Below are 57671 nucleotides of genomic sequence, written 5' to 3'. Positions count from 1 at the left end.
CTGGCGCAGCCGCTCGTCGACATTGGACAGACCGACCCCGTTCGACCCGGCGCCCGGCGGCGGTTGCTCGCCCGCGAGGATCCGCCGGAGCAGCGTGGGGTCCATGCCGACTCCGTTGTCCTCGATGACGACGAGGGCCTCGGCGCCCTCGTCCTGCGCGGAGATGGAGATACGGCACTTGTCGCGGGAGTCCTCGAGGCCGTGCTTGACGGCGTTCTCGACCAGCGGCTGCAGGCACAGGAACGGCATGGTGACCGGAAGGACCTCGGGGGCGACCTGCAAGGTCACCTGGAGCCGGTCACCGAAGCGGGCGCCGGCGAGGGCCAAGTACTGCTCGATGGACCGCAGTTCGTCGGCGAGGGTGGTGAAGTCGCCGTGCCGACGGAACGAGTAGCGGGTGAAGTCGGCGAATTCCAGGAGGAGTTCGCGGGCCCGCTCGGGGTCGGTGCGGACGAACGAGGCGATCGCGGCGAGCGAGTTGAAGATGAAGTGCGGGGAGATCTGGGCGCGCAGGGCACGGATCTCGGCCTCTATGAGGCGGGTGCGGGAGCGGTCCAGTTCGGCGAGTTCCAGCTGTACGGAGACCCAGCGGGCCACTTCGGTCGCGGCGCGCACCAGGACGGCGGACTCACGTGAGCCGTAGGCGACGAGTGCGCCGAGGATGCCGTCCTCGCCCGTGAGGGGTGCGACGACCGCCCAGCGCAGCGGGCATTCGGGCAGTTCGCACTCGGTGTGCACGCTCAGACTGCGGCCGGAGTCGAGGAGTTCGCCGACGCGGCGCATGACGGGTTCGTTGTGGTGGCCGTGCCCCGGCCCGTCCCAGGCGAGCACGCGCTCACGGTCGGTCAGGCACAGGGCCTCGGTGCCGAGCAGGGAGCGCAGGCGTTTGGCGGCCTTGCGGGCGGTGTCCTCGGTGAGGCCGGCCCGCAGCGGGGGCGCGGCGAGCGAGGCGGTGTGCAGGGTATGGAAGGTGGCGCGTTCGACCGGGGTGCCGAGGTCCAGGTCCACTTCGCCGCGGCGGGCCGTGAAGCGGCCGATCAGGATCCCGGCCGCGAGGACGACGACGCCCGCCACGACCAGCGCCGCAATCCCGATCCCGGTCATCGCTCCCCCGGTTCCTGCTGCTCGGCGTCCGGACGCGCTTCCTGCTGCTCGGCGTCCGTACGCGCACGCCGCTTCCCGCGCCGCCCGTCCTGTTCGCCCTGCGGGACCACCCGCCGCTCGCCGTACTGCACTGCACGCTTGTCGGCGGCCCGCAGTTCACGCAGCGGCCCGTCCCCGCGCCGCCGCTCGGAGAGGTCTTCCGGCAGATGCAGCCGGGCCAGGGTGGCCGCGGTGCCCGGGGGGATGCGGGACGGGGTCAGGAGCGAGACGACGATCATCGTGAGGAACCCGAGCGGCACCGACCACACCGCCGGCCAGGCAAGGAGTGTGTGCGCCCAGCCCGCCGAGGGCAGTCCGGTGCGGGTGGCGAGGACGGCGGTGAGTGCCGCCCCTCCCCCGGTGACCAGGCCCGCCACGGCGCCGGGCGGGGTGAGCCGGCGCCACCAGATGCCGAGCACGAGCAGCGGACAGAACGACGAGGCCGATACGGCGAAGGCGAGCCCGACCGCGTCCGCGACCGGCACGTTGGTGGCGATCAGGGACACTCCGAACGGGGCGGCCACGGCCATGACCGCCGCGATCCTGAAATGCCCCACGCCGCGTGCCGGCAGCACGTCCTGGTGCAGCACGCCGGCCACCGCGAGCGTCAGTCCGGACGCGGTCGACAGGAACGCCGCGAACGCGCCGCCCGCGAGCAGCGCCCCGAGCAGATCGCCGCCCACTCCCCCGATGAGCCGTTCCGGCAGCACCAGCACGGCCGCGTCGGCGTCGCCGGTGAGGGCGAGTTCGGGGGCGTAGATCCGGCCGAGGGCGCCGTAGACCGGCGGCAGCAGATAGAACGCGCCGACCAGACCGAGTACGACCAGCGTGGTGCGGCGGGCCGCGCGTCCGTTGGGGCTGGTGTAGAAGCGGACGGCGACATGCGGCAGGCCCATGGTGCCGAGGAAGGTCGCGAGGATCAGTCCGTACGTGGCGTAGAGCCGGTACTCGTCCCGGTCGCCGGCGAGCGGCCGTGACCAGTTGGAGGTACCCGTACCGGTGTGTTCCTTGGTCTCCGGCACGGAGGTGCCCGCCTGGAAACCGAGCCGCGTGCCGCTCTCGACGCGGTGCGTGCCCTCGCCGAGTGCGACACGCTGCTTCTCGTACGAGGTGCCGTCGACCTTTCCGTCGACGGTGAGCGTGATGGGGGCGTCGAGCTCGATGCGGACGGTGTCGTCGATGCGTACCGAGGTGTGCTCGCGGAAGACGGCCGGAGCGTCGAAGGTGGCGCGCGGGGTGTTGTCGCCGAACCAGGCGACGATCAGGAACAGGGCCGGGACCAGCAGCGCGGTGAGCTTGAGCCAGTACTGGAAGGCCTGCACGAAGGTGATCGAGCGCATGCCGCCCGCCGCGACGGCGCCCGTGACGACGAGGGCCACGACGAGGCTGCCGACCCAGTCGGGCGAGCCGGTGAGGATCTCCAGGGTGAGCCCGGCGCCCTGCAGTTGGGGCAGCAGATACAGCCAGCCGATGCCCACGACGAAAAGGCTGGCGAAGCGGCGCACGGTGTGGGATTCGAGGCGGGCCTCGGCGAAGTCGGAGAGCGTGTAGGCGCCGGAGCGGCGCAGCGGGGCCGCGACCAGGATCAGCAGGACGAGATATCCGGCGGTGTAGCCGACCGGGTACCAGAGCATGTCCGGGCCCTGGAGGAGGACCAGGCCCGCGACGCCGAGGAAGGAGGCGGCGGAGAGGTATTCGCCGCTGATGGCCGCGGCGTTGAGGCCGGGCTGGACGGTGCGGGACGCGACGTAGAAGTCCGAGGTCGTACGGGAGATCCTGAGGCCGAGGGCGCCGATCAGGACCGTGGCGAGCACCACGACCGTCACCGCGGTCACCGCGTAGGTCTGGTTCAAGGGCGCACCGCGCGGATCTCGTTCAAGGGCTCAGCGTCCTTCGACGAGTCCCGTGAAGTCCCGCTCGTTGCGCTCCGCCCTGCGGACGTACCAGTGGGCTATGAGCAGCATGACCGGATAGACGCCGACGCCCAGGGACAGCCAGACCCACAGGGTCGGTGAGACCTCGGAGCCCGTCACGGACTCGGGGAGCATGAAGAGCAGGGGCAGGGTGCCGACGAAGAGGATGAGGACGCCGAGCGCGGTGAGCCCGGCCTTCAACTGGCTGCGCATCAGGGACCGTACATAGGTGGTGCCGATGGTCGTCTGCTCGTCGATCTCGGACCGTGCGGCGGTGTGCCCCAGCGGGCGCCGCGCCTGACGCGGCACACCGGTCACGGTCTCCCGGCGGGGGCCATCGGGGGCTGCTGGCATGGGCGGTGCGCTCTCTCGTCCGAGGTGGGGTGAACGGGAGTCTACGCAGGGCTGATGACCTGGGGTAGGGCTCGGTCAGGGTCGGGGGTGGAGCCCGCTCAGGGTCGGGGGTGGAGCCCGGTCAAGGTCTGGGATGGAGCCCGGTCGAGCAGTCCTGGAGGGCCACTTCGAGCTCGACATAGGACTCCTCGGCCCGCCGGAAGGCCAGTCGCAGCGCGGCCTCCGCACGCGGTCCGGTGAACGGGGCGGCGGCCTCATGGGCCTCGTCGAGGATCTCGGACCAGCGGGCCGCGGCGCTCTTGAGGCCGGCGAGGTAGCGCCTCGCCTCGGTCGGACTCGTCGGCGGCGCGGGCAGCGCCCGCAACTCCTCGAGCAGCGCCTCGACTTCGGATGGACCGGGCATTGCGGACTTCCCTCCCCGTAGACGGAGGTCAGGCTAGGCGCGGCGCGCCTGCCCGGACCAGCCGTGCGTCGGCGGACGGCGCCTTGGATGCGGTGAGCGGTCCGCTGCCTCGGTGGACGGTCGCCGGCCGCGCCTCCGGTTCAGCGCCGCGCGTGCCGCATCAGCAGATCCCGCAGCTCACGGGCGTGCCGGCGGCTCACCGCGAGTTCCGCGCCGCCGACGCGCACGGTGGTCGCGCCGGCGTCCAGGCGCAGTTCGTCGATACGGCCGAGCGCCACGAGATGGCGCCGGTGTATCCGTACGAACCCGCGCGCGGCCCAGCGCTCCTCCAGCGTGGACAGGGGGATGCGCACCAAGTGGCTGCCCTCGTCGGTGTACAGACGCGCGTAGTCGCCGTGCGCTTCGACGTACGCGATGGCGTCGATCGGGATGAAGCGGGTGACTCCGCCCAGTTCGACCGGGATCTGGTCGGGAGCCGAGTCGACGGCGACCGGAGCGGCCGGCACCGGGACCGTGGCCGTGGTCGTGGTCGGGGCCGTCAGATCGCTGACGCGGCGTACCGCTTCGGCGAGGCGTTCGCGGCGCACGGGCTTGAGGACGTAGTCCACCGCTTCGAGGTCGAAGGCCTGCACGGCGAAGCCTTCATGGGCCGTGACGAACACGATCAGCGGCGGCTTGGCGAAGCCCGCGAGCAGCCGCGCCACGTCGAGGCCGGTGAGCCCTGCCATGTGGATGTCGAGGAAGACGACGTCGATGGCCTCGTCGCCGTCCGGGCCCGCGTCCAGGGCGCGGTTGATCCGCCGCAGCGCCTCGGTGGCATCGGTGGCGCCCTCGGCGCTGCGCACCCGCGGGTCGGCGCGCAGCAGGAAGAGCAGCTCTTCGAGTGCGGGCTTCTCGTCGTCGACGGCCAGTACACGCAGCATGCGGCGGAGTGTATGCGGCTGCGTGCCCGGTGGACACGGGGAGGCGGGGAGCCGCTGCGGGACAGTTCACCGAATTCCCAGGGGTGTTGAGCAGGAACACCGAATGCCCCGTATTGCAGGGGGACACACTTCTCGCCGTATCCCCCACGGTGCGATACCCCCGTAATCCCGTACGAAGAGGAATGCCCATGAGCGCGCAGCACCAGGACGTCGCCGCCTATGCGCTGGGCGTACTGGAACCTGCGGACAGCCTCCATGTCGAGGAACATCTGGGCGATTGCCTGCACTGCGCGCTGGAACTCGTGGAATTCTCCCGGGTGGTGGCGCTCTTGGAGCCGCTGTCCTCGCGGGATTCCATTGCCTACCTGCAGGCGCCTCCCGCGCCGCTGCTCGACCGGCTGCTCGTCCAGGTGCGCGATCGCCGCCCTGCCCGCCGGCTCCGCTGGGTGGCCGCGGCGGTGGCGGTGCTCGTCGCGTTGCCGACGGGGGCGGCGCTGCTGCGGGAGGGCGGCCCCCGGGTGCTCGACGGCCGGGCGGGGGCGCTCACCGCGAGCGTGGCGCTGGACGAGCAGACCTGGGGCACCCAGGTGGCGCTGCGGATGGACCGGCTGGACGGGCCGCGCCGCTGCGAGCTGGTGGCGGTGGGGCCGGGCGGTGCGGAGCAGACGGTGCTCAGCTGGTCGGTCCCGCAAGGCGGTTACGGCTTCCCGGGGCGCGACGGCCATGAGCGCCCGCTGCTGGCCGAAGGCGGTACGGGGCTGCGGACCGACCAGATCCGGCGGTTCGAGGTCCGGACGCTGGACGGCGAACGGTTGTTGTCGATTCCCGCCGATTAGGGGCCGCTCGCCCTGCCAGAACGGCGGGCACGGCGGGCACTCCGCGCAGGTCCCGCCGCCGAGGCGCTACTTGAGCAGCCGGGACATCCGGCGGTCCGCCAGCGGCTTGCCGCCCGTCTGGCACGTAGGGCAGTACTGGAGCGAGGAGTCGTGGAAGGACACCTCGCGGATGGTGTCCCCGCAGACCGGGCAGGCCTCACCGGTGCGGCCGTGCACGCGCAGACCGCTCTTCTTCTCCGACTTGAGCCGTCCCGCGGCCACGCCCTGCGAGCGTTCCACCGCCTCGGCGAGCGTGGAGTGCATCGCCTCGTACAGCGTGTGCAGCTCGTCGGCGGTGAGCTTGTCCGCGATCTTGTACGGGGACATCCGGGCCACGTGCAGGATCTCGTCGCTGTACGCGTTGCCGATGCCCGCGATCAGGCTCTGGTCGCGCAGGGCGCCCTTGATGCGGCGGCGTTCGCCCTTGAGCAGCGCGGCGAAGGCGGCCTCGTCGAAGCTCTCCGCGAGCGGGTCGGGTCCCAGACGGGCGATTCCCGGGACCTCCTGGGGGTCGTGGACCACGTACACCGCGAGGCGCTTCTGTGTGCCGGCCTCGGTGAGGTCGAAGCCCCGGCCGTCGTCGAGCGCGACGCGCAGCGCGAGGGGGCCCTTGCCCGGTTTCGGGGGGCCGTCGGGCAGTCGGTCCTTCCACTGCAGCCAGCCCGCGCGGGCCAGGTGGGTGATGAAGTGCAGTCCGTCCAGATCGAGGTCGAGGAACTTGCCGTGCCGCGCGACCGCGGTGACCGGGCGGCCTTCGAGGGCGCTCAGCGGCGGGTCGTACGTCTTGAGCACACTGATCGCCACCGGCAGGACGCGTGCGATACGGGCGTCGCCGAGATGTTCGGTCAGGAAGCCCCTGAGGGCCTCCACCTCGGGGAGTTCAGGCATGCGTCCAGGTTGTCACGGGGCACTGACAGGCGCGTGCGGTCCGGGTCCGCTCCCCCATCTCCCGGTGCCTCTTGCCGGAGATCCAGGTGGCTCTTGCCAGCGTCTCCCATATCCGGGATACGATCCCGGATATGGGAGACGACATCGACGCACGCCTGGCTCAGCGCCTGGCCGCGCTGCGGACCGAACGCGGCTGGTCCCTGGACGAGTTGGCCACGCGCTCCGGTGTCAGCCGGTCCACGCTGTCGCGCCTGGAACGCGGGGAGATCAGCCCGACGACCTCGCTGCTCAACCGGCTGTGCGCCGCGTACGAGCGCACCATGTCGCGGCTGCTCACCGAGGTCGAGGGCGAGCAGGCGCAACTGGTGCGGGCCGGACAGCAACCGGTGTGGAACGACACCGAGTCCGGCTTCGTACGGCGCTCCGTCTCCCCGCCCCACGCGGGGCTGCGGGGTGAGCTGGTCGAGGGGACGCTGCGCCCCGGTGCGGACATCTCCTACGACGGCCCGCCGGTGCCCGGACTGGAACAGCACATCTGGGTGCTCGCCGGCGCCATGGAAGTGACCGTGCAGAACGAGACGTACGGCCTGGAGACCGGGGACTGTCTGCGGTTCCGGCTGTGGGGGCCCACGCGCTTTCGCTGCACTTCGGACGAGCCCGTGCGCTACGTCATCGCCGTGGTGCTGCCATGAGCGGCATAGAGCGGTTCTCGCCGCGCGAGCGCCGGGTACTCGCCGTCTGTCTGGCGGCCGGTTTCACCTCGCTGCTCGACCAGTCGGTGCTCAACATCGCGGTGCCCGCGCTGCGGGACTCGCTGTCCGCCGACGCCTCCCAGCTGCAGTGGATCGTGGCCGGGTACTCCCTCGCGTTCGGGGTCGCGCTGGTGCCCGGCGGGCGGCTCGGTGATGTGCACGGGCGCAAGCCGTTCTTCCTCGCCGGGATGGCGCTGTTCGCCGTCGCGGGGGTGCTGTCCAGCTGCGCGCAGGACGCCTGGCTGGTCGTCGCGGCCCGCCTCGTCCAGGGACTCGGGGCCGGCCTGGTCAACGCCCAGGTGATCGGCACCATCCAGGACGTGTTCACCGGGGCCGCCCGCGCCCGGGCACTCGGCATGTACGCGGTGACAGCCGGCCTGGCCACGGCGCTCGGCCCGCCCGTGGGCGGTGCGCTGATCGCGGCGGCCGGGGCGGAGCCGGGCTGGCGGCTCGCGGTCCTGCTCAATGTGCCCTTCGCCCTGGCCACGCTCGTCGCCGCCGGGCGCTTCCTGCCGCGGCCGCGTCCGGGCAACGGCGAGGCGGGACTTGATCTGCCGGGGGTGGCGCTGTTCGCGGGCCTGACCGTCCTGATCATGCTGCCCTTCATCCGGTCCACGGGGTACCTCGCGTACGGAGCCGGCGCCGCCGCGCTCGCCACGGCGCTGGTGCTCCAGCAGCGGGGGCGGGCCCGCTCCGGCCGCCGCCCGCTGGTCCATCCCGCCCTCACCCGCTCCGCGCCGTACGCACTCGGTACGACGGTGGCGATGACGCAGTTCGGCGCCTCGCTCGCCGGCGGCATGGTCCTCGCCGTCTTCCTCCAGGGCGAACTCGGGCTCTCCGCGATGACGGCGGCCCTGGTGATGCTGCCGCAGGCGCTCGGCATGGGGGCCACCTCGGCCTTCGCCTGGCGTGTGGTGCGCCGGTACGGCGAGCACCGCGTGATCACTTCCGGTCTGGCGCTCTCCGCGCTGGCCCTGCTGTCGGGCGGGCTTGCGACGCTGTACGTACCGGCCGGGCCGCTGCCCTGGGTCCTCGCCGTGTGCCAGCTGTGCGCGGGCGCCGCGACCGGCTTCACGGTCGCCCCGACCCAGGCCCAGGTGCTGCGGCACGCGCCGGCTCAGGCGGCCGGGGTGGCCGGCGGTCTGCTGCAGATGTCGCAGCGGATGGCCGCCGCGGTCTGCATCAGCGCGGTCTCCGGCCTGTATCTGCACGCTTCGGGCCCCGCCTCGGATCTCGCCGGGATGCGCCGGGCGTTCTGGCACGCGTCGCTCGCCTGCACGGCGATCGTCACGATCGGGCTGCTGGTCTCCGTACTGAATCGCCGTCTGAGCACCGCACCCGCGCCGCCGCAGGTGCCGCTCGCGCCGCCGCAAGGAAAGGAACTCACCCCGTGACGACGCAGGCCTCGACCCCCGTGCCGACGTCGGCCTCGACCACCTTGACGAGGCCGACCTCGACCCCCTTGGCGACGCCGACCGCCTCCGTCGAGCGCCTGTCCGCCGACGCCCTGGACGCGTGCGCCGACGAGCTCGGCGAGCTGCTCGCCGCGACCGTGGCGGGCGGCGCCTCGCTCGGCTTCCTCGCCGGTTTCGGACGCGAGGAGGCGGCCCGCTGGTGGCGCGGGCGCGCGGCCGAGGTCGCGGACGGAAGGCTGCTCGTCTGGGTCGCCCGCTCGGGCGGCCGGATCGACGGCACGGTCGGCTGCGTGCCGGTGCTCAAGGACAACGGCCGCCACCGCGGCGAGGTCGTCAAGCTGATGGTGGGGCCACACGCCCGCGGCCGCGGTCTCGCGCGCCGGCTGCTCGCCACGGTCGAGGAGTACGCGGCCGGGGCCGGGCTGACGCTCCTGGTACTGGACACGGAGACGGGCAGTGCGGCGGAACGGCTGTACCGGGCGGCAGGGTGGACCGAGACGGGGACGGTGCCGGACTATGCGGCGGACCCCTCCGGGAAACTCATGCCGTCGACCTTCTTCCACAAGACGCCATCCGCCGACCTGTCCGCCTGACCGGCCGACGGGTCGCGGACGACCGGCCGCTGATTACACACAACAACCCGACGCTGGTCACAGACAATCGCCGGCTAGTTGTAGCTGTAGCCCCCGCCGATCCGGTTCTTGCGACGGGCCTGACGGCCCAGGACCTGGTGGCCGCCGCCGTTGGGTATGTTGCCGAGCTTCTTGATGTCGACATGCACCAAGTGATGCGCCGCTCGGTTCGTGTCGGCGTCTGACATGGACTGAAGTGCGGGCGGCTGGAGCGGTCCGTCATCCCAGCTGGCCCCTGCTCGCGGTAGCGGTCAGCCCACCGTTTCGCAGTGGTGGGCGAGACTTGGAAGCGTTCAGCCGCGCGGCGCAGTGGCCATCGATTGTCGACCACGCACTGCGCCAAGCGCAGGCGGCCGGTTTCGGTCAGGGGTGCGTTGCGGTGGACCATGCCGGTCTTTCTGGCTCAGAGGATGACGATGGCCGGGTGCACGAGTGATGTCTCGTGCACCCGGCCGTGAAGTGGCGTCCGATCTGGTTCCCGACCGGAGGGGCGCTGTGAAGTCGGGAGCGCTCGCCGGTGGTGGTGTGAGAGGGGCGAGGCGCCCGCCGAAGAGCTGGTTCGGCGGGCACCTCGCCGCACTCAGGCCGGGTCGGCGGGCAGAGCCGAGTACGGGTGGGCTTCGACGCGCATGACCATCTCGGCGAGGTGCTCGATGATTTCGTCACGCAGTTCGTCGGCGAGAGGGCCGTTCTCGTAGGCGGCCTTCGCTTCGTCACTGCGGAACACCTCGATGTTCCACAGCACGTCGGGATCGGCGTCCTCGCGGAGCATGATGAACCGGTCGGAGGACCCCGACTTGTACATCCCTTCGGTGGCCAGCGCGAACAGCTTGTCGCCGTGCCCCGGCTTGGCACGCATCTTGATGATGTACGCGGGCTGGTCCTGCAGTGCTGCCATGTCTGTCTCCTTGTGCCGTGCAGGGGCGTCCGGCGCGAGCCGCCCCTCTGTCGCTGGAATATCGTTCCAGAACAAGTGTGGAACAGCGTTCCAATCATGTCAAAATGGACGTGTGACACCACCACCGACGCCCAAGAAGCCCGAGCGACGCACCACCCCCCTTTCCCGCGAGCGAATCGTCGATGCCGCCATCGACCTGCTGGACACGGCAGGCGAAAGCGGATTGACCTTCCGAGCGCTGAGCGAACGCCTGGCCACCGGCCCCGGCGCGATCTACTGGCACGTGGCCAACAAAAGCGAACTCCTGGTCGCGGCCACAAACCGCGTCGTCAGCATCGCGCTGGCCGCACAAAAGGCCGGGCAGCCGGGAGCGATACACGACGTCGCCCTCGGCCTCTACGACGCGATCGAAAAGCACCCGTGGCTCGCACCCCAGATCACCGCCCAGCTCTCCCACAACCCCACCGGCCCGGTGACGATCCTCATCTTCGAGGACATCGGCCGCCAGGTGTCCGCGCTGGACGTACCCGCGAGCAGCTGGTTCACCGCGACGACCGCCCTGATGCACTACATCCTCGGCGCCGCTGGCCAGAACGCCGCGAACCTCGCGCGCGCCCGCAGCCTCGGGCCGGACGCCGATCGCAGCGCCTACATGGACACCGTGGCGGGCGCATGGAAACAGCTCAGCCCCGAGGACTACCCCTTCACCCGAGCCGTCGCCGAACAAGGACTCGACCACGACGACCGCACGCAGTTCCTGGCCGGCATCGACCTCATCATCACCGGCGTCACGGCCGGCCCGCCCACCGCCTAGCAGCCGAGGGAAGGCCGAGCCCGCGTGCCGCCCAGCTACAGCGCGCCGTCACCAACCTCCGTGGGCAGAACAGCTAGTCGTACGCAGCCGACGGCGCCAAGGTCTGCGTCTCCCACGGCGGCGGGCGGTACCCGGTCCGCGTCCGCAGATGAGCGGCGTGGGCGAGGTGGTGGGCCGCGGCCGCGGGATCGTCGTCGGCGTGGGCGAGGGCCGCGAGCACGAGGCGGGCCCGGCATTCGGCCGGGCGCAGCCGGAGCTCCTCGGCCGCGGTGAGGGCGAGTTCGGCGTGGTCCGCCGCGATGGCGGCATCGCCCTGGGCGAGGTGGACGCGGGCGAGGCCGATATGCGCGTCGGCCTCCTGGTGGCGGTACTTCCGGCCGCGGCTCAGGAGCAGCGCCTCCTCCAGATGCCGGCCCGCCTGCCCCGGGTCCGCCGCCATCAGGTCCAGGCTGCCCGAAGTGAGCAGGCTGTCGATCTCCTTGGCCGTGTACCCGAAGGCGCGCGACATCTCCAGGGCCCGGACGGCGTGCGTACGGGCGAGGCCGAGGTGGCCGCGGTCGCGGTGCACACGGGCCAGGATCTCGTGCGTGGCGGCCTCGTTGTGCTGCTTGCGGTGTTCCCGGCACAGGCGCACGGCCTCGGTGGCGTCGGCCAGCGCGTCCTCGTAGCGGCCGAGACCGTGCAGGGCCACCGCGCGGCCGGTGAGCGGACCGATGCCGGCCACCGCGTGCTCGTGCTCCGCCGAGGTCGCGATCGCCTCGGTGCTGAAGGCGACGGCCTGCTCCAAGTCCCCCAGGTACGTGTGGGACTGGCCCGCGAGGTCCAGTACGGGGCACAGCTGCGCGGGCATCTCGAGGCCTCGGTATATCTGGATGCTGCGGTGCAGATGGTCGACGCACTCGGCCACATCGCCGCGCAGCCCGTGCTGGACACCGAGGTTGGCCAGGACCGCGGCCTCGCCGGGCGCGAAGCCGCCGTCGTGGTAGCGCCGGCGCGCGAGGTGGAAGTGGTCGAGGGCCGCGGCGAAGTCCCCGGCGTCCTGGGCCAGTGAGCCCAGGCTGAGCCGCATCGCTGCCTCGGCCAGCACATCGCCGGCCTCGATCGCCGCCCGCAGTCCGGCCGTTGCCGCCGTCCGCCAGTCGGTGTGGTGCTGGCGGTAGTAGAAGTACATCCGCAGCTGGTCGGCAAGCAGCCAGGCGGTGGCGCCGGGCCCCTCCTTCGCGGCGCGGGTGATGAGCGCGACGAGATTGGCGCGCTCCTCGTCGAGCCAGGCCGTCGCGCCGTGCCGGTCGGCGAAGCGATCGGATGCGGCACGTTGCCGGGGCAGTTGCAGCATCGCCGCGTAGTCGAAGGCGGTCGCGGCGTCGGCGGTGGCCAGATACCAGTCGCACAGCCGCTGCCGAGCCGCCGCACGGTCCGGATCGGCGGCGGCGTGCTCGGCCGCGTAGAGCCGCAGCAGATCGTGGAACTGGAACCGGTCGGCCGCCGTGCGCTGGACGAGTCCGGCCGTGGCCAGCTGGTCGAGGAGTTCCTCGGTGTCGTACGGGGAGACCGGTCCCAGGAGCGCGGCGGCCGCCTCAGCGCCGAAGTCCGCGCCGGGGTGCAGCCCGAGGAGACCGAAGAGCCGGGCCGCCTCGGGGGCAAGGGTGGCGTACGAGTGGTCGAAGGCGCTGCGCACGGCGGCCTGGCGGTCGCCCGCGATGGACAGCTTGGCGAGACGTCCGTCCTCGGCCAGTTCGGCCGCATACGCGGCCAGGGAACGTCCCGGTCGTGCGGCCAGGTTGGCGGAGGCGATGCGCAGGGCCAGGGGAAGCCGGGCGCACAGGTCGGCGAGCCGCTCGGCCGCCGCCGGTTCGGCCCGTACCCGCTGCTCGCCGAGCGCGCCGGTCAGCAGATGGTGGGCCTCGCCGGGATCGAGGACGTCGAGCGGTACAGGGCGGGCCGCGTGGCTGGCGATGAGGCCGCGCAGATCGAAGCGGCTGGTGATCAGCACCGCCACTCCGGCGGTACCGGGCAGCAGCGGCCGGATCTGCTCGGCGTCCGCGGCGTCGTCGAGCACGAGGAGGACGCGGCGGTCGGCGGTCCTGCTGCGGAAGGCCGCCGCGCGGTCCTCCGCCGACTCCGGGATCGCGGCCGGCTCCTGCCCCGAGGCGCGCAGCAGTGCGGCGAGCACCTCGGACGGGTGGCGCGGCCGTTCACCGGTGCCGAGGAGCCGTACGTACCACTGTCCGTCGGGGAACACCGGCCGCAGACGGTGGCCCAGGTGTACGGCGAGGGCCGTCTTGCCCACGCCGGGCGAGCCCGAAAGGACCACCGGGCGGGCGGCAGGGGTGGTGAGCAGCTCCTCCAGGCGCCGCACCAATGCGGCCCGTCCGACGAACCCCCGTACGGCGAGAGGCAGTTGACACTGCACGGACCAGGTGGCCGCCTCCGCCGAAGGCGACGCCGCCTGCTCCCCCGGGGCCGTGAGCGCCGCGTCCCCGGCGAGGATCGCCTCGTGCAGTTCCCGCAGCCGGCCGCCGGGGTCGATGCCGAGCTCCTCGCGCAGCAGCCGGCGCACCCGCCGGTAGTGGGCGAGCGCGTCGGCCTGCCGTCCGCAGCGGTACAGCGCGAGCATGTACTGGGCGGCCATCCGCTCGTCCAGCGGGTGGGCGGCGCAGCGCGCGGACAACTCGGCCTGGAGCTCGGCGTGTTGACCGAGCCGCAGCATCAGGTCGGTGCAGTCGAGATCGGCGGCGAGCCGCTCCCTGACCAGGGCCTCCCGGGTGGCGTTGAACCAGGGGGCGTCGGCGCCTTCGAAAGGTTCGCCGCCCCAGAGACCGAGCGCTTCCTCGTACGCGGCCAGCGCGATGGCGTCGTCGGCCTCGGCGCGCGCCGCCGCGAGCAGCCGCCGGAAGCGGTGCACATCGATGGCCTGCGCGTCGGCAGTCAGCACATAGCCGCCCGGCAGGCGGTCGATGGCGCAGGGCAGCAGGCGGCGCAGCCGGGACAGATAGCTGTACAGCGTGTCCTTGGCGCGCTTCGGCGGAGTATCGGCCCAGACCCGCTGGACGAGCTGGTCCACCGGTACCGCGCGCCCCACGTCCATCAGCAGTGCCGCGAGCACGGACCGCTGCCGTGCGGGCCCCAGGTCCATCTGTCTGCCGTCGGCCACCGCCTCGATGCCGCCGAGCAGTCGAAACTCCATCGCCCAGCCCCTGTGTCCCGCGCCGCACCCTCTTGGGGGCGTTCCCCGCTGGGGATTCTAGATCCTTGCAAGGTCTGTTCAGGGTCTGTCGAGCACTGTGGTGGTGAGCACGGGGGCCGCCGCAGGAACGCCCGCGGCTGCCGCATCGGGGGGCGGCGGCCGCGGGGGCGCTGACACGACTCGGGGGAGAGTGCACCGCCTTGAAACAAGTTCTCGCAGCAGCGGCCGCCGTGCTCGTCATGCTGGGCGCGGTCGGCTGCGCAGCGGAGGCGGCCGATGTGCCCCAACGTGCCGACCTCCCACGGAGGTTGACGCACGCGGAGGAGATGCTCGTCGACCGGGCCCGCGAGGCGCTGATCGAGAAGTGCATGGCCGAGACGGGCTTCACGTATCGGCCGGTGCCGGTTGCCTCGCTCGCCGAGCGCAAGATGGGCGGCTACGTGCTCGACGACGTGACCTGGGCCCGTCGGCACGGGTACGGCACCCGCCTCTCCGAGGGGCTCGCGGATGTGCAGCGCAACGACCCCAACCACGCCTACGCCAGAGGGCTCCCGAAGGCCGAGCGTATCCGCTACTCGAAGACCCTCGACGGTGACCCGTCGGGCGGCATGCTGACGGCCGAGCTCCCGGCGGGCGGAACGGTGCGGACACCTCGGGACAGTTGCGTGGCCGAGGCGAAGGGCGAGCTCTACGGGGACTTCCCCGCGTTCTTCCATGCCGAGAAGGCCGCCACCGGCCTCGTACCTCTGTATGCGCCAGAAATCCTGAAGGACCGCCGCTTCGTCAACGCGCGCGAGGAGTGGGCGTCGTGCATGAGCAAGCGCGGTCACGACTTCGCCGATCCGGCAGCGGTCCGGGAGCGCCTGCCCCAGCTGACCCACGGGGTGAGCCGGGACAAGGCCCACGTCATCGAGGTGGAACTCGCCGTGGACGAGGCCGAATGCGCCACGAAGGAGACGGCACTGGTTCGTACGGCACGGGCCTTGGAGACCGAATACGTCGACGGCCTCGACGAGTACCGCGACGAGCTCACCGATTACCGGCGCATGCAGCACGGGGCCCTGAAGCGAGCCCGGGAGCTGTGCGCCGAGTACGCATGCGTCCCGGGCCGCTGACGGCCCCGGACTGATCCGATCACCCGCGACACCACCCAATGGAAGAGGAGTGCCCCATGCGCAAAACCTTTGCCCTGCTCGCGGCAACGACCCTGGCCGGGCTCGGAGCTCTGCTCCCTGCGACGAGCGCCCAGGCGGAGTCATGGCAGTGCGACAACAAGTGGCACAACGCGTCATCGGGCTACTTCTACGCGTACGACTTCAAGAACTGCGGCACCCAGCTCGGCCGCGCCGCCGGCAATGACAACGACTGGGGTGACCTGTCGGGCAACTTCACCAACTATGACGCCAACCAAGCCGAGTCGGTCCTGCACAAGGGCACATCCGGCCTCTCCGTCGCGGTGTACGACGCCGAGAATTACGGGCGCGGGGTCGCCTGCATCAGAAAGGCCGAGTTCTACGCCAGCGATCTGTCCGACAACCGCTTCAGCACCTACGGTCCAGGCACCGGCCGGGCACTGGTGGCCAACAACATCGAATCGCACCAGTGGGTCACGGACACCTACTGCGCCAGCACCTTCCTGAGCTGACGCGGTCTTGAGGGGAAGCGGGCGACCCCTGCTTCCCCTCCCTCCGTCAGCGCATCTCCTTCTCGAACCACGCCACGTCCCAGTACCGCCCGAACTTGCGGCCCACCTCGCGGTGCGTTCCGGCGGGCTTGAAGCCGAAGCGTTCGTGCAGCTTGAAGGAGGCCTCGTTGGGGACGGTGATCCCCGCGTACGCGCGGTGGACGTCCTCCTCGGCGAGGAGCTCGAAGAGGGCGCTGTACAGCCGGCTGCCCAGGCCGCGGCCGCCGTACTCGGGCGCGAGGTAGACGCTGGTCTCCACGGAGGTGAGGTACGCGAGCTTGGGGCGGAAGGCGCTGCTGGTCGCGTAGCCGACGATCTTGCCGTCCTCCTCCGCGACGAGCAGCCGGTGCGGGCCCTGCGCGGGGTGGGCAAGGAGCCAGTCGCGGCGCTGGACCACCGTGACCGGGTCGATGTCGAAGGTGATCGGCGTCTCGACGATGTAGTGGTTGTAGATCCGGGTGAGCTCTTCGAGATCGTCCTCGTGCCCCGGCCGTATCCGCGCCGTCGTGCTCTGCTGCATGCGTGCCTCCTCGACCGCCGACGGTACCGCAGCGCGGGGGCCTGCCGCGAACTCGTTTGCCCAGGTCAGAGGTGACGCGCGGAGACACGATCGTGGGGGTGTGGACATCTCACCCCCGGCGGGATGTCAGGATGGGACGCATGACAACCAAGGTCTATTTCGACATCGACATCGACGGCGCCCCCGCCGGGCGGATCAACTTCAACCTCTTCGACGACGTCGTCCCGAAGACGGCGGAGAACTTCCGCGCGCTGTGCACCGGTGAGAAGGGCTTCGGCTACAAGGGCTCGCCGTTCCACCGCGTCATCCCCGAGTTCATGCTCCAGGGCGGTGACTTCACCCGCGGTGACGGCACCGGCGGCAAGAGCATCTACGGCGAGAAGTTCGCCGACGAGAACTTCACGCTGAAGCACGACCGTCCGGGTCTGCTCTCGATGGCCAACGCCGGCCCGAACTCCAACGGTTCGCAGTTCTTCGTCACCACCATCGTGACGGGGTGGCTCGACGGCAAGCACGTGGTGTTCGGCGAGGTCGCCGACGAGGACTCGATGAAGCTCGTCAAGAAGATCGAGTCCCTGGGCTCGGGCAGCGGCCGCACTCGCGGCTCGATCACCATCGCCGACTCCGGCGTGCTCTGATCGCTCGTACGCGCCTTCGGTGGCCCCGGTCCGGACGTTCGGACCGGGGCCACCGGCATGTCCGGCCGGTGCGTCAGGCCCCGTCCGCCGCGGCGACCCGCAGGTCAGCGGCGCTCGCGATGAGCACCTCGGCCCGCTGCGTCAGGCCGTTCACCGTGACCGCGAGCGTCACGCTGCCCGGCCGCAGCGCGGTGAGCTCGCCCGTGTCCGGGTCGTACGCGGCCACGTGCCGGCGCCGGGCGTCGTCCGGGTCGCCGATGTGCACGTTCGGCGATCCGGTCCAGTCCGCGCTCACCGGGAAGGCGACCGGGACCTGACGGGTGCCCTGCGTGACCGTCGCCTCGACGTCCCCGCTCTGTCCGGGCGCGAGTGTCTGCGGCGCGGTGAGGGCGAGCGAGTCCGCGTGGGCGCGGGTCTGCACGGAGATCCAGTCGGGGCCGCCCTGCCACGGCCGCTGCCGCGCCTCGGCCTGCTCGCCGCGCGTCACGCGGTCGACGCCGACCAGGGACCAGCCGGTGAAGCCGCCCTTGTCCGCGGGTCCCGCGGGGTTCTTCCCGGAGTTGCCGTTGATCAGATACGGCACCGAGTCGACGTGCGCGGCATGGAACACCCCGACATGGCTGCCGATGAACGCGGCGCCCTTGCCCGACGTACGGCGGAAGTCACCGAGCCACTGTTCAAGCAGCGCGGCCTCCTTGCGGTCGCCGAGCTGACTGCCCTTCTGCGGGGTCGGGTCGCGCGGCGGTACGTGCTGGATCACCGTGACCGAGGAGACCGAGGGATCCTCCGCCGCCTGGTCGAGTGCGGCACGCAGGGCCTTGATCTGGGCGAAGCCGCCGCCGCGCAGCGACAGGCTGGAGGTGTCGAGGGTGACGAACCGGGTGCCCTCGTGGTCGAACACCCGCTGGGCGGGGCCGAATTCGGCGGTGAAGTTGTCGATCTTCCCGCCCATCACCTCGTGGTTGCCGGGCACGTAGTACCAGGGCACGGTGTCACCGAGTTCCTCGGTGAGGATCGTGCGGGCGAAGGCGAGGTCGGCGGGGGCGCCCTCGTCGACGAGGTCGCCGTTGATGACGAGGAAGTCCGGCCGGGCCGCCTTGATCTCGCGCAGGGTGCGGCGGGCCTGCTGAACGATCGGACTCCCGGGCTCACGGGCCACGAACTGGGCGTCGGACATCACCGCGAACTGCCAGTCGCGGCCCTCCGTCTCGGCTGCCGAGTCGATCAACTCGTCGGCCACGGTGGGCTGTTCGGGCACCTCCACGCTGGGTGGCACCTGGGCGGTGAGCTCGTCGATGACGACCTCTCCGGTGTACTGCTTGGCCGCGGTGGCCTCCGCCAGATAGAAGCGGAAGACGGACAGCGGCATCGGCGTGCTCTGCGGCACGGTGAAGGTGACCTGCTGCCAGCCCGTCCAGGTGACGTACGGGCCGCGCAGCACCAGGTCGGATCCGGCGCCGTCCTTGAGGTGCAGGCTGGGCCAGGCGCCCTTGCCGTCGCCCTTGATCCACAGCTTGAACGACTGTGGACTGCCGGGGACCGCGATGCGCTGGGGCGGGGTCAGATAGGCGGCGCGGGTGGCGGTGGAGAGCGAGAAGTCGTACGTCACCTTGAGGCCGGTGCCGGTCTGTCCGTCGGGGGTCGGCTCGGCCTTTCCGGCGGCGCGGGCGTGGCTGAAGGTCCAGTTCGCGGCGTCGTCGAAGGCGGCGACGGGCTGCTCGTCGAGGCCGATGCTGACGACGAGCAGGGTCTCCTCGCCCTGGACGGTGGCCTTGATCTGGCCGGCGCCTTTGGCGCTCAGGGGTGTGACGGTGAACGCTCCGCGTCCGTCGTCGCGTATCTCGAACTGCGCCCGGTCGTAGTCGAGCCGCACGTCGCGCGGCTCGATGGGCGCGCTGGTGCCGTGCACGTCATAGCCGACGAGCCCGAACGTGCCGGTCGCCGACGCGTCCGCGAGGCCGACGCGGCGGGTGGTGGGTTCGATACGGGCGAGGTCGTCGACGACCGTCAACTCGGTGCTGCCGTGGGCGGATCCGCTGCTCGCGCGGACCTCGGTGGTGCCGCTGCGGCGGGCGGTGAAGAGTCCGTCGTCCGAGACGCGGCCGATGTCCGCGCGCTCGGCCCGCCAGTGCGGCCGGCCCGCGGCGGGCCCGTAGGTCTCGTCGTGTCCGGCGGCGGTGAGCACGCGGCTGAGACCGGGGAAGACGCGCTCGGGGTGGCCGCCGCGCACGGGGTCGGCGGTCGGTGCGGCGAGCGCGGGTGTGCGGGTCTCGACCCAGTAGCCCTCGAGGCGGCCGGTGCCGTCGGGCGCGGTGAGCGCGAGGCCGTTGGGGACGGTGCGTTCGCTGCCGTCGGAGGGGCTGTTCTCGACCTGGAGCGCGTCGCTGCCCGGCTCGCGGGCGATGAGCGTGGAGGAGCCGCCGCCGTCGAGGTTCAGGGCGTTGTGCGCGCCGGCCTGTTTCATCATCACGCCGAGTTCGGTGAGGGTGACGCCGCCGCTGTCGGCCTGGCGGCCGTCGACGGTGAGGATGTGCATCCGGCGGCCGTCCGCGGAGAAGCCGACGGCGGTGCGCGGGGCTGCGGTGTTGTTGCCCTGGCCCTCGTGGTTCTGGGCGACGCCGTCGACGACGAGGAGTTCGCGTCCGCCGACGGCCGTGCGCGGCACTTCGCCCTCGGTCCTCGGCCGGTACGCGATGCTCACCGCGTCCCCGGCCCGGAGACCCTTGAGCACCTCGGCGCCGGCCTCGCGCCCGACGAGCACGGTGGCACCCGCGGCGATCGGTCCGCTGCCGACGCGGTCGCTCACCGAGACGACCTTGCCGTCCTCGACGAGTGCCTCGGCCACAGGGGTCGCCTTGTCGACGGTCAGTGCGCGGTCGGCTGTGCCCCAGGCGTCGGTGTACGCGCCGATGCCGCCGGCCGGTACGTTCGCGGCGTTGTACGCGGCGAGCGCGTGCTCGCCCTGCGGGACCGTCAACGTCCCCTCGAAGTAGACCTCCAGGACCCTGCCCGCATCCTCGGGCCCGATCCCCACGGCGCGATGCGCGCCCGGCGCGGGCGACTGCACGAGCTGCCCGTCCTTGATGCCGGCGCCTTGCGGGGCCCCGGTCTCGTTGATGTCGAAGAAGTCCGCGTTGAGGGCGGCGACGGTCCGCCGGCCCTTGCCCGGGTCGTGCGCGGCGGCCAGCTCGGACACGGTCCGCCGCTCGGCGACCTTCCCGGAGTGCAGGTAGTCCGCCTCGGTCCCCTTGCCCAGATCCACGCTCAGCGCGTCGACCCGCAGCCATTTGTCCGACTCGAGTCGGTCGTACGAGGTGAGCGCGACGCCCGGCGCGATGGGCCGGGCGCTGCGCGCGGTCTCGATCCCGTCCCCGTCGACGATCGACCGCACCCCGGCGCCGGGTCCGCTCGCGGGCGGCGGTGCGACGGGCCGGCGTATCTCCGCGCTGTTCGCGGGTCTGGGATCGGTCCCGGAATCGGCGACGGCGGGGGTGAGAGCCCCCGCCGTCATGGCAGCTACGGTCGCCACCAGCGCGACCCAGCGCCCGGCTATGCCTGAAGCCACAACTACTCCTGCGTGACGGCGAGTTGCCCTGGGGGCAGATGTCGCGCGTCAGCATCGTCGTGGTCACATCGGGGCGCTAGGGGCCGGAGGGAACGGGACGGGAAACAGGTGCGGACGGCTTGATTACGCCGTGCAGAGGTTGAACCTGTGGCGACGCGTCAGCCGTCGGAGGGGCAGCCGGGCGCGTACTCCCGCACGAGCAGCGGCGGTTCGGGCTCAGTCGCGGTTCGGGACTGTGAACTCGCACCAGACGGCCTTGCCGCTCCCCCGGGACTCCACGCCCCAGACGTCGGCGAGGCGGTCGACCAGGAGGAGGCCGCGGCCCGAGACGCCTTCCTCGCCGGCTTCGCGGCGGCGGGGCAGGGCGCTGGAGGTGTCCTCGACCTCGACGCGCATCCGGCGTTCGACTCCGGACAGGACGCGCAACGTGATGATCGCGGCCCCTTCGGTGTGCATCAGGGCGTTGGTGACCAACTCGTCGGCGACCAGCTCGATTTCGTCGGAGCGGTCGCGGGCGCCCCAGGCGCGTACGGCCGCGCGGACCATATGGCGGGCCTCCCGCAGCGCCATCGGGTCGTTCGGCGCGACATGCTGCTGCAGCCGGCCGCCGGACTTGGGGGCGGCGGAACCCCGGCGGCGCAGCAGGAGCAGGGCCGCGTCGTCGTCGCCGCCGCGCCGGTCGGCGTCCTCGACAAGCCGCTCGGCGAGCGCCTCGAGGTCGGCGGGCCCCGACGCGACCTGCGCGGTGAGGGACTGCACGCCCTCGTCGAGGTCGTGCCCGGGCTCTTCGACCAGGCCGTCGGTGCACAGCAACAGGGTCTGGCCCGGGTCGAGTTCGAGGGTGGTGACCGGATACTCCAGGCGCCCGAACTCGGCGGAGAGACCGAGCGGCAGGCCCCCGGCCACGGGCGCGCGCCGGCACGTGCCGTCCTTGGCGCGAAGCAGCGGATCGATATGGCCGGCCCGTACGAGCTGGACGACTCCCGTGGTGAGGTCCGCCTGGACGTAGAGGCAGGTCGCGAACCGGTCCGTGTCGAGTTCGTGCAGGAAGACGGAGGCGCGGGCCATGACCGTGGCGGGCGTGTGCCCCTCGGCGGCGTACGCACGCAGCACGATCCTCAACTGGCCCATGACCGCGGCCGCATGGGTGTCGTGCCCCTGGACGTCGCCGATGACCGCGCCGACCTTCCCGCCGGGCAGCGGGATCACGTCGTACCAGTCACCGCCGATATCCCGGCCCAGCTTCGCCGAGCGATAGCGCACCGCGATCTCCGCGCCGTCGACGGCGGGGATGGAGCGCGGCAGCATCGCCTGCTGCAGACCCGCGGCGAGGTCCTTCTCCTGCTCGTAGAACATGGCGCGCTGAAGCGACTGCGCGATGCTGCTGCCGAGCGCGACCAGGAGGTTGCGTTCGTCGGCCGTGAAGCCGGTCTTGTCCTGGTAGAGCAGCCCGAGCGCGCCGATCGGACGGGCCTGCGCGATCAGCGGCAGATACGCGGCCGACGTGATGTTGAGGTGGCTGATGTGCGGCCACAGGAGGGGATAGGAGTCCGCGAAGTCCTCGCGGCTCTCGATGAACCGCGGCGCGAGCGTCCGCACGACTTCGCTCATCGGGTACGACTCGTCGATCCGTGTGAACCGCGTGCCGGGGACGAACGCGCCCGGCGGGCCCTCGGCGATGAGATGGATACGGCCCGCCTCGACCAGGCCCATGACCAGGCTCGCCGCGCCGAGGTTCGCCAGGCCCTGGGTCTCGTCGAGTACGTCGATGACGTCCTGCACGGTGCGGGCGTGGGCCAGGGCCGCCGTGGTGCCCTCGACGATGCTGGTCTGGCGGCGGGTCTCGGCGTCGTGCTCCATCCGGATCCGGGTTTCGAGCAGTTCCTCCTCGGCGTCCCGGATGATGCCGAGGATCCGGCGCGGCCGTCCGTTGTCGTCGCGGCAGATGTAGCCCTGGGTATGGGTCCAGCGCAGCGAGCCGTCCCTGCGGCGCAGCCGGAAGTAGGCGCCGTAGGTCCGGCTGCCGTTCTTGAGCGCTTCGGAGACCACGGCGTCCAGACGGTGGGCCTCGTGCGGCGGTACGCGGACACCCAGCGCCTCAGGCCGGCTGTCGTATTCGTCCGGGGTCACGTCGAAGACGTCATGGGCTGCGGGATCCATGTACATCTGGCCGCTCTCGAGATCCCAGTCGAAGCTGCCCGTGCGGTTCAGCGCGAGGATCGTTTCGGGCGGCGCAGGCCAGCGGTCCGGCTCGGACATGCGTCCACTTTGCCACGGTTTGCCCGTACCGGTGCGCTGGGCGTGCGGGGCCCTCAGCGGACCCGGCGCTCCGCGGCCCTCGTGGCCGAGTCCGCCAGGCGCGGCAGATGCAGCTCCCGGTGGATCGCCGCCATCCGCAGGGCGAAGACAAGACCGGCGGCGACCACGGTGCCGAGCGTGTCCGATGCGCCCGCCCAGTGCAGCAGGAGGTACCCGACGGCGCCGGCGAGGGCGGCGGTCGCGTACACCTCCTCGCGAAGGAGCAGCGGCGGGAACTCTCCGCACAGCACATCGCGTACGACTTCACCGGTGACACCCGTGAGCACCGCCAAAATGATGACCGCGAACGGGGTGACCCCGGCGTCGAGCGCGGCCCGCGCCCCGATCACGGTCACCACGGCGAGGCCGATCGCGTCCACGGTCATCAGGGAGCGGTGGGGCAGCTCCCAGCGCCGCAGATAGAGCATCGTGGCGACGGCCGTGCAGCTGATCACGGTGAGCAGCACCCAGTCGTGCGTCCAGTACAGCGGGTGCCGGCCGAGGATCAGGTCGCGCAGGGTGCCGCCGGATATGGAGGCGGCGAAGGCCAGGACGATGCCACCGAAGGGGTCCATGTTCGCGCGGTGCGCGGCGAGGACACCACTGGCCGCGAAGGAGGCGACTCCGACGAGGTAGAGGACGTGCAGCACGGAGCTTCCCCCTGGAAACGGCGTACGGGCAGGAGTTCCGAGAACACCACGCGCCGCCTTGTCCATGCTTCGTCCTTCCGGCCGGGGTGTCCGGCCGGAAGGACGAGATTCGGTGTACGGGTTCGATCCGGGGGCCGTCAGGCCCGATCCGGGGCCGTCAGGTCCGATCCGGGTGCCGTCAGCCGGTGAAGGACTCCGGCAGGGTCGGGTCCGGGATGAACGGGGTGTCAGGACCGGGCTCGACATCGGGGGCGTCCGGGACCGTGTCGGGCCCGGTCTGGTCACCGGGGCCGTCGGGCACGGTCTCGTCCTGCGGCAGGCTCGGGATGTCCGTACGGTCCGTCGGCTCCTGCGGCGGGTTCTCGCCGCCGTCCGGCTGCGTGACGTCACCGCCGTCCGGCGCCGGTGTGTCGGTGTCCGGCACCGGGACGGGCAGCGGGATCGGGCATCCGGCCGGGATGGTCGGCGTCGGCGCACCGGGGGCGGTGGGCGTCGGGGAGACCGTCGGGCAGTCGGTCGGGCTCGGCGTATCGCTGGTCTCGTCGCCGTCGGGCGTCGCGCTGTCGGACTCCGCCGGGTCGGTGCCCGTCGGGTCGTCCGTCGGGTCGTCCGGATCGGTGGTCGGGTCGTCCGGGTCGGTGGTCGGGTCGTCCGTGGGCGGCTCGGTCGTCGGGTCGTCCGGGTCCGTCGGGTCGATGTCCGTGGGGTCGGGCGTGGGCGTGGGCGGCGGGACGATCTTGTCCTTGTCGCCGTCGTCGCCGATCGGCCGCTCGATCCAGGTGTTGTTGGTGATGTTGATGATCGTGATGTTGTTGATCACGGTGGTGGACGGCTTGACCACGATGACGTTCGTGGGGTGGTAGCCCTGCCACGGCTGACCGTGATGCGTCGCGTCCTTGTGCAGAGCGGCGGGCGGCGTCAGCGGATTGCCGCAGGCGCAGCGCACCCGCGGCAGGCCCCGGTTGTCGACCAGCACCGCGCTGCCCGCCTGGAGCACGGACTGGAAGCTGGTGGCCTGTCCGCCGCTGTAGCCGTGATTGGTGACGCGGGTGTCGACCCGCAGCTGTACGGGGGTGAGGCCGCGCAGCCAGCTCGGGACATCGCCCTGCGAGATCCCCTCGACCTGCGCGAACGCGCGGGCCTTGGCCTGGTCGGCGGTGAGGAAGCGGACCTGCTGCTCGACATCGCAGCTGCTGACGGACTGCGTTCCGCCGTACAGACCGGGCGTCGAACCCTGGTAGCTCCTGACCCCGGCCTGCGAGGGCGAGGCGGACTGGGTCGGCGACGGTTGCGGCGTACGGGTGACAGGGGGCGGAGTCTCGGTGACCTTCGCGGTCGAGTCCGTGAAGGGATCCGGGCCGGCCGCGGCGACGGGCTGGAGGAACAGTTCCTTGTCACTGCCCGTATCGCCCGCGTCGTTCTCGCCGCCGCTGGAGCAGCCCGCGACCAGCAGGGCTCCGGATATCGCGAGGGCTGTGACATAGCGCCTGGTCGGTGAGTGCACGCCGTTCTCCCGCCTGTTTTCTGGCCGTACGTCCCTCATTGTGTGAATCGCGTTTTGGGCCCCGCAACCCACAATGGAGAGGTGGAGTGGTTCACGGCGCCCGACTACTGGCTCGCCCGCCTCGTCTTCCAGCGGGTGCTCGCCGCCGTGTATCTGCTGGCCTTTCTCGGCGCGGCCCTGCAGTTCCGTGCGCTGATCGGTGAGCGGGGCATGCTGCCGGTGCCCCGGTTCGTGGCGCGGGTGCCGTTTTGGCGGGCGCCGAGCCTGTTCCAGCTGCGCTACTCGGACCGCCTGTTCGCGGCCGTCGCCTGGACGGGAGTTCTGTGCTCGCTCGCCCTCCTGGCGGGCTTGGACGCCGAACTGCCCCTGTGGGCGGGCATGGTGCTGTGGGCACTGCCCTGGCTGCTCTATCTCTCGATCGTGAACGTGGGGCAGACCTGGTACGGCTTCGGCTGGGAGTCGCTGCTTCTCGAGGTCGGCTTCCTCGCGGTCTTCCTCGGCCCGCACGATCTGGCCCCGCCGCTCCTGGTCCTCTTCCTGCTGCGCTGGGTGCTGTTCCGGGTGGAGTTCGGCGCCGGGCTGATCAAACTGCGCGGGGACGCGTGCTGGCGCAAGCTGACCTGTCTGGACTACCACCACGAGACCCAGCCGATGCCGGGCCCGCTGAGCTGGTTCTTCCACCATCTGCCCAGGCCCTTGCACCGGGTCGAGGCGGCGGCGAACCACGTCACCCAACTCGCTCTGCCGTTCCTGCTGTTCACTCCACAGCCCGTCGCCTCGTACGCGGCGGCCGTCATGGCCCTCACCCAGCTGTGGCTGGTCCTGTCCGGCAACTTCGCCTGGCTGAACTGGCTGACGATCGCGCTCGCGGTCTCCGCGATCGACTTCACGCCGGTGACGGGCGCACCGCCCGCGCTGTCCCGGCCTCCTCTCTGGCACGAGGTCCTCGTCCTTGCCGTGACGGCGCTGGTCCTCGTCCTGAGCTACCGCCCGGCGCGCAATCTGCTCTCCCGCCGCCAGGTCATGAACACCTCCTTCGACCCGCTCCATCTGGTCAACACCTACGGCGCGTTCGGCACGGTCGGGCGCGTCCGTCAGGAGATCGCGGTCGAGGGCACCGAGGAAGCGGTCCCGCTGCCGGACGGGGCCGGCTGGAAGGAGTACGGCTTCCACGGCAAGCCAGGTGAACTCACCCGGCTGCCCCGCCAGTTCGCCCCGTACCATCTGCGGCTCGACTGGATGATGTGGTTCGCGGCGCTCTCCCCCGCGTATGCCCGCAGCTGGTTCGGACCGTTCGTGGAACGGCTGCTCGACGGCGACCGGGACACGCTGCGGCTGCTGCGCCACAACCCGTTCCCCGACGCGCCGCCGCGCTTCGTCCGGGCGCGCGTGTACCGCTACCGCTATACGACCTGGGACGAGCTGCGGGCGACCGGGGCGTGGTGGCAGCGGGCCTACGTACGGGAGTTCCTGCCGCCGACGCGGCTCGACACGCCCCGGAGCACCGCGGAGACCCCGGACCCCTCAGGGCGCTGAGAGCCCGTGGATCAGGGCGCTGAGAGCCCGTGGGTCAGAGCGCTGAGAGCCCGTAGACCCGCCTCGCCGTTCCGGCGAAGATTTCCCGACGCTCGCTCTCGTCGAGGCCGGCGGTCAACTCCCGCGCGGTGTCGAGGACTTCCCCGTACGAGGCCGCGAGCCGGCACACCGGCCAGTCCGAGCCGAACATCAGCCGCGCGGGCCCGAAGGCCTCCAGGGCCGTCTCGGCGTACGGGCGCAGATCGCGCACCGTCCAGCGCGCCCAGTCCGCCTCGGTCGCCAGGCCCGAGAGCTTGGCGACGGTGTTGGGCAGTGCGGCAAGGGCCCGCACGTCAAAGGCCCAGGGCTCCAGCCCGCCGTCCGCGATCGCCGGTTTGCCGAGGTGGTCGAGGACGAAGGTCAGCTCGGGAAGTCCCGCGGCCGCCTGCACGCAGGCCGCCAGCTGGTGCGGTTTCACCACCAGGTCGTACGCGAGGCCCGCGCCGGCGACCGCGACCAGTCCTCTGCGTACGTCCGGACGCAGCAGCCACCCGGGGTCGGGCTCGCCCTGGACCTGGTGCCGGATGCCCACCAGGTGTGCGCCGCCCGGGAGTTCGCGCAGCCGTGCCAGTTCGTCCGCGACATCCGGGGCGGTGAGGTCGGTCCAGCCGACGACTCCCGCGACCAGGTCGCTCGCGGCGGCCAGGGCCAGGAACTCGGGGGTCTCGTCCGCCACGGTGACCGTCTGGACCAGGACGGTGGCGGAGACCTCCGCCGCCCGGGCCTCCGGTTCCAGGTCGGCGAGGGTGAAGTCCCGGCGGATCGGGGCCAGTTCGGGGCCGGTGATCCAGTCCTGGTCGCGGACCGCGAGGTCCCACACGTGGTGATGCGCGTCGACGAGGGTCACGGCAGCTCCCGCACCATGGTCGTCACGGCAGCTCCCACACAACCGGCAGCGAGGCGTCCGAGCCTTCCGCCGAGTAGTCGTGGATCACGTCCAGGAGCTCGGCCATGCGGGCCTGCCAGGCGATGTTGACCGGCAGCTTCTCCAGTGCGGCGAGCAGCGCGGCGTAGTCCTCGCATTCGAGGAGGTGGAAGAGGTCCGTGCCGCTGCGCCAGATCGTCCAGGAGTGCGCGCCCGCCGCCCGGATCGCGGCGACGAGTTCCCCCGGCACCTCGCGATGCGCGGCCTCGTACTCGTCGATCCGGTCCGCACGGACCCGGGTGTGCAGCGCGACTCTCATCCGGCCGCCGCCTCCCCGGGCACCGGCACGTCTTCGGCGAGCAGCCCTTCGGTCTTGAGCTCGGCCCAGAATCCGGCGGGCACCGGCGTGGCGAACTGCTGTGCCGTATCCCGCACTTGGTCGGCCGAGCGCATCCCCACCAGGACGCCGGCGACCGCCGGATGTCCCAGGGGGAAGGCGAGCGCGGCCGCGCGCAGCGTGGTGCCGTGCTGTTCGGCGAGCTCCTTGATGCGCCGGGCCCGGGCCAGCAGGTCGTCGGGCGCGGTCGAGTAGTTGTACGTGGCTCCCGGCCGCGGTTCGGCGAGGATCCCCGAGTTGTAGACGGCCGCGGCGATCACACTCCTGCCGCGGGCCTCGGCCTCGGGCAGCAGCGCCTTGAGCGCGATCTGGTCGAGGAGGGTGTAGCGCCCGGCGGCCAGGACCACATCGGTGTCGGTGTCCGTGATGAAGCGGGTCAGCATTTCGGCCTGGTTCATTCCGGCGCCGATCGCGCCCACCACGCCTTCGGAACGCAGTTGCTCCAGCGCCGGATAGCCCTCGCGGAACGCCCATTCCTCGTGGTCGTCGGGGTCGTGCAGATAGACGATGTCGACCTGGTCGAGGCCGAGGCGTTCCAGACTGCTCTCGATGCTGCGCCGGACGCCGTCCGCGGTGAAGTCCCAGACCCTGCGGTGCGTCGCGGGCACCGCGAAGCCGCCGGCCGCGAGATCGTCGCCGCCGCCGTCGTACGGCTCGAGCAGCCGGCCGACCTTGGTGGAGAGGGTGTAGCTGTGGCGGGGCTGCTCGCGCAGCACCTCGCCGAGGCGGCGCTCGGAGAGGCCGAGACCGTAGTGCGGGGCGGTGTCGAAGGTGCGGATCCCCGCGTCCCAGGCGGCGGTGATCGCCTCGTACGCCTGCTGGTCGGGCACCGGCGCGAAGAGTCCGCCGATCGGGGCGGCGCCGAACGACAGGCGCGAGACCATGACGTCGGTCGAGGCGAGGCGGGAGGTGGCGATCATGATGTCACCGGCCGGAGCCTGAGGCCCTGCATGCCGCCGTCGACCGCGAGCGCCACTCCGGTGCTCGCGCCGGCGGACGGGCTCGCCAAGTAGGCGATGGCCGCGGCGACTTCCTCGGCCGTGACGAGCCGGCCGGTGGGCTGGCGGGCTTCGAGAGCGGCGCGCTCGGCGGCCGGATCCTCGGCGGCGCCCAGGAGCCGGCCGACCCAGGGGGTGTCGACCGTGCCGGGGTTGACGCAGTTCACGCGGATGCCTTCGCGGACGTGATCCGCGGCCATGGCGAGGGTGAGGGAGAGCACCGCCCCCTTGGAGGCGCTGTAGAGCGCGCGCTGCGGCAGGCCCGCGGTCGCGGCGATCGAGCAGGTGTTGACGATGGCCGCGTGCCGCGAGGCGCGCAGATGGGGCAGCGCGGCGCGCGTGGTGCGGACCATGCCGAGCACATTGACGTCGAGGACGCGGTGCCACGTCTCGTCGTCGTTGTCCTCGACGGTGCCCTGGGCGCCGATCCCCGCGTTGTTGACCAGGATGTCCAGGCCGCCCATCTCCTCGGCGGCCGCGGCCACCGCTTCCCGTACGGAGGCGTCGTCGGTGACGTCCGCGCGCCGGGCGAGCAGCGGTTTGTCCACCGACTCCGGGGCGAGGTCGAGGACGGTGACCTGCGCTCCGCGTGCCGCGAGGAGTTCCGCCGTGGCCCGGCCGATGCCCGAGGCGCCGCCGGTGACAAGGGCCTTGAGCCCGTCGAACTCGGTCATGCCGCTGCTCCCTTCCGCTGCAGAAGATCATGGTGGTGCGGGTCCGGTGTGGGAAGGGCCTCGGCCCAGTACGTACCGTCCGGATAGCGGTAGCGCTCCAAGGACTCGGGGTGCATGGCCGCGGAGAAACCGGGCGCGGACGGGGCAACGTAGTGGCCGTCGCTGATGACGACCGGGTCCTGGAAGTGCTCATGGAGATGGTCGACGTACTCGATCATCCGGTCGTCGGTGGTGCCGCTGAGCGCCACGTAGTCGAACATCGCCAGATGCTGGACGAGTTCGCACAGTCCGACGCCGCCGGCGTGCGGGCAGACGGGGACGGAGAACTTGGCGGCGAGCAGCAGGATCGCCAGGTTCTCGTTGACGCCGCCGACGCGGGCCGCGTCCAGTTGCAGGATGTCGATCGCGCCGGCCTGGAGGAGCTGCTTGAAGACGATGCGGTTCTGTACGTGTTCACCGGTCGCGACCTTCACGGGCGCGACCGAGCGGCGGATCTCGGCATGGCCGAGCACGTCGTCCGGGCTGGTGGGTTCCTCGATCCAGTACGGGTCGTACGGTGCGAGCGCCCGGGTCCAGGTGATCGCCTCGTCCACGTTCCAGCGCTGGTTGGCGTCCACGGCGATGCGGAAGTCCGCGCCCACGGCGGCCCGCGCGGCGGCCATCCGGCGCAGATCGTCCTTGAGGTCGGCGCCGACTTTCAGCTTGATCTGGGTGAAGCCGTCGGCGACGGCCTCGCGTGCGAGACGGGCCAGCTTCTCGTCGGAGTAGCCGAGCCAGCCGGGCGAGGTGGTGTACGCCGGGTACCCGCGCACCCGCAGCCGCGCCGAGCGCTGGTCCGCGTCCACCCGGCCGCGCTCCAGGAGGGCGAGCGCCTCGTCCGGGCCGAGCACATCGGCGATGTAACGGAAGTCGATCTGTGAGACCAGCCAGGCCGGTTCGGCGCGTGCCAGGAGCTGCCACAGCGGCAGTCCCGCGCGCTTGGCGGCGAGGTCCCAGACGGCGTTGACGACCGCCCCGATCGCCATATGCATGACGCCCTTCTCCGGGCCGAGCCAGCGCAGCTGGCTGTCGCCGATCAGGTCGCGGTTCAACGAGCCCGGATCGGCGCAGAGTTCCTCCACCGGCCGGCCGACGACATGCGGGCGCAGGGCTTCGATGGCGGCCACCTGGACGTCGTTGCCGCGCCCGATGGTGAAGGCGAACCCGTGCCCCTCGCGCCCGTCGCCGGCGTCGGTGCGCAGCACGACGTAGGCGGCGGAGTAGTCGGGGTCGGGGTTCATGGCGTCGGAGCCGTCGAGCTCGGCCGAGGTCGGGAAGCGGATGTCGAAGGTGTCGACTGCCGTGATACGAGCGGGTGTTGGCGTCACGGCTCTCTCTTTCATCAGACCTCTGAGGCAGCACGAGTATTCATCGGAGGTCTCCAGCTGCACAAGACCTCGCAGCCGCCAAGATCCGGTGACTTGCTCGCGAAGAGGTCGGATCACCCTGGCCTGTCGGGTCGTTCAGGACCGTCAGTCGACCTTGAGCACCCGGACATGCCGCCCGGCGATGCACGGGCGCACTCGCGCCGCGCAGCCTCGACGGGGAGCGCCGGACGCGGCACAGTGCTGGCCTGAGGGGCGGGATCATCGAGAAGCGGGCGGCGGCGCCGTACGCGCGGGGCGAGGAGCGACAGTGAGCAGTTGGGCAGGGCAGAGTGCCGAACAGATCGCCGCGGCCGTACGGGCGAAGACCGTCACACCGCGCGAGGTCGTGGAGGAGCATCTCGCGCGGATCGAACTGCTCGACGCCCGTGTGGGCGCCTTCCGCAAGGTCCGCGCACGCGAGGCGCTCGCGGAGGCGGAGGCGCTCGCCACGCACCCGGATCTGGTCCGACTCCCGCTCGCCGGCGTACCGGTGGCGGTCAAGGACAATCTGCCCGTACGCGGCGAGTCCACCCGCAACGGGTCGGCCGCCACGCCGGACGCACCGGCCACCGAGGACCATCCGACGGTGGCGCGCCTGCGGGCCGCCGGCGCGATCGTGGTCGGCCTCACCAACGTTCCCGAACTGTGCGTGTTCGGTACGACGGACGGGGTGCACGGCACGGCCCGCAACCCCTGGGACACCTCGCGCACGGCCGGCGGCTCGTCCGGCGGGAGCGCGGCCGCGGTGGCGGCCGGGATGGTGCCGCTCGCGCTCGGCAACGACGGGATGGGCTCACTGCGGATACCGGCCGCGAACTGCGGCGTGCTCGGCGTCAAGCCCGGCGACGGAGTGGTCCCGCGCGAGCTGGGCGGCGGCTGGTTCGGGCTCTCGGAGAACGGTCCCCTCGCCACGACGGTCGCCGACGCCCGCCTCATGCTCTCGGTTCTCTCCGGCGCCCCTCCGCGGCCGGCCGCCGGCACGGACCGTCTCAAGATCGCGGTCTCCGTACGCAGTCCGCTGGCGGGCGTACCGGTCACCAAGGCCTGGCGGACCGCGGCGCAGGAGGCGGGCAAGGCGCTGACCGGGGCTGGCCATCGGGTCGAGGCCGCGGATCCGCCGTATCCGCTCTGGCTCGGCGCGTCCGCGCTCGCGCACTGGACGGCGGGCACCCATGTGGACGCGCGGAGCCTGGACCGTAAGCAGCTGACCCGCCGCACCCGTACGCATGCGGCGCTCGGCCGTCGCTCACTGGCCCGGGTGGAGCGCGGCGAGGGGCGGGCCCGGCTGCGTGCGCTGCTCGAGCCGTTCTTCGAGGAGCACGACATCCTGCTGACCCCGGCACTCGCCCGCCGGGGTCCGGCCGCGGCGGCGTGGCACGAGCGGGGCTGGCTGCGCAACATCAGCGCCAACACCCGCTATTCGCCGCTCACTCCGGTGTGGAACCTCACGGGCTGGCCCGCGCTTTCGGTCCCGTTCGGCGTGCTCTCCTCAGGGCTGCCCTGTGCGGTGCAGCTGGTGGCGGCGCCACACCGGGAGGCCGAACTCCTGGACCTGGCCGCGGTGTTGGAGTCACTGCGCCCGTGGCGGCGGCACGCGCCCACGCCTTGAGCCGAGGATCGCACCCACCGCGTGAGCCGAGGGTTGCACCCACCCCGCGAGCCCAGGTCCGGGCGCGCACACCAGGTACGTGCGCGCGCCCGGACCCCGGTGCTTGCCTCAGTCCACGCTCGGCAGAATGTGCGGCTCGGCGAGGTCGTCCTCGTACCCCGCGAGGCGGATCGGCGCCGACCGCGCCCACACCTCGAGGCTGCCCAGCTGGTCCCCGCGCCGGCGGCCGGCTCGGTCGCGCCGTTCCTTGGGGGCCAGTTGCTCACTCTTGGACTTGTCTGGTGTCACCGCGCACTCCTTATGTGTCGCGTAACCCCCGGTCGTACCGGCAACGCCCGCACTCCGGGGCGCCGCGGCCGCCCGGTAGGGGCATCGTCTCGGCCAGTTCGGTCGCGGTGGCGCCGGTGTCTCCTGCGGGGCTCACCGTGGTGACCGGCTTGCCCCAGGACGGACCCAAGGGTGTGGGTGGAACCCGTTGTGACGGTCCGTCCCGACCAGAGTAACCAAATGAGCGCGCCCCCGCTCTATGGGGAGGCAAAGTCTTGGTACAACCCCGGGGATACGGCGCAAAACGTCGGTGCAGTTTCCCGATTCCGGCCGGATCAGGCTCTCGGCTGCGCACGGTTCAGCCCCTGTTGGCCTCACGGTCAGCCCGGCCTGCTCTCCTGGCACCGCACGCACAGCCCACAAACCGCGCCGCATACCCCACAAGCCGCACACCCCACCCCGCAATCCGCACCGCACACTCCACCCCGCCGCGTCGCGCCCCCGCCCGCGGTCGGGGACCGGAAGGAGCCGCCATGGAGTCGCGCACCGAGTCGCCGACGGTGACGAGCGTCCGCACCTTCGACGAACCGACGAGCATCCGCACCATCGACGAACTGATGACTCTGCTGCACGCCTGCCGGGGCGCCTGGGACACCCCGGACCGCAGCGGCGATCCCGTCGATCTGCACGACCACGCCCTGCAGACCGCCGCACTCCTGCGCCGCTCCCACCCCGCCGACAAGGAGCTCCAGGTCGCCGGGCTCGTGCACGACCTCGGTCATCTGCTGCGGCCGGGCGACGACGCGGCGCACGCCGACCACGCCGCCGCGGCGGTGGGCCCGCTGCTCGGTCACCGGGTGGCGGAGCTGGTCCGGCTGCACGTACCCGCCAAGCGCTACCTCGCCGCGACCGAGCCCGGCCGCCCTCTGTCCCAGCAGAGTGCGCTGACGCTACGGGCACAGGGCGGGGTGATGACGCACGAGGAAGCGGCGGCGTTCGCGGCCCACCCGTATGCGGAGGATGCCGTCACGCTGCGGCAGGCCGACGACGCCGGGAAGGTGGTCGGTCTCGACGCCGGGGTCATGGAGGACTGGCGGCCGGTGCTCGAGCTGGTGGCGGGTGCGGTCGGGCGGCCGACCGGGTCGCGCACGCCCAGGTGACAGGGCCGGCTACGCGCGGCTTCCAAGTGCACGGCTCTCCCTCTTGACGCCCCGTCATGTCACCGTACGCGGATGGCATCTCAAGGAGCGGAACGCGAACTCGACGGCAGGGCAGCCCTGGTGACCGGTGCGACGCGCGGGATCGGCCTCGCCGTCGCCCACCGGCTCGGGGCGGCGGGTGCGGGCGTGTGTGTCACGGGGCGCGATCCCGACGGGGTGCGGCGGGCCGTCGATGACCTGGACAAGTCCGGGGTGAGGGCCGTCGGTTGCGCGGGAGACGTGGCCGACGCGGACCACCTCGCGGCCTGCGTACGCCGGACCGTCGAGGCGTTCGGGCGCCTAGACATCCTCGTGAACAACGCCGCCACGAACCAGCCGTACGGTCCCCTGATGGACGCCGACCCCGACCACTGGACCGCGGCCTTCGCCACCAATGTCGAAGCCCCGCTCCGGCTGGTCCAGTTGGCGTGGCGGGCCTGGATGCGCGAGCACGGCGGGGCCGTCGTGAACATCGGCACCGAGGGCACCCATGGCGTCGGACCGAACGTCGGCGCGTACGGCACGAGCAAAGCGGCCCTGGCGCACCTCACCCGCCAGCTCGCCGGTGAACTCGCCCCGGGGGTACGGGTGAACGCCGTCTCCCCCGGCCTGGTGCGCACCGAGATGGCCCGCTTCGTCTGGGAGGGCGCCGAACGGCGGATCGCGGACGGGCTGCCGCTCGGCAGGATCGGCGAGCCCGAGGACATCGCCGAGGCGGTGCACTGGCTGGTCTCGGACGCCGCGCGCTGGGTGACGGGCACAGACCTGCTCGTGGACGGCGGTACGCGGGTACGGACGGCGTCCGGATCAGCCGCCGGATACGCCGTCCACGACCAGCTGCGGGCGGCGGGCGGAGGAGGCACCGACCACTAGAAGGTCCGGGCGGAGAGACGCCGTTCCCTCTCTGCAGCACCGGCCGGTCGAGCCCCAGCCTGCTTCGCTGCCACGGAGCGGGCCTCGGCCGTTCGGCCAGAGTTCAGCAGCTGCCGCCTACCACTTGCCGGGCGCGTAGTCCTTCAGGAAGACCCCGTACACGTCCTCGCCCGCCTCACCGCGGACCACCGGGTCGTACACCCGGGCCGCGCCGTCGACCAGGTCGAGGGGGGCGTGGAAGCCCTCCTCGGCGAGGCGGAGCTTGTCGTAATGCGGACGCTCGTCGGTGATCCAGCCGGTGTCGACGGAGGTCATCAGGATGCGGTCCGTCTCGAACATCTCGGCGGCACTGGTGCGCGTCACCATGTTCATCGCGGCCTTGGCGGCGTTCGTGTTGGGGTGGCCCGCGCCCTTGTAGCCGCGGTTGAACACCCCTTCCATCGCCGACACGTTGACGACGTACGCCCGCCCCGAAGCGGCCTTGCCCGCGGCCTCGGCCATCGAGGCGCGCAGCTTGCTGATGAGGATGAACGGCGCGGTGTAGTTGCACAGCTGGGTCTCGAGCAGCTCCACCGGGGAGATCTGCTCGATGGACTGCACCCAGGTGTTGGTGTCCACGACGTCGGGCACCAGACCGCCCGCGTCGATGGCGGTGCCGTCGCGGTGCTTCTCGATGCTGGCGTGACCGCCCACGAGCGCGAGGTCGGCGACCTGCTGTGCGTCCATACCGGAGATCCCGGCCGGCAGGGCCTGGATACCGTCCACCGCACCGGAGTTGAAGGCACCGATGACGTGGTACGGAGGCAGCTCACCGGCGGGCAGCGGCGCGCTCTCGCCGTCGACCAGGGCGGCATACGCGGAAGGCAGCCGGCGCACGGTCTGCGTGGCGTTGTTGATCAGGATGTCGAGCGGACCCTGCTCGGCGACCTGGTCGGCGAGCGAGACGGCCTGCGCCGGGTCGCGCAGGTCGATGCCGACGACCTCGAGACGGTGGATCCAGTCCGCGGAGTCGTCCATCGCCTTGAAGCGGCGGATGGCGTCCTTGGGGAAGCGCGTGGTGATCGTGGTGTGCGCACCGTCGCGAAGCAGCCGCAGCGCGATGTACATGCCGATCTTCGCGCGGCCGCCGGTGAGCAGCGCACGCTTGCCGGTCAGATCGGCGCGGGCGTCGCGCTTGGCGCGGTTCTCGGCGGCGCACTTCTGGCACAGCTGGTGGTAGAACGCGTCGACCTCGACGTACCGCGCCTTGCAGACGTAGCAGGAACGCGGCCGCTGCAGTATCCCGGCGATCTCGCTGACCACGGACGAGCTGGGCAGCAGCCCCTGGGTCTCGTCGTCGATGCGCTCGGCGGAACCGGTGGCCGTCGCGTGCGTGACCTTGCGGTCGTGCTCGGTCTTCGCGGCCCGGCGCTCCTGGCGGCGGCGCTGCTTCACGGTGCGGTAGATCCCGGCGGTGGCCCGGCGGACCGCGATCGCGTCGGGGTGGTCGACCTCGATCTTGTCGAGCTCGTCGAGCACGGCGAGACAGATGGCGAGCCGCTCCGGATCGATGCCGGGGCCGAAGTCCTGGCTGTCCGGGGTGTCAGTGGTCACGGTCATCGCCGCTGCTTCCTCGTACGGGTGGGGGCGCACCGGCGCCATGAAGATTCCAAAAGAGGGATTTTACGGAGTGGAGGCGTTGCTCTCCAAACCGCTTCCCTCTTCGCGAACCCACCGCATCCGCGGGATCACTCCCAGCGATACCCGCCTCAGACCCCGGCCACCTCTCCAAGACCCCGCACTTCGTCGTGCAGGGCCTGCGCGAACAGCTCCAGGTCCGGCACCGCCCGGCCGTCCGCGACGAGCCCGTAGTGGACCCGCCCCCGGTACGTGGAGACGGCGACCGCGAGGGACTGGCCCTGGGCGAGCGGGGCGAAGGGGTACACCTCGGCGAGGGGGCAGCCGGCCAGGCGCAGGCCCAGGCTCGGCAGCGGGACGCTCGTGACGAGGATGTCGAAGAGCAGACGCGCCGACTGGGCCACGAGCGGACCCCCGAGCCGGTGCCCCAGGGGCGGAACGTGGTCCGCGAGCAGCGCCACGGCCCCGGCGCCGCGGTGCGCTCCGTCGTCCTTGCTGCGGTTCATGGCGGCGCGGACCGTGTCGAGGCGGCTGAGCGGGTCGGCTTGGTCGACAGGGAGTCGGATCAGGAAACCGGAGAGCCGGTTCCCCTGGGGCTGGTGCGCACGGGGGCGGCGGCGCGAGACCGGTATCAGAGCGCGCGGGCGCACTTCGTCGGCCGGCTCACCGCGCCCGGACAGCCAGCGACGCAGCGCTCCGGCGACGACGGCGATCAGTACGTCGTTGACCGTGCCACCGGCCTTCTTGCGGATGCGGTGGATGTCATCGAGGTCCAGCACCGCTCCGGCCGTGCGCCGGGTCCCGGTCGCCTCCGAGGCGAGGGCGCCACAGGACCGTACGTCCCAGGTCGCGCGGGCGACCGAGGCGCCGATGTCGAGGGCCTGGCCGAGAGCGCCGGCCTGGCGGCGCAGCGTCCGCGGCAGCGCTCCGGGCAGGTCGGCGAGCGCGCCGAGCAGACCACGCCCGGGCTCCTCCGCCGGCTCGGGGCGCGCGGGGCGCGGCACCACGGACTGCGGGTCCATCACCCCGGCGGCCAGGGTCAGCGCGCGCAGGCCGTCGGCGAGCGCGTGGTGAAACTTGAACAGCACCGCGAAGGACCTGCCGTCCGCCCCCGGCAGGACATGGGCCTCCCACGGCGGGCGCGAGCGGTCCAGGGGACGCTCCATGAGCGCGCCGGCCGCCGCGTGGAAATCGCCGGTACGGGGCGCCAGTTGTACGTGGTGGGCGGGGTCGAAGTCGGTGGCGGGCTCGCGCACCGCTCCCCCGGCGCCGAACCACACGTCCCGGATCCGCATCCGCAGCCCGGGCACCTGGGGTGCACGGGCCGTGAGGAGCTCGGCCGCGTGCTGGGCGGCCGAGGCGGAGTCGCAGGTGAAGACACCCAAGGCGCCCAGATGCATGGGGTGTTCGGGCGATTCGATGTTCCAGAAGGCCAGGTCGAGGGGGGCGAGCGGATCGGTGAGGGTAGCCATGCCCAGCTCTCGCGTCGACAACGGAAGCCAGCAGTCAACAGCTTGTTGACGACTACGGTCAAGCACGTCCGGAATACGGAACGTTACGGGCGCATCAATTCTCGCACCACCGCTCACCTGCCCCACAGGGACCACGTACGCATGCCCACGACCGCGGCCCGCCCCCTGCGCAGGGCAAGGAGCGGGCCACAGATCAGCTCAGGCGCACTGCGCACCTCCCGGCGCCGACGCGTCCCGGATCAACGCCTCATGTGCCGCCTTGATCCGCTGCTCGTCCGCCTTCATCACCCTGCGGTCGTAGGTGAGCAACCCGTTCAACTCGCCCTCGACATCGGTGATCTGGGTGTACACGGCCCCGTTGCCGCCCTGGCAGGCCAGCGTCCGCACCTTGTCGAACAGCCCGAGGTATTCGTCCGTGTACTTCGCCCGGTCCACCCCCACGTAGGTGTGGCGGACCGGCCACGCATGACCGGGCACGGCGAGCCCGAGGCCGCCGTACTCGCCGCTCACCAGCGCCCGCTTGCCGTCCGGCGCCGGCAGCAGCGGGCTGGGGTAGCCGTGGGCGTCGGCGATATCACCGTTGCCGCCGTCCACCGCGCCACAGCAGTTGAGCCCGCTCATGTTATTTACCAGTCGGCTCGGGTCCCAGGACTTGGCCTGGTCGGCGATGCGCGCCTGGTCGTACTGGCCCCAGCCCTCGTTGAAGGTGACCCACATGATCACCGACGGGCTGGAGACATGCTGGTCGATCATCTTCTTCATCTCGTGCTCGTACTGCGCCCGCGAGGCCGCGTCCGGGGTGCGCCCCGCCGTCATGGACGGCATGTCCTGCCAGACGAGCAGCCCCATCTTGTCGGCGTGGTGGAACCAGCGGTCCGGTTCGACCTTGATGTGCTTGCGCACCGAGTTGAAGCCGAGGTCCTTGTGCTTCTTCAGGTCGTACGCGAGGGCCTCGTCGCTCGGCGCGGTGTGCAGGCCGTCCGGCCAGAAGCCCTGGTCGAGGGTGGCCATGGAGAAGACCGGTTTGCCGTTGAGCAGCATCCGGGGTGTCCCGTCGACCGACTTGACCTCGATCGACCGCATCCCGAAGTAGCTCGTCACGCGGTCGCCGCCGACGGTGACCTTGAGGTCGTAGAGGTGCGGGTCGTCGGGTGACCACAAGTGCGGGTCGGGCACGGGGACATGGACGGTGCTGCCGGACGCGCCACGGGCCCGTCCGACCTCGCGCTTCCCGTCGTACGCGACGGCGGTGACGGGCACTCCCTCGCGTACGCCCTGGATGTCCACCGCGAGGCGCTCGCCGGCCACGTCGGGGATCAGCTTGAGCCCCTGGGCGTGGTCCGCGGCCACCGGCTCCAGCCAGACCGTCTGCCAGATGCCGGACGAGGAGGTGTACCAGATGCCGGACGGGTCGAGGCGCTGCTTGCCCAGCGGCGGGTTCTCGGCGCCGGTGGCGTCGGTCGGGTCGTAGACGCCGACGATCAGCTCCTGACTGCTGCCGGGCTTGAGCGCATCGGTGATGTCGGCGCTGAACCGGTCGTAGCCGCCCTTGTGTTCGGTGACCTTCTTGCCGTTGACGTACACGACGGACTGCCAGTCGACCGCGTCGAAGTTCAGCTTGATCCGCTGTCCCTTGTCGGACCAGTTGGACGGCACGCTGAAGGTGCGCCGGTACCACATGCGGTCCTCGTGGCGTTCGATGCCCGAGAGCTTCGACTCCACGGGGTACGGGACGAGAATGCGCTCGCCGAGACGCTTGCCGAACGGCGGCTGTTCACCGGCCGAGGCGCCGGCGAACTCCCAGGTGCCGTTGAGGTTCTGCCAGTTGGCGCGCTTGAGCTGCGGGCGGGGGTACTCGCGCCAGGCGTTGGACGGGCGGACATCCTCGCCCCACTGGGTGGTGAGCTGGTACTCGGAGTCGTTGGTGCCGCCGCTCCAGAAGGCGCCGACGGCTTTGCCGTCCTTGGCGCTCAGGCCGCCTTCGCCGTCGTAGCGGACGTCGACCTGGCCGCCCTGGCCGACGACGGGTTCGTCGAGGGCGATCAGGAGCTTGCGCGGGTCGGCGGGGTCCACGGTGGCGGTGCCGAGCGGCCATTGAGCGCCGCCGATCACGGCGTCGAGGTGATCGGTGAACTCCGCGGGCGGGGCGGCCAGTTCCTGGATGAAGTCCAGGCGCAGCGTGCGGCCGGAGGCGAGGACGGATCCGCCGTACGCCCCGTCGTAGTCGAAGCCGTCGGGGAGCCGGAAGGCCGACTGCGGGATCGGCTGCTTGGCCTGGCCCGGCTGGATCCAGTTGACGTGCAGGTTGGAGCCGCCGTAGTGCTCGAAGTACTCGACCTTGAAGTCGTACGCGGTGCCGGCGGTCAACTCGACTGCCTGGGAGGTCTGTTCCTTGTCCCAGTCGTCGACCCAGTGGTCGATCGCGAGCTTGCCGTCGATCCAGAGCCGGAAGCCGTTGTCACCGATCATGGTGAAGGTGTGGGCTCCGGTGCGCTCGGGGACGAGCTTGCCGGTCCAGCGCACGCTCGCGTCGTCGGAGCGGCCGGTCGCGGCGGCGAGGCGCGATTCGAGGTTGTCGAAGTCGAGGTTCGGGTCGAACCCGGTGGTCTTGAGCTCCGCGAAGTCGAAGGCTCCGGGGGCTGATTGCGTGTAGTACTCGCCCTTGAGACCGGGCGGCTTGACGGGGTCCTCGGCGGCCTGCGCCGCGGGGAGCGCGGTCAGTCCTGCGAGTCCCAGCAGGGCAGCGAGCAGTAACGCCAGTCGTCTTCTCACTCGCACTTGATCCTCCATCTCGAGCGGTTCGTGAGGAAGGGTGGCGGGTCGTCGGATGAGTCTGTACAACGTTGGAAGGAACGGCAGTTGGCATGACAGCACGGCACCGACCGGCTGTCCAGGGTCATGACAAAAGGCCAGTACACGCGCCTGTACATCGATGCAACGGCGAGAAGTACGTTGTCGCAGGCAGCGGCCAGGGGCGCCCGCCCCGGAGGGGAATCACGTGAGGGTGAGCCTCAAGGACGTCGCGGAACGCGCCGGCGTCTCGATCAAGACCGTCTCGAACGTCGTGAACAACTACCAGCACGTCACACCGGCGATGCGCGAGAAGGTCCAGCGCGCCATCGACGAACTGGGCTACCGGCCCAATCTGACCGCCCGCCACCTGCGCAAAGGCCGTACCGGCATCATCGCGCTCGCCGTGCCCGAATTGGGCAACCCGTACTTCGCCGAGCTCGCGGGCGCCGTGATCGACGCGGCCGCCGAGCACGACTACACCGTGCTGCTCGACCACACCCGGGGAGATCGCGAACAGGAGATCCTGGTCAGCCAGGGCTTCCGCGCCCGCGTGATCGACGGCCTGATCCTCAGCCCGCTCGAGCTCGAGGCCGACGATCTGCGCGCCCGTACCGACGACGTCCCGCTGGTGCTGCTCGGCGAGCGCGAGTACGACCTGCCGTACGACCACATCGCGATCGACAACGTGGCCGCGGCGCGTGCGGCGGTCCGCCATCTCCTGGGCCTCGGCCGCACCCGTATCGCCTTCCTCGGCGCCCGCACCGACACCGCCAACCGGCCCGCCCACCTGCGACTGCAGGGCTGGCGCGAGGAGTTGACCGCCGCGGGTCAGGCGGCACCCGACGGCCTGGTCGGACCGGTCGGCGGCTGGGACCGCGCCGACGGAGCGGTGGCCATGGCGCGGATGCTGGACGCGGGGATGCGGCCCGACGCGGTGTTCGCGTACAACGACCTGGTCGCGATCGGGGCGATGCGGGTGCTGCACGAACGCGGGCTCCGGGTGCCCTGGGACGTGGCGGTGGTGGGCTTCGACGACATCGTCGAAGGGCACTTCGGGGCCGTCACGCTGACCACCGTCGCACCCGACAAGCACGCCATCGCGCGCCTGGCCGTCGAGTCCGTGATCAGCCGTCTGAGCGGCGCCGCGGCGGCGAACGGGGAGCCGCGGGGACGTGAACTCACCGCCGAATTCCGGCTGGTGGAGCGTGAGAGCACGCTGGGGCGCCGATGAGCCGGTCATCGAACGAGCGTCGAAGGGCGCTCGCGCGAAGGGTTTACAGCCTCCTTCCAACGATGTAAACAATCCTCGGAACCACTCGGCGCACCCCGTCCACCACCGGCCGGGGCACGCCGGACCATCCGCACCGGACCGCGAGTTGACCGCACCAGCCGATCTCCCACGCGAGCCTGAGCGCCGCGGGGCCGCGCCGTAATGGGGACTCCATGAAGCCGACCGTTCGTCTGCGCCGTAAGACCGATCGCCGTAAGTCCACCCACACCCTGCTCACCGCCGGACTCTGTCTGAGCCTGGCGCTCGCCGCCGGCTGCGCCAAGTCCGAGGACGACCCCTCGGACGCCAAGGACACCAACGCAGGACAGGAGGTCGCCGAGCCCTCCGGCGACCAGAAGATGTGCGACATCGAGACCTTCGGCGGCAAGAAGCTGGACCTGAAGGGCGCCACGGTCGGCTTCTCGCAGTCCGAGAAGGAGGCCAACCCGTTCCGTATCGCGGAGACGGCCTCCATCAAGGCCGAGGCGAAGGAGCGCGGGATCAAGCTCCTCACGGCCAACGCCCAGTCGCAGTTCTCCAAGCAGATCAGCGACGTCCAGGACCTGATCACCAAGGGCGCGGACGTCCTGGTGATCGCGCCGCTGAACTCCGACGGCTGGGGCCCGGTCCTGCGGACCGCCGCGCAGAAGAAGATCCCGATCGTCACCATCGACCGGAAGATCAACGCGACGGCCTGCGAGGACTACGTCGCCTTCATCGGCTCCGACTTCGTCGAGCAGGGCAGGCGCGCCGCCGACCAGATGATCGAGGCGACCGGCGGCAAGGGCGAGGTGGCGATCCTGCTCGGGGCGCCCGGCAACAACGTGACGACCGAGCGCACCAAGGGCTTCAAGGACCGCATCGCGGAGAAGGCCCCGGACCTCGAGGTGGTCTTCGAGCAGACCGGCGAATTCGCCCGCGAGAAGGGCCAGTCGGTCACCGAGAACCTGATCCAGTCCAACCCGGACATCACCGGGATCTACGCCGAGAACGACGAGATGGGCCTGGGCGCCGTGAACGCGCTCAAGAGCGCCGGCAAGAAGGCCGGCGACGTCCAGATCGTGACGATCGACGGCACCCGCAACGCGGTGCAGGGCATCGTCGACGGCTGGATCTACGGGGTGGTCGAGTCCAACCCGCGCTTCGGTCCGCTCGCGTTCCAGACGCTCGACAGCTTCACCAAGGGTGAAGAGGTCGGACAGGACATCGTTATCAAGGACACCGAGTACTCCGAGGAGAACGCCAAGTCCGAGCTCGGCAAGGCGTACTGACGATGAGCGAACCCGTCCTGTCCGTCCAGGGCGTCACCAAGCGGTTCCCCGGGGCGCTGGCCCTCGACGGGGTGGACTTCGCCGCGTATCCCGGCGAGGTGCACGCCCTGATCGGCGAGAACGGGGCCGGCAAGTCCACCCTGATCAAGGTCTTCACCGGCGTCTACCACCCGGATGAGGGCCAAGTCCGCTACCAGGGCGAGCCGGTGGACTTCGGGACGCCGCTTCAGGCCCAGCACGCCGGGATCTCCACGATCTACCAGGAGGTCAATCTCGTCCCCCTGATGAGCGTGGCCCGCAACCTGTTCCTCGGCCGCGAACCCCGCAACCGCTTCGGACTGATCGACTTCCGGCGGATGCACCGGGAGGCCGACGAGGCGCTGCGCGACCTGGGCGTCCGCGTCGACGTCACCCGCGCCCTGCGCACGCTCGGCGTCGGCGCCCAGCAGATGGTGGCCCTGGCCCGTGCGGTCCAGGTGGACGCGCGGGTCGTGGTGATGGACGAGCCGACCTCGTCGCTCGAACCGCGCGAAGTGCAGACCTTGTTCCGGGTGATCCGGATGCTGCGCGACCGCGGCATCGCGGTGGTCTATGTCAGCCATCGCCTGGAGGAGCTGTACGAGGTGTGCGACACCGTCACGGTGCTCCGCGACGGAAAGCTGGTGCACACGGGCCCGATCGCCGAGCTCGACCGGCTGCGGCTCGTCTCGCTGATGCTGGGCCGGGCGATGGGCGAGGTGCAGAGCGAGGGGCTCACCAAGTTCAGCGGCGAGCACGACGCGGGTGGCGAACCGGTCCTCAGCGCACGGGGGTTGAGGATCCGGCACACCCTCCACGGCGTCTCCCTCGATATCCGCCCGGGCGAGGTCGTCGGTCTCGGCGGGCTGCTCGGCTCGGGCCGCAGCGAGACCGCGAAGGCCGTGGCCGGTGCGCTGCCGCCGGACGAGGGTGAGGTCCTGGTGGCGGGTTCCCGTATCCGTACGGGATCGACGCCTGCCGCCATCCGCGCGGGCATCAGCCTGCTGCCCGAGGACCGCAAGGCCGAGGGGATCGTGCCGGGTCTGTCGGTCCGCGAGAACATCGCGCTCGCCGCGCTGCCGGGCCTGTCCCGCTTCGGTCTGGTCGACGAGGAGCGGGTGGACCGGATCGTCGACACGTTCATGAAGCGCCTGCGGATCAAGGCCTCCGGTCCGCACCAGAAGGTCGGCGAGCTGTCGGGCGGCAACCAGCAGAAGGTGCTGCTCGCCCGCTGGCTGGCCATGCAGCCCAAGGTGCTGCTGCTCGACGAGCCGACCCGCGGAATCGATGTGGGCGCGAAGGCCGAAGTGCAGAAGCTGATCGACGAGTTGGCCGAGGACGGGCTCGGAGTGCTCCTGATCTCCTCCGACATGGAGGAGCTGATCGAGGGCTCGGACCGGGTGGTGGTCCTGAAAGACGGCGCCGTGGTCGCCGAGCTGACGGGCGACGAGGTGACCGAGGACCGGCTGCTCACGGCGATCGCCGCACAGCCCCAGGACCTGGAGGGCGGTCGGCGATGACCCAACTGGCCCTGCGCGGTGAGTCGTTGGACCGCGCCCGCATGATGCGTCTGCTGCAGGACTACGGCGTGTACGTGGGCGTCGTCGCCCTCCTGCTCGCCAACATCGTCCTCACCCCGCACTTCGTCTCCGCCGAGAACTTCCGCACCCAGGCCGTCCAGGTGGCCCCCGTCCTGATCGTCGCGCTCGGTATGGCGCTCGCGATCGGCAGCGAGGGCGTGGACCTGTCGGTGGGGTCCGTGATGGCCCTGTCCACCTCGCTGGTCTCGCTCTACCTGGGATACGGGCCGGCGGTGGCGATCCTGGTCGCGGTGATCGGCGGCATGGTGGTGGGTCTCGCGAACGGCTCGCTGATCGCCTTCATCGGGGTCCAACCCATCGTCGCCACCCTGGCGTTGATGGTGGCCTGCCGGGGGCTGGCGAATGTGTTCCTGCCGCAGCTCAAGGACGTCCGCGACCCCACGATGGCCTCGCTCGGCAGCGGCAGCGTCCTCGGCATCCCGTATCTCGTCCTGATCGCGGTCGCGCTCGCGCTGCTCGTCGCGTTCACCGTCCGCCGCACCACCTTCGGCCGCCAGCTGCTCGCCATCGGCGACAGCCGGCCCGCGGCGCAGCTCGCGGGGCTTCCGGTCCGCCGGGTGCTGATCATCGTGTACGTGGTGTCGGGCGCCCTCGCCGCCATCGCCGGTGTGCTCGCGACCGCCCGACTCACGGCCAGCGATCCGACCTCGCTGGGCAATCTGATGGAGCTGTCCGCGATCACGGCCGTGGTCGTCGGCGGCACATCGCTGAGCGGCGGGCGGGTGCGGATCGGCGGGACCGTGGCCGGTGCCGTGCTGATCCAGCTCCTGACCGCCACCCTCATCAAGCACGATCTGCCGCCGTCCTGGACGCAGATCGCCCAGGCCGTAGTGATCATCGCCGCCGTCTATGCGGCGCGGGAGCGGGGAAGGCGATGAGTACCGAGATGAAGAGCCCCGTGGTGGACGCTTCGCTGCCGGAGGAGGAGCCGCTCGGCGCGAGCCGCGGCGAACGCCTCACGGCGCTGGCCCAGCAGCACGGCGCCCTGGTCGCGCTGCTGCTCACCGTCGTGATCGCCTCGCTGAGCTTCGAGTCCTTTCCGACCTCCGACAACCTCGGCAATGTGGCGGTGGGTTCGGCCTTCCTCGCGATCATCGCCCTCGGTATGACCTTCGTGATCGTCACGGGCGGTATCGACCTCTCGGTGGGGTCGACCTTCGCGCTCGGCGGAGTCCTGGCCGCGTGGGGTTCGCAGTACGGCACGCTGGTCGCGCTGCTCCTTCCCCTGGCCGTCTGCGGGCTGATCGGCCTGGTCAACGGACTGCTGATCGCGAAGGCGCGGCTCGCGCCGTTCATCGTGACCCTGGCGGCGATGCTGCTGGCCCGCGGCGTCCTCCTGAACATCACGGACGAGGGCTCCACCACCTACCTCGTCGAGGAGAAGTCGTTCCTCGCGACACTCGGCGAGGAGAGTCTCCTGGGCGTGAGTCTCCTCGTGTGGATCACGGCCGTCCTGTTCGTGATCGGCGCGCTCGTGCTCCGCCGCAGCCGCTTCGGCCAGTACGTGTACGCGGTCGGCGGCAACGAGGACGCGGCCTCCCTGATGGGCGCCCCCGTGGCCCGTACGAAGATCGCCGTCTACACCCTGTCCGGCCTGTGCGCCGGACTCGCGGGCGCGCTCAACGCGGCGTATCTGATGTCCGGTGTGACGATCCTCGGCATCGGCATGGAACTCGACGCGATCGCGGCGGTGGTGATCGGCGGAACACTGCTCACCGGCGGCTTCGGCTTCATCAGCGGCACCCTCGCCGGTGTACTGCTGCTCCAGGTGATCAAGAACATCATCAACCAGATCGGCTCCCTGGACTCCTCCTACCAACAGGTGGTCAGCGGCGCCTTCCTCGCGGTCGTCGTGATCGCCCAGACATGGCTGGGGCGGCGGCGACGGATGCTGTGAGCCGGGTCGCCACCCGCTACCATCCGTGCGCATGACGATGCGGGGGTGGCGGCTGGGTGTCGTGGCGGTGGTGGCGGCGCTGTGCGTCTCCGGAGCCGGAGGACCGCAAGTCATCCGCACGGCGTCCGACCTCGGCCCCCTGCCGGCCGACCGCTACGACTACACGTCGCAGGACTACCAACGGGAGCTGCGGGCAACGGCGTTGCTGGTCCGGCAATGCATGGCGGAGCACGGCCACCCGGATTTCCCGCTCGATCCCCGCCACTCCGGCGATCCGATCACGCTCACCATGGTCGCCACCGACTACGGCGCCCTGGATCTCCGCTCCGCTCGCCGCTGGGGCTACGGCTGGGATCCGGCGACGTCCCTGGTGCCGCAGCCGAAGGGCCGCGGGATGACCGACTCCGAGTACGCGGACTTCCCCGGCTGCGGCACCGAGGCGAATCGGCGGCTGATGCGCGGCATCGACGTCAAACGGGACTGGCTGTACGCCGGCACCCGGGCGGTCGAAGTCGACAAGGCCGTGAAGCGTGACCCGCGCCTGCATGCCGCGTGGGAGGAGTGGTCCCGCTGCATGGCAGAGCAAGGATTCACGCGCTACCCCGACCCCGTGGCGGCGTACACGGACGACGCCTGGCAGCGCGGCCGTGACGGCAACACCCGGCAAACACCGCGGGAACGGGCCACCGCCACCGCGGACGTGCAGTGCAAGCTCCGCCACGGCACGGCCGAGCTCTGGCACGCGGTGCGGGCGCGGGCGCAGACCGCGGACATCGCCCGCCACCATGACCGCTACACCGCCGGTCTGCGGGCGCTGCGGACGCACCGGGCCACCGTCGGCGAGGTGCTCCGGGACCTCGGCTGACCAGGCGCGGACGCGTCGATGCGCTTGCGGTGCGCGCCCAAGCCCCTTACCCAAAGCCGCTATTCGACCCGCTGCCCCTTCCCCAGGGCGATCACCCCGGCCTTGGAGACCGTGTAGAGCTCCTGGTCCCGTTCGGGGTTGACGCCGATGGTCGCGCCGGGTGGGACGTCCACGTTCTTGTCGAGTACGGCGCCCCGTACGACCGCGCCGCGCCCCACGCGGACGTTGTCGTGCAGCACCGAACCCTGCACGACCGCACCGGCCTCCACCACCACGCCCGGGGAGAGCACCGACCCGGTGACCTGGCCGCTGATCACACAGCCGGGGCTGACGATGGACTCCCCCGCGATCCCCCCGGCCACGAACTTCGCGGGCGGCAGCTGGCCGGAGTGGGTGTAGATGGGCCAGCGGCGGTTGTAGAGGTTGAAGACCGGGTGGTCCGAGATCAGGTCCATATGGGCTTCGTAGTACGCGTCCAGGGTGCCCACGTCGCGCCAGTAACCGTGGTCGCGACCGGTCTCGCCGGGGACGTGGTTGTCGTCGAAGTCGTAGAGCTGGGCGACCCCGCGGTCGGTGAGCATCGGCAGGATCGAGCCGCCCATGTCGTGCTTGGAGCCGGGGTCCTCGGCGTCCTTCTGCAGGGCGTCGACGAGGGTCTTGGTGGTGAAGAGGTAGTTGCCCATCGAGGCGAAGACCTCGTTGGGGCTGCCGGGAAGTCCCGGCGGGTCGGTGGGCTTCTCCAGGAACCGCTCGACGCGGGTGCGGTCCTTGGCGGGCGTGATGATGCCGAAGGACGAGGCCTCGGCGCGCGGCACCCGTATGCCCGCGACCGTGACGCCTGCGCCGGACTCGATGTGCTGGTTGAGCATCTGGCGCGGGTCCATGCGGTACACGTGGTCGGCGCCGAACACCGCGATGTAGTCCGGCTGTTCGTCATGGACGAGGTTGAGGGACTGCAGGATGGCGTCCGCGCTGCCGGAGAACCAGCGCGGGCCCAGACGCTGCTGGGCCGGCACGGGGGTGACGTAGTTGCCGAGCAGGCTGGACATCCGCCAGGTCGTCGTCACATGCCGGTCCAGGGAGTGCGACTTGTACTGGGTCAGCACGCAGATCCTGAGGATGTCCCCGTTCACGAGGTTGGACAGCACGAAGTCGACGAGGCGGTACATGCCCCCGAAGGTCACCGCCGGTTTCGCGCGGTCGGCCGTCAGCGGCATCAGCCGCTTGCCCTCCCCACCGGCCAGGACTATTCCGAGCACCGAAGGTCCGCCACGCATCGCCGCCCCCAAGTTCGCCGACTTCACTGCCTCGTACGACCGTTCAGTACCGCCTCGTACAACTCCGCCGTCCGTCGCGCCACCGCGTCCCAGCCGAAAGCGCCGACGGCCCGCTGCCGTCCGGCCGCGCCCATCCGGGCCGCGAGCCCGGTGTCCCGTACGAGGCCGTTGAGCGCGAAGCCGAGCGCGTACTCGAATCCGTCCGTGTCCTTCTCGTCGTACGGCACGAGCAGCCCGGTGTCCTCGGTGACCACCTCGGGTATCCCGCCGACCTTCGAGGCCACCACGGGCGTCGCGCAGGCCATCGCCTCCAGGTTGACGATGCCGAGCGGCTCGTACACCGAGGGGCAGGCGAACACGGCCGCGTGCGTGAGGAGATGGATGACCTCGGGCCGCGGCAGCATCTCCGGGATCCAGTGCACGCCCGAGCGGGTGCCGCTGAGCTCCTCGAACAGGGCACGGAACTCGCGGTCGATCTCAGGGGTGTCCGGGGCGCCCGCGCACAGGACCAACTGGATGTCGGGGTCCAACTGCCGTGCGGCGCGCAGCAGATGGGGCACGCCTTTTTGGCGGGTGATCCGGCCGACGAACAGGACGTACGGCCGTCCGGGGTCGATCCCGTGCCGCAGGAGCGCGTCAGGAGACGGACGGGGCCGGTACAGGCCGGTGTCGATGCCGTTGTGGATGACGTGCACCCGGTCCGGGTCGATCGCCGGATAGCTCTCCAGGATGTCGGTGCGCATCCCGTGCGACACGGCGATCACGGCGTCCGCCGTCTCGATCGCGGTCCGCTCGGCCCAGCACGACAACGCGTAGCCGCCGCCGAGCTGTTCGGCCTTCCACGGGCGCAGAGGCTCCAGGGAGTGCGAGGTGATCACGTGCGGGATGCCGTACAGCAGCTTGGCCAGGTGTCCGGCGAGGTTGGCGTACCAGGTGTGGGAGTGCACGAGGTCGCGGTCGGCGACGGCGGCGGCCATCGACAGATCGACGGAGAAGGTCCGTAACGCGTCGTTGGCGCCGGCGAGCTCCGGCCAGGCGGCGTGCCGCGTGACACCGGCCTCGCGCCCCTCACCCCAGCAGTGCACCCGGACATCGGCCAGGGCCCGTAACTCCCGTGCGAGGAACTCCACATGAACCCCGGCACCGCCGTACACATCCGGCGGATACTCACGGCTGAGCAGTCCGACCTTCACCCTCAGCCCTCCGGCTCCTGCGACGGCGGTCCCTCGTACGGCGATGGCGCCTCCTCATGGTCACCCACTTCGGCGGGTTGCGGAAGAGCCCGGTGGCGTACGGAAACAACAGTCGCCGCAGACGCCCCCGCCGGGGATCCGGTAGTAGAGGCAGCAGCTGCGGCGGCGGAGGCCCGCTTCGGTGAAGGTTCCGGTGCCGCTCAGGCGGGGGTCCTCGAAGAGGACTTCGGTCAGGGCGCGGGCGCGCACGGCCGCGTGCGGATGTCCTGTGCGCTGGGCCCAGCGGTGGAGCTCGCGGGCCGCGCCGGCCAGGGCGGAGCCCGCGTTCCCCCACAACAGGGCCTCGGAGATACGGAATTCGGCGCGCACGGCCGCGGCCAGCGGGGCCAGATGCTGGTCGAGGACGGTCGCGACGAGGTCGGTGGCGGGGCGGGAGGCGACGCCGGGGCGGGCGGCGTCGGCACACTCATTTCCGATCAGGGCGAGGTCGTCGGGGGCGGAGGCGTCGGGGTCCCAGTGCAGCCGTGCCGGGTCCAGGTCGGGGATGCGGCCGTGCAGTGCGGCCGAGCCGAGCGCGATGGACCACAGACGCGCGGCCAGGCCGAGTTGGGCGATGGACACGGCGATACGGGGCTCCTGTGCGCCGATCGCCGACGCCACCTTGCCGACGCGGAAGGCAAGCGGTTCGCGCCGGCCCGCAAAGAGCGCGGCGAACGTGGCGCCCTCGGACGCCGCACCATCCGTGCGCAGAGGGAAGAAGCCGCCGACCGAGGCGACCAGGCCGAGGTCGGCGGGAGTCAGGGGCTCGGGCATGGCGTTCATGCTCGCAGGGCGGGCCGGGCGCCCGCAGAGCGGGGGCGGCGGCAGCGGCCTAGGACGCTCGCACGGCGGGGCGCGCTCGCAGAGTGGGTAGGACGCCCGCACGGTGGGGCGCGCACACGCGGAGCGGGGTGTGGTCGGAGCCGGCCGCCGCCGTACGTCACTCACAGGTGGGGTTCCTCCACCGTCCCCGGTGTGGCGGCCCGGCACGCTCCCCACCATGACGCCATGACCACGCACCCGCATGACTCCACAGCGCCCCACCGCCACGGCCGCCGCGCCTTCCTCGGGCTCGGCGTGGCCGCCGTCCCCCTGGCCGCCCAGCTGCCCGCCCCGCGCCCGACGGACCGGGCGCGCGTCCCCCGTACCGCGGCACAGGCGCTGCGCCGGCTCCGTACCGGCAACGCGCGCTATGCCGACGCCCACGCACGCCACCCCCACGAGGGCCGCAGCTGGCGGCGGGCGGTGGCGGTCGCCCAGCATCCGTTCGCCGTCGTGCTCGGCTGCATCGACTCACGGGTCCCTCCCGAGCTGGTCTTCGACCAAGGGCTCGGGGACCTGCTGGTGATCCGGACGGCCGGACACGTCCTGGACGAGGCGGTGCTCGGCAGTGTGCAGTACGGCGTTGCGGAACTCGGCGTACCTCTTGTGGTCATCCTCGGGCATGAGCGCTGCGGCGCGGTGAGCGCGGCGGTCGCACAGGTACGCGACGGCGGACAGGTGACCGGGCATCTCGCGCCGGTCGTGAACGCGATCGCGCCGGCCGCACGGGCGACCCGCTTCGGGCCGGGTGACTGGGTCGACAACGCGGTGAAAGCGCACGTCGACCGGGTGGTCGCCCAGGTCGGGGCCGATCCTGCGCTCGGTCCCGCCGTGGTCGTGGGGGCGCGTTTCGACCTCGACAGCGGCCGGGTGCGGTTCCGGCGGGCCTGACCCGGCAGCCGCGGGCGCCCCACGGAGCACTCCCCTCGCAGGTCACCGAAGCCCACCCAGGGGACTACACACAGTTCCGCGTACTCCAACGGCAGTACCTCCGAATGCGTGCTCAGGGACGACGACCGGGCGGAATGAAAGCGTCATCGTGGGTGTTATGAACCCCGACCGCTTGCCGCACGAGAACGCCCGGAGGGACACATGAGTGCCCTCGCGTTGTCCGTGCTCCTGTCGTTCGTATCCGCCATCGCCTATGCCGGCGGAGCGATCGTCCAGGAGCGCGTCGCCACGACCGGACGCACCCACTCGTACGCCCCGCTGCGCAGCACGGGTTGGTGGCTCGCGGTCGTCCTCAACGGTCTGGGCGGACTGCTGCATGTGGTCGCCCTCGCCTACGGCCCGCTGAGCGTCGTCCAGCCGCTCGGTGCGCTGACCATCGTCTTCGCCCTGCCCATGGCCGCGCTGTTCGTCGGCCGCAAGGCCGGTTCGACCGCCTGGCGCGGGGCGATCATGGCCACCGTCGGTCTCGCGGGCATGCTGGCCCTGACCGGCTCCAGCGACTCGCACGCCATGGACGGCACCGAGCAACTGCTCGTCGCGGTGACCACGCTCAGTGCGCTGGCCGCACTGGCGGTGGCCGCCCACGCGGTGCACCGGCACCCCGTGATCCGCAGCGTGCTGCTCGCGGTCGCCTCCGGTATCTCCTTCGGCATGGCATCGGTGTTCACCAAGAACGTCACGGTGGACTTCACGCCGGGCAGCGTCCTGCACGAGCTGCCCGGGCTGATCATGATCGCCGTGCTCGCGGTCGGCGGTCTGCTCCTGTCGCAGGCCTCGTACCGGGGCGCGGGCCTCGCGGCGCCGCTCGCGGTGCTCACGGTCGTGAACCCGGTGGTCGCGGCGGCGGTCGGTCTGACCCTGTTCGGCGAGTCCTTCCGGTACGGCCTGACGGGCACTCTGCTCGCGCTCGGCTGCGGTGTGGTGGCGGCGGGCGGGCTGATCCTGCTGACCACCGAGCGCATCGGCCAGGCCTCGTCCACGACGCAGATCGTGGCCTCGTCGGAGGATGTCGCCCCGGAGCCCGCCGCGGACTTCGCGGACGGCGTCGGCGACGATCTCGCCGACGACCTCTCCACGGCCGACCTGCTCGTCCCGGAGAACGTCCTGGTGCAGGACACCGTCCAGGTTCCCGACACCGTGCATGTGCCCGACATCGTCCAGGTGCCGGACTCCCCCGCCTCGCTCTCGGCCGAAGAGGTCGTACGGTCCCTCGCCGCCGAGGACGAGAACGGCACCGCGTCCGAGCGCCGGGGCGTACGCGCACTGCCCGGCATCCCGGGTCAGCCGCCCGCGGTCGCGTACGACGCGCAGGACCACGGCCACGACGACGTGGCCCGCCGGCACGGCGGACCCTGCGACCGCATGATCAGATCTTGACGCCGCCCGCGCGCAGATAGCCCAGCGGGTCGACATCGCTGCCGTATTCGGGCCCCGTCCGCACCTCGAAGTGCAGATGGGGCCCGGTGCTGTTCCCGGTGGAACCGGAGCGGGCTATGCGCTGGCCCGCGTTCACTGTCTGGCCCTGCTTGACGACCAGCGCGGACAGGTGCGCGTACTGCGTGTACCGCCCGTCCTCGTGCCGTATCACCACCTGGTAGCCGTACGCGCCGCCCCAGCCGGCCGTGACCACCTTGCCCCGGGCCACCGCCTGGACCGAGGTCCCGGTGGGCACGGGGAAGTCGACGCCGGTGTGATAGCCGCTGGACCAGGAGCCGCCGGCCGCGCGGTACGGGGTGCTGGGGCCGGCGGCCACGGGGGCGGTACGGCGCGGTGAGGTGCTCTGGCCGCTCGGCTTGTTGTCCGCCGGCTTCGCGTCGGACTTGCCTGCATCGGACTTGCCCGCGGACTTCGCGGGCTCGGTCTTCTTCGCGGGCCGCTCGGTCTTCTTCTTCGGCGGTTGCTCGGCCTTCTTCTTCGGCGGTTCGGTCTTCTTCCCCGGCTGCCCGGCTTCGTCCGGCGAGGCTTTCGGAGGCCGGGTGGAAATCCCGCCCGCCTGTCCGTCGAGGGTCAGCCGCTGGCCCGGCAGGATCAGATCCGGATCCGCGCCGACCACCTTGCGGTTCGCCTCGTACAACTGCCGCCAGCCGCCGCGCACTTCGCGCTCCTGGGCGATGGCGGAGAGGCTGTCCCCGGTCATGACCGTGTACATCTCGGTGCGCCCGGCCTTGGACTGGGGCGTGGTCTCGGGCTTGGTGTCCGCCCGGTCGGCGGATCTCTTCTGCGGGGCGCTCTCCCGCGGTGGCGTCTTCTGCGCCGCCTTCTGAGGCGCCGTCTTGCGAGGCGCCGCGGCCTGCGCGGGCTCGATGTCCGGGGACTCACCGCCGCGGGTGAGACCGGCGCGGACCGAGCAGACCGGCCAGGCACGCGGACCCTGCCCCTTGAGCACCTTCTCCGCGATGGCGATCTGCTGGTCCTTGGTGGCGAGATCGGCACGCGGCGCATAGCGCGTGCCGCCGTACGCCTCCCAGGTGGACTGCTTGAACTGGAGCCCGCCGTAATAGCCGTTGCCCGAGTTGATCGCCCAGTTGCTGCTGGACTCGCACGCGGCGACTTTGTTCCAGGTGCCCACATCGGCCGCGTGCGCGGGGGCGCTGCCGATCAGCGGCAGTGCCATCGAGGCGCCGCCGATCGTGACGGTCAGCGAGGCGCGGTTGATCCTCGTGGGCTGGTGACGGCGATGACGGCCCGGCATGGTCTCCCCCAAACGACACGCGTCAAGGCCCGCAAACGTAATGGTGCCGAACAGGCCATGACAAGAGGGTCTTCAGCCGCCTCACCGACAAGTACGGCCACGGCGACAAGTACGGCCACGCCGACAAGTCCGCCGCCAACCGCCCCAGTTGATCAACCGCGCCCATATACCCCTCAGTCGCCTCGGCCGGCCCTCAGCCTCCCGGGCAGCCACCGCAGTTGTACGGCCTGCTGGTAGGGGCCGCCGCCCTCGTGGTCGTTGAAGTCGTACACCTCGATCGTCTTGTCCTCGCCGGCATACGCGTTGAAGGCCGCGAACACCGTCGACGGCGGGCAGGTCTGGTCCTCGAGCGCGGCCGAGAACAGCGCGGGAGCCCGGCCCCTGGCCGCGAAGTGCACCCCGTCGAAGTAGGAGAGCGTGCGCAGCGCGTGCGCGGGATCGGCACGGCGGGCCTTGAGATAGCTGCCTATCTCGCGGTACGGCATCCGGTCGGTGAGCGAGACCGCCCGCGGGAAGTCGCACAGGAACGGCACGTCGGGGGAGATCGCCGCGAGGTCGGGGACGAGTCCGCCGACCGCGATCGTGACGCCGCCGCCCTGGCTGACGCCGACCGCGGCGGTGCGCGAGGCATCCACCAGGGGGTGGGAGCGGGCGGCTTCGACGGCCCGTACGGCATCGGTGTAGAGGCGGCGGTAGTAGTAGTCGTGCGGGTCGTCGATACCGCGGGTCATATAGCCGGGGTACGCGGGTCCGCTGCCCACCGGGTCGGCGGTGGCGCCTTCGGCCCAGCCCGCGCTGCCCTGTCCGCGGGTGTCCATCACGAAGTGCGCGAACCCGGCCGAGGCCCACAGGAGATGCATATGGGGAAGGCCGCGCCCGCCGCCGTATCCGATGTATTCGACGACCGCCGGAACCGGCTCGCTCGTATCGGCCGGAAGGACCAGCCAGCCCTTGACCGCATGCCCGCCGAAACCGGCGAAGGTCACGTCGAACACATCGACTCCGCTGAGGCCGGTGTCCACCGGCTCGAAACGCGCGTCGAGCTCGTGCTCCCGGGCTTCGGCGAGGGTTTTCGACCAGAATTCATCGAAATCGTCAGGGGCCGGGAATTCCGCACGGTAGGCGCGGAGTTCATTGATCGACATATCGAACAAAGCCATACGGACACCACTCCCCAACAGATCATCGGACAGGCTGTCGGGAAGATATCGCAGTGCCACAAGCGATACTGACGTCACGGCAGCACTTCCGAAACAGGCCCAGGAGCTACAGGCATGAGCACTTCAGCCCAGATCGGCGTCACGGGACTTGCGGTCATGGGCCGCAACCTCGCCCGCAATTTCGCGCGCAACGGCTACTCCGTCGCCGTGCACAACCGCACCGCCGCGAAAACCCGCGCGCTCGTCGAGGAGTTCGGGGACGAGGGGACCTTTGTGGCCGCCGAGAGCGCCGAGGAGTTCGTCGCCGCCCTGGAGCGCCCGCGCCGGCTGGTCATCATGGTCAAGGCCGGAGATCCGACGGACGCGGTGATCCGTGAGTTCGCGCCGCTCCTGGAGCCCGGGGACATGATCATCGACGGGGGCAACGCGCACTTCGCGGACACCCGCCGCCGCGAGAAGGAGCTGCGCGAGCAGGGCATCCACTTCGTCGGCACCGGCGTCTCGGGCGGCGAGGAGGGCGCGCTGCTCGGCCCGAGCATCATGCCCGGCGGCTCCGTCGAGTCGTACGCCACGCTCGGCCCGATGCTGGAGAAGATCTCCGCGAAGGCCGCCGACGGCACCCCGTGCGTCACGCACTGCGGCCCTGACGGCGCCGGGCACTTCGTGAAGATGGTGCACAACGGCATCGAGTACGCCGACATGCAGCTGATCGCCGAGGCGTACCACCTGCTGCGCGAGGTCGCGGGCTACTCCCCCGCGGAGATCGCCGACATCTTCCGTACGTGGAACCAGGGCCGCCTGGACTCGTACCTCATCGAGATCACCGCCGAGGTCCTGTCCCATGTGGACGCGGCCACCGGCAAGCCCTTCGTGGACGTCGTGCAGGACCAGGCCGAGCAGAAGGGCACGGGCCGCTGGACCGTGCAGATCGCGCTCGACCTGGGCGTACCGGTCTCCGGGATCGCCGAGGCGGTCTTCGCGCGCTCGCTGTCGGGCCACACCGAGCTGCGGGAGGCCTCGCGCGGCCTGGCCGGGCCCTCGGTCACGCCGCTCGGCGACGCCGAGAAGGCGGCCTTCGCGGACAAGGTGGAGCAGGCGCTGTACGCGTCCAAGATCGTCTCGTACACGCAGGGCTTCCACGAGATCCAGGCCGGCTCCGAGGAGTACGACTGGAACATCGACCTGGGCTCCGTGGCCGCGATCTGGCGCGGTGGCTGCATCATCCGGGCCGCGTTCCTCGACCGTATCCGCGCGGCCTACGACGCCCGTGCCGATCTGCCGTCGCTCCTCGCGGACAAGAGCTTCGCGGAGGAGATCGCGGCGGCGCAGGACGACTGGCGCGCGGTGCTGGTCGCGGCCACCCAGCAGGGTGTGCCGACGCCGGGCTTCTCGGCGGCGCTCGCGTACTACGACGCGCTGCGCGCCGAGCGGCTGCCGGCGGCGCTGACGCAGGGGCAGCGGGACTTCTTCGGTGCGCACACCTACCGGCGCACGGACCGTGAGGGCTCGTTCCACACGCTGTGGGGCGGGGACCGGTCGGAGGTCCCGGCCTGAACCGGGGCTTCCCGCACGTGAGTTGAGGGGCGGCAGCCGTGACGGCTGCCGCCCCTCGGCGCACCGGCGGTGCTTGCTCCGCGCGGTGCGGCCGTACTCAGGACGCGGGTCCCGGCGCAGGCTCCGGCTCCGGTACGGGGTCGGGGCCCGGCGGCTGCGGAACGGGCGACGGGGCCGGCTCCGGATCGGGCGACGGGTGCGGGAACGGGTCGGGCAAGGGGCCCGGGTCCGGGGGCGGCTCGGGGTACCCGGGGTCCGGC

At 71.3% G+C, this 57671-nt stretch carries 48 protein-coding genes and 1 pseudogene (1 of these 49 running past the window's edge); 21 read left to right on the top strand and 28 right to left on the bottom strand.

Going from position 1 to position 57671, the window contains the following annotated elements:
• The 5 genes from G6045_RS01035 to G6045_RS01015 all read right to left on the bottom strand — a co-directional run.
• Positions 1-1104 carry the 5' portion of a histidine kinase gene (locus tag G6045_RS01035; RefSeq protein ID WP_165329796.1) on the bottom strand. 108 nt of this gene lie to the left of the window's left edge, so 1104 of the gene's 1212 nt are visible here — the first part of the coding sequence; it begins with the start codon at positions 1102-1104; its stop codon lies off the left edge, out of view.
• Entirely contained in the window at positions 1101-2996 is a 1896-nt protein-coding gene (locus tag G6045_RS01030; RefSeq protein WP_165329795.1) for a sodium/solute symporter, read from the bottom strand. The genes G6045_RS01035 and G6045_RS01030 overlap by 4 nt, the downstream gene beginning before the upstream one ends.
• Before the next feature lie 30 nt (positions 2997-3026).
• On the bottom strand, positions 3027-3410 hold the full coding sequence (locus G6045_RS01025) for a DUF485 domain-containing protein (RefSeq protein ID WP_165329794.1): 384 nt from the start codon (positions 3408-3410) through the stop codon (positions 3027-3029).
• 121 nt (positions 3411-3531) lie between these two features.
• Positions 3532-3813 carry a hypothetical protein gene (locus G6045_RS01020; protein WP_165329793.1) on the bottom strand — a complete coding sequence of 94 codons (282 nt, stop codon included), beginning with the start codon at positions 3811-3813 and terminating at the stop codon, positions 3532-3534.
• Positions 3814-3953: 140 nt separating this feature from the next.
• Positions 3954-4736: a LytR/AlgR family response regulator transcription factor gene (locus G6045_RS01015; RefSeq protein WP_165329792.1), complete on the bottom strand. Its 783-nt coding sequence runs from the start codon at positions 4734-4736 to the stop codon at positions 3954-3956.
• 188 nt (positions 4737-4924) lie between these two features.
• On the opposite strand from G6045_RS01015, the gene G6045_RS01010 reads away from it, so the two are divergent.
• Positions 4925-5572 carry an anti-sigma factor gene (locus G6045_RS01010; protein ID WP_235967383.1) on the top strand — a complete coding sequence of 216 codons (648 nt, stop codon included), beginning with the start codon at positions 4925-4927 and terminating at the stop codon, positions 5570-5572.
• A 66-nt stretch (positions 5573-5638) separates the two neighbouring features.
• Here G6045_RS01010 and G6045_RS01005 read toward each other — a convergent pair whose 3' ends face one another.
• A complete protein-coding gene (locus G6045_RS01005) occupies positions 5639-6499 on the bottom strand; it encodes an Fpg/Nei family DNA glycosylase (protein WP_165329790.1) in 861 nt (286 codons plus the stop codon).
• A 131-nt stretch (positions 6500-6630) separates the two neighbouring features.
• On the opposite strand from G6045_RS01005, the gene G6045_RS01000 reads away from it, so the two are divergent.
• The 3 genes from G6045_RS01000 to G6045_RS00990 all read left to right on the top strand — a co-directional run bounded on the left by G6045_RS01000 (position 6631) and on the right by G6045_RS00990 (position 9259).
• Complete coding sequence (locus G6045_RS01000; RefSeq protein WP_165329789.1) at positions 6631-7191, top strand: helix-turn-helix domain-containing protein; 561 nt, start codon at positions 6631-6633, stop codon at positions 7189-7191.
• The gene (locus tag G6045_RS00995) at positions 7188-8645 is read left to right on the top strand and encodes an MFS transporter (RefSeq protein ID WP_165329788.1); all 1458 of its coding nucleotides are present in this window, start codon (positions 7188-7190) and stop codon (positions 8643-8645) included. The genes G6045_RS01000 and G6045_RS00995 overlap by 4 nt, the downstream gene beginning before the upstream one ends.
• 68 nt (positions 8646-8713) lie before the next feature.
• Positions 8714-9259 (top strand): GNAT family N-acetyltransferase, encoded by a 546-nt coding sequence (locus tag G6045_RS00990; RefSeq protein WP_408056288.1) that lies wholly within the window; start codon positions 8714-8716, stop codon positions 9257-9259.
• A 101-nt stretch (positions 9260-9360) separates the two neighbouring features.
• Here the strand turns inward: G6045_RS00990 and G6045_RS00985 are convergent.
• Positions 9361-9686, bottom strand: a pseudogene (locus G6045_RS00985) (helix-turn-helix domain-containing protein); the annotation flags it as partial.
• A 192-nt stretch (positions 9687-9878) separates the two neighbouring features.
• Entirely contained in the window at positions 9879-10196 is a 318-nt protein-coding gene (locus G6045_RS00980; protein ID WP_165329787.1) for a putative quinol monooxygenase, read from the bottom strand.
• Positions 10197-10308: 112 nt separating this feature from the next.
• Here G6045_RS00980 and G6045_RS00975 point away from each other — a divergent pair, with 112 nt between their 5' ends.
• Positions 10309-11010: a TetR/AcrR family transcriptional regulator gene (locus tag G6045_RS00975; protein ID WP_328707615.1), complete on the top strand. Its 702-nt coding sequence runs from the start codon at positions 10309-10311 to the stop codon at positions 11008-11010.
• Positions 11011-11083: 73 nt separating this feature from the next.
• Here the strand turns inward: G6045_RS00975 and G6045_RS00970 are convergent, their stop codons facing one another.
• Positions 11084-14197 (bottom strand): AfsR/SARP family transcriptional regulator, encoded by a 3114-nt coding sequence (locus tag G6045_RS00970; RefSeq protein WP_165329785.1) that lies wholly within the window; start codon positions 14195-14197, stop codon positions 11084-11086.
• Positions 14198-14397: 200 nt separating this feature from the next.
• Between G6045_RS00970 and G6045_RS00965 the strand changes: the two genes are divergently transcribed.
• Positions 14398-15312 carry a hypothetical protein gene (locus tag G6045_RS00965; RefSeq protein ID WP_235967381.1) on the top strand — a complete coding sequence of 305 codons (915 nt, stop codon included), beginning with the start codon at positions 14398-14400 and terminating at the stop codon, positions 15310-15312.
• Between the two features lie 56 nt (positions 15313-15368).
• Entirely contained in the window at positions 15369-15842 is a 474-nt protein-coding gene (locus G6045_RS00960) for a hypothetical protein (protein ID WP_165329784.1), read from the top strand.
• 46 nt (positions 15843-15888) lie between these two features.
• On the opposite strand, the gene G6045_RS00955 is transcribed toward G6045_RS00960, so the two are convergent.
• Complete coding sequence (locus tag G6045_RS00955) at positions 15889-16401, bottom strand: GNAT family N-acetyltransferase (protein WP_165329783.1); 513 nt, start codon at positions 16399-16401, stop codon at positions 15889-15891.
• A 140-nt stretch (positions 16402-16541) separates the two neighbouring features.
• Between G6045_RS00955 and G6045_RS00950 the strand changes: the two genes are divergently transcribed.
• The gene (locus G6045_RS00950) at positions 16542-17039 is read left to right on the top strand and encodes a peptidylprolyl isomerase (RefSeq protein ID WP_165329782.1); all 498 of its coding nucleotides are present in this window, start codon (positions 16542-16544) and stop codon (positions 17037-17039) included.
• Positions 17040-17112: 73 nt separating this feature from the next.
• Here the strand turns inward: G6045_RS00950 and G6045_RS00945 are convergent, their stop codons facing one another.
• The 4 genes from G6045_RS00945 to G6045_RS00930 all read right to left on the bottom strand — a co-directional run bounded on the left by G6045_RS00945 (position 17113) and on the right by G6045_RS00930 (position 25056).
• Positions 17113-20550, bottom strand: coding sequence for a phosphodiester glycosidase family protein (locus G6045_RS00945; RefSeq protein ID WP_165329910.1), 3438 nt, complete (start codon positions 20548-20550; stop codon positions 17113-17115).
• 270 nt (positions 20551-20820) lie between these two features.
• On the bottom strand, positions 20821-22863 hold the full coding sequence (locus G6045_RS00940) for a SpoIIE family protein phosphatase (protein ID WP_165329781.1): 2043 nt from the start codon (positions 22861-22863) through the stop codon (positions 20821-20823).
• A gap of 53 nt (positions 22864-22916) precedes the next feature.
• On the bottom strand, positions 22917-23552 hold the full coding sequence (locus G6045_RS00935) for a trimeric intracellular cation channel family protein (protein WP_165329780.1): 636 nt from the start codon (positions 23550-23552) through the stop codon (positions 22917-22919).
• A gap of 178 nt (positions 23553-23730) precedes the next feature.
• A complete protein-coding gene (locus tag G6045_RS00930; protein ID WP_206343139.1) occupies positions 23731-25056 on the bottom strand; it encodes a DUF6777 domain-containing protein in 1326 nt (441 codons plus the stop codon).
• 81 nt (positions 25057-25137) lie between these two features.
• Between G6045_RS00930 and G6045_RS00925 the strand changes: the two genes are divergently transcribed.
• Positions 25138-26592 carry a lipase maturation factor family protein gene (locus G6045_RS00925; RefSeq protein ID WP_165329779.1) on the top strand — a complete coding sequence of 485 codons (1455 nt, stop codon included), beginning with the start codon at positions 25138-25140 and terminating at the stop codon, positions 26590-26592.
• 34 nt (positions 26593-26626) lie between these two features.
• Here the strand turns inward: G6045_RS00925 and G6045_RS00920 are convergent, their stop codons facing one another.
• Genes G6045_RS00920 through G6045_RS00900 form a run of 5 tightly spaced genes read right to left on the bottom strand, consistent with a single transcriptional unit; the run spans position 26627 to position 30932 of the window.
• A complete protein-coding gene (locus G6045_RS00920; RefSeq protein WP_165329778.1) occupies positions 26627-27478 on the bottom strand; it encodes an amidohydrolase family protein in 852 nt (283 codons plus the stop codon).
• Positions 27479-27500: 22 nt separating this feature from the next.
• The gene (locus tag G6045_RS00915; protein WP_165329777.1) at positions 27501-27815 is read right to left on the bottom strand and encodes an L-rhamnose mutarotase; all 315 of its coding nucleotides are present in this window, start codon (positions 27813-27815) and stop codon (positions 27501-27503) included.
• Entirely contained in the window at positions 27812-28813 is a 1002-nt protein-coding gene (locus G6045_RS00910) for an aldo/keto reductase (protein WP_165329776.1), read from the bottom strand. The genes G6045_RS00915 and G6045_RS00910 overlap by 4 nt, the downstream gene beginning before the upstream one ends.
• A complete protein-coding gene (locus G6045_RS00905; protein WP_165329775.1) occupies positions 28810-29565 on the bottom strand; it encodes an SDR family NAD(P)-dependent oxidoreductase in 756 nt (251 codons plus the stop codon). The genes G6045_RS00910 and G6045_RS00905 overlap by 4 nt, the downstream gene beginning before the upstream one ends.
• A complete protein-coding gene (locus G6045_RS00900; protein ID WP_165329774.1) occupies positions 29562-30932 on the bottom strand; it encodes an enolase C-terminal domain-like protein in 1371 nt (456 codons plus the stop codon). The genes G6045_RS00905 and G6045_RS00900 overlap by 4 nt, the downstream gene beginning before the upstream one ends.
• Before the next feature lie 307 nt (positions 30933-31239).
• On the opposite strand from G6045_RS00900, the gene G6045_RS00895 reads away from it, so the two are divergent.
• The gene (locus G6045_RS00895) at positions 31240-32580 is read left to right on the top strand and encodes an amidase (protein WP_165329773.1); all 1341 of its coding nucleotides are present in this window, start codon (positions 31240-31242) and stop codon (positions 32578-32580) included.
• Between the two features lie 108 nt (positions 32581-32688).
• Here the strand turns inward: G6045_RS00895 and G6045_RS00890 are convergent, their stop codons facing one another.
• Positions 32689-32868, bottom strand: a complete 180-nt coding sequence (locus G6045_RS00890) for a hypothetical protein (protein ID WP_093607003.1) — start codon at positions 32866-32868, stop codon at positions 32689-32691.
• Between the two features lie 596 nt (positions 32869-33464).
• On the opposite strand from G6045_RS00890, the gene G6045_RS00885 reads away from it, so the two are divergent.
• Both G6045_RS00885 and G6045_RS00880 read left to right on the top strand, forming a co-directional pair.
• The gene (locus G6045_RS00885; RefSeq protein ID WP_165329909.1) at positions 33465-34007 is read left to right on the top strand and encodes an inositol oxygenase family protein; all 543 of its coding nucleotides are present in this window, start codon (positions 33465-33467) and stop codon (positions 34005-34007) included.
• Positions 34008-34079: 72 nt separating this feature from the next.
• A complete protein-coding gene (locus G6045_RS00880; RefSeq protein ID WP_165329772.1) occupies positions 34080-34919 on the top strand; it encodes an SDR family oxidoreductase in 840 nt (279 codons plus the stop codon).
• Positions 34920-35036: 117 nt separating this feature from the next.
• Here G6045_RS00880 and G6045_RS00875 read toward each other — a convergent pair whose 3' ends face one another.
• The 3 genes from G6045_RS00875 to G6045_RS00865 all read right to left on the bottom strand — a co-directional run bounded on the left by G6045_RS00875 (position 35037) and on the right by G6045_RS00865 (position 40798).
• Entirely contained in the window at positions 35037-36518 is a 1482-nt protein-coding gene (locus G6045_RS00875; RefSeq protein WP_165329771.1) for an SDR family NAD(P)-dependent oxidoreductase, read from the bottom strand.
• Positions 36519-36667: 149 nt separating this feature from the next.
• A complete protein-coding gene (locus tag G6045_RS00870; protein WP_165329770.1) occupies positions 36668-38008 on the bottom strand; it encodes a wax ester/triacylglycerol synthase family O-acyltransferase in 1341 nt (446 codons plus the stop codon).
• Positions 38009-38206: 198 nt separating this feature from the next.
• Entirely contained in the window at positions 38207-40798 is a 2592-nt protein-coding gene (locus G6045_RS00865; RefSeq protein ID WP_206343133.1) for a PA14 domain-containing protein, read from the bottom strand.
• A 208-nt stretch (positions 40799-41006) separates the two neighbouring features.
• On the opposite strand from G6045_RS00865, the gene G6045_RS00860 reads away from it, so the two are divergent.
• The 6 genes from G6045_RS00860 (at position 41007) to G6045_RS00835 (ending at position 47723) form a co-directional block, all read left to right on the top strand.
• On the top strand, positions 41007-42032 hold the full coding sequence (locus G6045_RS00860; protein ID WP_165329768.1) for a LacI family DNA-binding transcriptional regulator: 1026 nt from the start codon (positions 41007-41009) through the stop codon (positions 42030-42032).
• A gap of 230 nt (positions 42033-42262) precedes the next feature.
• Positions 42263-43342: an ABC transporter substrate-binding protein gene (locus G6045_RS00855; protein ID WP_408056287.1), complete on the top strand. Its 1080-nt coding sequence runs from the start codon at positions 42263-42265 to the stop codon at positions 43340-43342.
• Between the two features lie 2 nt (positions 43343-43344).
• A complete protein-coding gene (locus G6045_RS00850) occupies positions 43345-44880 on the top strand; it encodes a sugar ABC transporter ATP-binding protein (RefSeq protein ID WP_165329766.1) in 1536 nt (511 codons plus the stop codon).
• Entirely contained in the window at positions 44877-45839 is a 963-nt protein-coding gene (locus tag G6045_RS00845; protein WP_165329765.1) for an ABC transporter permease, read from the top strand. The genes G6045_RS00850 and G6045_RS00845 overlap by 4 nt, the downstream gene beginning before the upstream one ends.
• Complete coding sequence (locus G6045_RS00840; protein WP_165329764.1) at positions 45836-46858, top strand: ABC transporter permease; 1023 nt, start codon at positions 45836-45838, stop codon at positions 46856-46858. The genes G6045_RS00845 and G6045_RS00840 overlap by 4 nt, the downstream gene beginning before the upstream one ends.
• A 31-nt stretch (positions 46859-46889) precedes the next feature.
• On the top strand, positions 46890-47723 hold the full coding sequence (locus G6045_RS00835) for a hypothetical protein (RefSeq protein ID WP_235967378.1): 834 nt from the start codon (positions 46890-46892) through the stop codon (positions 47721-47723).
• A gap of 59 nt (positions 47724-47782) precedes the next feature.
• Here the strand turns inward: G6045_RS00835 and glgC are convergent, their stop codons facing one another.
• From glgC to G6045_RS00820, 3 genes are read right to left on the bottom strand one after another with little or no spacing between them, the layout of a single operon-like run.
• Positions 47783-49000, bottom strand: a complete 1218-nt coding sequence (glgC, locus tag G6045_RS00830; RefSeq protein WP_165329763.1) for a glucose-1-phosphate adenylyltransferase — start codon at positions 48998-49000, stop codon at positions 47783-47785.
• A 23-nt stretch (positions 49001-49023) separates the two neighbouring features.
• Positions 49024-50193 (bottom strand): glycogen synthase, encoded by a 1170-nt coding sequence (gene glgA, locus G6045_RS00825; protein ID WP_165329762.1) that lies wholly within the window; start codon positions 50191-50193, stop codon positions 49024-49026.
• Between the two features lie 60 nt (positions 50194-50253).
• On the bottom strand, positions 50254-51006 hold the full coding sequence (locus G6045_RS00820) for a (2Fe-2S)-binding protein (protein WP_165329761.1): 753 nt from the start codon (positions 51004-51006) through the stop codon (positions 50254-50256).
• A 234-nt stretch (positions 51007-51240) separates the two neighbouring features.
• On the opposite strand from G6045_RS00820, the gene G6045_RS00815 reads away from it, so the two are divergent.
• Both G6045_RS00815 and G6045_RS00810 read left to right on the top strand, forming a co-directional pair.
• Positions 51241-51945, top strand: a complete 705-nt coding sequence (locus G6045_RS00815; protein ID WP_165329760.1) for a carbonic anhydrase — start codon at positions 51241-51243, stop codon at positions 51943-51945.
• 201 nt (positions 51946-52146) lie between these two features.
• On the top strand, positions 52147-53382 hold the full coding sequence (locus G6045_RS00810; protein WP_206343130.1) for a DMT family transporter: 1236 nt from the start codon (positions 52147-52149) through the stop codon (positions 53380-53382).
• Here the strand turns inward: G6045_RS00810 and G6045_RS00805 are convergent.
• Both G6045_RS00805 and G6045_RS00800 read right to left on the bottom strand, forming a co-directional pair.
• Positions 53372-54697 carry a transglycosylase family protein gene (locus G6045_RS00805; protein WP_165329759.1) on the bottom strand — a complete coding sequence of 442 codons (1326 nt, stop codon included), beginning with the start codon at positions 54695-54697 and terminating at the stop codon, positions 53372-53374. The two genes, G6045_RS00810 and G6045_RS00805, sit on opposite strands and share 11 nt — an antisense overlap.
• Positions 54698-54870: 173 nt before the next feature.
• Positions 54871-55857, bottom strand: coding sequence for an acetylxylan esterase (locus G6045_RS00800; protein ID WP_165329758.1), 987 nt, complete (start codon positions 55855-55857; stop codon positions 54871-54873).
• 114 nt (positions 55858-55971) lie between these two features.
• Between G6045_RS00800 and gndA the strand changes: the two genes are divergently transcribed.
• A complete protein-coding gene (gndA, locus tag G6045_RS00795; RefSeq protein WP_165329757.1) occupies positions 55972-57411 on the top strand; it encodes an NADP-dependent phosphogluconate dehydrogenase in 1440 nt (479 codons plus the stop codon).
• Positions 57412-57671 lie beyond the last annotated feature (260 nt).

It is taken from the genome of Streptomyces mesophilus (assembly GCF_011044995.1).
GTDB classification, from domain to species: Bacteria; Actinomycetota; Actinomycetes; order Streptomycetales; family Streptomycetaceae; genus Streptomyces; species Streptomyces mesophilus.
The sequence above is the reverse complement of the archived record's forward strand: the minus strand, read 5'-3'. Positions and strand labels throughout refer to the sequence as shown.

Coding starts and splice junctions, on each gene's coding strand:
- G6045_RS01025 (WP_165329794.1), bottom strand. CDS start 3,410: ATGCCAGCAGCCCCCGATGGCCCCCGCCGGGAGACCGTGACCGGTGTG.
- G6045_RS01020 (WP_165329793.1), bottom strand. CDS start 3,813: ATGCCCGGTCCATCCGAAGTCGAGGCGCTGCTCGAGGAGTTGCGGGCG.
- G6045_RS01015 (WP_165329792.1), bottom strand. CDS start 4,736: ATGCTGCGTGTACTGGCCGTCGACGACGAGAAGCCCGCACTCGAAGAG.
- G6045_RS01010 (WP_235967383.1), top strand. CDS start 4,925: ATGAGCGCGCAGCACCAGGACGTCGCCGCCTATGCGCTGGGCGTACTG.
- G6045_RS01005 (WP_165329790.1), bottom strand. CDS start 6,499: ATGCCTGAACTCCCCGAGGTGGAGGCCCTCAGGGGCTTCCTGACCGAA.
- G6045_RS01000 (WP_165329789.1), top strand. CDS start 6,631: ATGGGAGACGACATCGACGCACGCCTGGCTCAGCGCCTGGCCGCGCTG.
- G6045_RS00995 (WP_165329788.1), top strand. CDS start 7,188: ATGAGCGGCATAGAGCGGTTCTCGCCGCGCGAGCGCCGGGTACTCGCC.
- G6045_RS00980 (WP_165329787.1), bottom strand. CDS start 10,196: ATGGCAGCACTGCAGGACCAGCCCGCGTACATCATCAAGATGCGTGCC.
- G6045_RS00970 (WP_165329785.1), bottom strand. CDS start 14,197: ATGGAGTTTCGACTGCTCGGCGGCATCGAGGCGGTGGCCGACGGCAGA.
- G6045_RS00960 (WP_165329784.1), top strand. CDS start 15,369: ATGCGCAAAACCTTTGCCCTGCTCGCGGCAACGACCCTGGCCGGGCTC.
- G6045_RS00955 (WP_165329783.1), bottom strand. CDS start 16,401: ATGCAGCAGAGCACGACGGCGCGGATACGGCCGGGGCACGAGGACGAT.
- G6045_RS00950 (WP_165329782.1), top strand. CDS start 16,542: ATGACAACCAAGGTCTATTTCGACATCGACATCGACGGCGCCCCCGCC.
- G6045_RS00945 (WP_165329910.1), bottom strand. CDS start 20,550: ATGACGGCGGGGGCTCTCACCCCCGCCGTCGCCGATTCCGGGACCGAT.
- G6045_RS00940 (WP_165329781.1), bottom strand. CDS start 22,863: ATGTCCGAGCCGGACCGCTGGCCTGCGCCGCCCGAAACGATCCTCGCG.
- G6045_RS00915 (WP_165329777.1), bottom strand. CDS start 27,815: ATGAGAGTCGCGCTGCACACCCGGGTCCGTGCGGACCGGATCGACGAG.
- G6045_RS00910 (WP_165329776.1), bottom strand. CDS start 28,813: ATGATCGCCACCTCCCGCCTCGCCTCGACCGACGTCATGGTCTCGCGC.
- G6045_RS00905 (WP_165329775.1), bottom strand. CDS start 29,565: ATGACCGAGTTCGACGGGCTCAAGGCCCTTGTCACCGGCGGCGCCTCG.
- G6045_RS00885 (WP_165329909.1), top strand. CDS start 33,465: ATGACTCTGCTGCACGCCTGCCGGGGCGCCTGGGACACCCCGGACCGC.
- G6045_RS00880 (WP_165329772.1), top strand. CDS start 34,080: ATGGCATCTCAAGGAGCGGAACGCGAACTCGACGGCAGGGCAGCCCTG.
- G6045_RS00875 (WP_165329771.1), bottom strand. CDS start 36,518: ATGACCGTGACCACTGACACCCCGGACAGCCAGGACTTCGGCCCCGGC.
- G6045_RS00870 (WP_165329770.1), bottom strand. CDS start 38,008: ATGGCTACCCTCACCGATCCGCTCGCCCCCCTCGACCTGGCCTTCTGG.
- G6045_RS00865 (WP_206343133.1), bottom strand. CDS start 40,798: ATGGAGGATCAAGTGCGAGTGAGAAGACGACTGGCGTTACTGCTCGCT.
- G6045_RS00850 (WP_165329766.1), top strand. CDS start 43,345: ATGAGCGAACCCGTCCTGTCCGTCCAGGGCGTCACCAAGCGGTTCCCC.
- G6045_RS00845 (WP_165329765.1), top strand. CDS start 44,877: ATGACCCAACTGGCCCTGCGCGGTGAGTCGTTGGACCGCGCCCGCATG.
- G6045_RS00840 (WP_165329764.1), top strand. CDS start 45,836: ATGAGTACCGAGATGAAGAGCCCCGTGGTGGACGCTTCGCTGCCGGAG.
- G6045_RS00835 (WP_235967378.1), top strand. CDS start 46,890: ATGACGATGCGGGGGTGGCGGCTGGGTGTCGTGGCGGTGGTGGCGGCG.
- glgC (WP_165329763.1), bottom strand. CDS start 49,000: ATGCGTGGCGGACCTTCGGTGCTCGGAATAGTCCTGGCCGGTGGGGAG.
- G6045_RS00820 (WP_165329761.1), bottom strand. CDS start 51,006: ATGCCCGAGCCCCTGACTCCCGCCGACCTCGGCCTGGTCGCCTCGGTC.
- G6045_RS00815 (WP_165329760.1), top strand. CDS start 51,241: ATGACCACGCACCCGCATGACTCCACAGCGCCCCACCGCCACGGCCGC.
- G6045_RS00810 (WP_206343130.1), top strand. CDS start 52,147: ATGAGTGCCCTCGCGTTGTCCGTGCTCCTGTCGTTCGTATCCGCCATC.
- G6045_RS00805 (WP_165329759.1), bottom strand. CDS start 54,697: ATGCCGGGCCGTCATCGCCGTCACCAGCCCACGAGGATCAACCGCGCC.
- G6045_RS00800 (WP_165329758.1), bottom strand. CDS start 55,857: ATGGCTTTGTTCGATATGTCGATCAATGAACTCCGCGCCTACCGTGCG.
- gndA (WP_165329757.1), top strand. CDS start 55,972: ATGAGCACTTCAGCCCAGATCGGCGTCACGGGACTTGCGGTCATGGGC.